The sequence below is a fragment of the Faecalibacterium sp. OF04-11AC genome, from assembly GCF_003460645.1.
GTDB classification, from domain to species: Bacteria; Bacillota; Clostridia; order Oscillospirales; family Ruminococcaceae; genus Faecalibacterium; species Faecalibacterium prausnitzii_I.
Window position 1 is genome coordinate 1 of sequence record NZ_QTVP01000002.1, and the last position, 57,671, is coordinate 57,671.

At 58.5% G+C, this 57,671-nt stretch carries 40 protein-coding genes, 1 tRNA gene and 7 pseudogenes (1 of these 48 running past the window's edge); 21 read left to right on the plus strand and 27 right to left on the minus strand.

All coding sequences use genetic code 11. The features are described from left to right. Nucleotides 1–153: 153 nt before the first annotated feature. Nucleotides 154–2,779, minus strand: a pseudogene (locus DXA70_RS01225) (translation factor GTPase family protein). Nucleotides 2,780–2,788: 9 nt separating this feature from the next. Then, on the minus strand, nt 2,789–3,208 hold the full coding sequence (locus DXA70_RS01230; protein ID WP_128117367.1) for a hypothetical protein: 420 nt from the start codon (nt 3,206–3,208) through the stop codon (nt 2,789–2,791). 341 nt (nt 3,209–3,549) lie between these two features. Here DXA70_RS01230 and DXA70_RS01235 point away from each other — a divergent pair, with 341 nt between their 5' ends. From DXA70_RS01235 to DXA70_RS01260, 6 genes and pseudogenes are all read left to right on the plus strand, one after another. Continuing rightward, entirely contained in the window at nt 3,550–5,571 is a 2,022-nt protein-coding gene (locus DXA70_RS01235; protein WP_128117368.1) for an ABC transporter substrate-binding protein, read from the plus strand. A gap of 445 nt (nt 5,572–6,016) precedes the next feature. Then, a complete protein-coding gene (locus DXA70_RS01240; RefSeq protein WP_128117369.1) occupies nt 6,017–8,035 on the plus strand; it encodes an ABC transporter substrate-binding protein in 2,019 nt (672 codons plus the stop codon). 36 nt (nt 8,036–8,071) lie between these two features. Beyond that, nucleotides 8,072–9,022, plus strand: a complete 951-nt coding sequence (locus DXA70_RS01245) for an ABC transporter permease (RefSeq protein ID WP_128117370.1) — start codon at nt 8,072–8,074, stop codon at nt 9,020–9,022. Then, nucleotides 9,022–9,963: an ABC transporter permease gene (locus DXA70_RS01250; protein WP_128117371.1), complete on the plus strand. Its 942-nt coding sequence runs from the start codon at nt 9,022–9,024 to the stop codon at nt 9,961–9,963. The genes DXA70_RS01245 and DXA70_RS01250 overlap by 1 nt, the downstream gene beginning before the upstream one ends. A 25-nt stretch (nt 9,964–9,988) precedes the next feature. Continuing rightward, the gene (locus tag DXA70_RS01255) at nt 9,989–11,044 is read left to right on the plus strand and encodes an ABC transporter ATP-binding protein (RefSeq protein WP_022257628.1); all 1,056 of its coding nucleotides are present in this window, start codon (nt 9,989–9,991) and stop codon (nt 11,042–11,044) included. After that, nucleotides 11,037–11,977: pseudogene (locus tag DXA70_RS01260) on the plus strand (ATP-binding cassette domain-containing protein). The gene DXA70_RS01255 and the pseudogene DXA70_RS01260 overlap by 8 nt, the downstream one beginning before the upstream one ends. A gap of 219 nt (nt 11,978–12,196) precedes the next feature. On the opposite strand, the gene DXA70_RS01265 reads toward DXA70_RS01260, so the two are convergent. The 5 genes from DXA70_RS01265 to DXA70_RS01285 all read right to left on the minus strand — a co-directional run bounded on the left by DXA70_RS01265 (nt 12,197) and on the right by DXA70_RS01285 (nt 17,236). Beyond that, on the minus strand, nt 12,197–13,096 hold the full coding sequence (locus tag DXA70_RS01265; protein ID WP_128117372.1) for a CinA family protein: 900 nt from the start codon (nt 13,094–13,096) through the stop codon (nt 12,197–12,199). A gap of 22 nt (nt 13,097–13,118) precedes the next feature. Then, complete coding sequence (locus DXA70_RS01270) at nt 13,119–14,435, minus strand: competence/damage-inducible protein A (RefSeq protein WP_128117373.1); 1,317 nt, start codon at nt 14,433–14,435, stop codon at nt 13,119–13,121. Nucleotides 14,436–14,439: 4 nt separating this feature from the next. Beyond that, complete coding sequence (gene thiI / locus DXA70_RS01275) at nt 14,440–15,639, minus strand: tRNA uracil 4-sulfurtransferase ThiI (RefSeq protein ID WP_022257624.1); 1,200 nt, start codon at nt 15,637–15,639, stop codon at nt 14,440–14,442. A 1-nt stretch (nt 15,640) separates the two neighbouring features. Continuing rightward, a complete protein-coding gene (locus DXA70_RS01280; protein WP_112114593.1) occupies nt 15,641–16,792 on the minus strand; it encodes a cysteine desulfurase family protein in 1,152 nt (383 codons plus the stop codon). 156 nt (nt 16,793–16,948) lie between these two features. After that, a complete protein-coding gene (locus DXA70_RS01285) occupies nt 16,949–17,236 on the minus strand; it encodes a hypothetical protein (protein WP_128117374.1) in 288 nt (95 codons plus the stop codon). 162 nt (nt 17,237–17,398) lie between these two features. Here DXA70_RS01285 and DXA70_RS01290 point away from each other — a divergent pair, with 162 nt between their 5' ends. From DXA70_RS01290 to DXA70_RS15200, 10 genes and pseudogenes are all read left to right on the plus strand, one after another. After that, the gene (locus DXA70_RS01290; RefSeq protein ID WP_128117375.1) at nt 17,399–18,283 is read left to right on the plus strand and encodes a GDSL-type esterase/lipase family protein; all 885 of its coding nucleotides are present in this window, start codon (nt 17,399–17,401) and stop codon (nt 18,281–18,283) included. A gap of 511 nt (nt 18,284–18,794) precedes the next feature. Next, the gene (locus DXA70_RS01295; RefSeq protein WP_128117376.1) at nt 18,795–20,261 is read left to right on the plus strand and encodes an aminotransferase class I/II-fold pyridoxal phosphate-dependent enzyme; all 1,467 of its coding nucleotides are present in this window, start codon (nt 18,795–18,797) and stop codon (nt 20,259–20,261) included. 18 nt (nt 20,262–20,279) lie between these two features. After that, entirely contained in the window at nt 20,280–21,140 is an 861-nt protein-coding gene (gene speE, locus DXA70_RS01300; protein WP_112114590.1) for a polyamine aminopropyltransferase, read from the plus strand. Beyond that, nucleotides 21,137–22,015, plus strand: a complete 879-nt coding sequence (speB, locus tag DXA70_RS01305; protein WP_128117377.1) for an agmatinase — start codon at nt 21,137–21,139, stop codon at nt 22,013–22,015. The genes speE and speB overlap by 4 nt, the downstream gene beginning before the upstream one ends. Before the next feature lie 55 nt (nt 22,016–22,070). Beyond that, nucleotides 22,071–23,328 (plus strand): annotated as a pseudogene (locus DXA70_RS01310) (saccharopine dehydrogenase family protein). Further along, complete coding sequence (nspC, locus tag DXA70_RS01315) at nt 23,328–24,545, plus strand: carboxynorspermidine decarboxylase (protein ID WP_128117378.1); 1,218 nt, start codon at nt 23,328–23,330, stop codon at nt 24,543–24,545. The pseudogene DXA70_RS01310 and the gene nspC overlap by 1 nt, the downstream one beginning before the upstream one ends. Nucleotides 24,546–25,103: 558 nt before the next feature. Beyond that, complete coding sequence (locus DXA70_RS01320) at nt 25,104–25,451, plus strand: Hpt domain-containing protein (RefSeq protein WP_128117379.1); 348 nt, start codon at nt 25,104–25,106, stop codon at nt 25,449–25,451. Between the two features lie 36 nt (nt 25,452–25,487). Beyond that, nucleotides 25,488–27,341 carry an ABC transporter substrate-binding protein gene (locus tag DXA70_RS01325; RefSeq protein ID WP_128117380.1) on the plus strand — a complete coding sequence of 618 codons (1,854 nt, stop codon included), beginning with the start codon at nt 25,488–25,490 and terminating at the stop codon, nt 27,339–27,341. A gap of 16 nt (nt 27,342–27,357) precedes the next feature. Then, entirely contained in the window at nt 27,358–27,915 is a 558-nt protein-coding gene (locus DXA70_RS15195; RefSeq protein WP_347553452.1) for a hypothetical protein, read from the plus strand. 833 nt (nt 27,916–28,748) lie between these two features. Further along, nucleotides 28,749–30,304 (plus strand): annotated as a pseudogene (locus DXA70_RS15200) (response regulator); the annotation flags it as partial. A gap of 114 nt (nt 30,305–30,418) precedes the next feature. On the opposite strand, the gene DXA70_RS01335 reads toward DXA70_RS15200, so the two are convergent. From DXA70_RS01335 to DXA70_RS01385, 11 genes and pseudogenes are all read right to left on the minus strand, one after another. Continuing rightward, entirely contained in the window at nt 30,419–32,926 is a 2,508-nt protein-coding gene (locus tag DXA70_RS01335; RefSeq protein ID WP_243000942.1) for a response regulator, read from the minus strand. A 61-nt stretch (nt 32,927–32,987) separates the two neighbouring features. Next, complete coding sequence (locus DXA70_RS01340) at nt 32,988–33,815, minus strand: transporter substrate-binding domain-containing protein (protein ID WP_128117382.1); 828 nt, start codon at nt 33,813–33,815, stop codon at nt 32,988–32,990. Nucleotides 33,816–33,869: 54 nt separating this feature from the next. Beyond that, nucleotides 33,870–35,591, minus strand: coding sequence for a diguanylate cyclase (locus DXA70_RS01345; RefSeq protein WP_128117383.1), 1,722 nt, complete (start codon nt 35,589–35,591; stop codon nt 33,870–33,872). A gap of 64 nt (nt 35,592–35,655) precedes the next feature. Further along, on the minus strand, nt 35,656–37,917 hold the full coding sequence (locus tag DXA70_RS01350; RefSeq protein ID WP_128117384.1) for an ATP-binding protein: 2,262 nt from the start codon (nt 37,915–37,917) through the stop codon (nt 35,656–35,658). Between the two features lie 25 nt (nt 37,918–37,942). Continuing rightward, nucleotides 37,943–39,727, minus strand: a complete 1,785-nt coding sequence (locus DXA70_RS01355; RefSeq protein ID WP_128117385.1) for an extracellular solute-binding protein — start codon at nt 39,725–39,727, stop codon at nt 37,943–37,945. Between the two features lie 300 nt (nt 39,728–40,027). After that, nucleotides 40,028–40,240 (minus strand): annotated as a pseudogene (locus DXA70_RS01360) (zinc ribbon domain-containing protein); the annotation flags it as partial. A gap of 35 nt (nt 40,241–40,275) precedes the next feature. Continuing rightward, nucleotides 40,276–42,435, minus strand: a complete 2,160-nt coding sequence (gene gnpA, locus DXA70_RS01365) for a 1,3-beta-galactosyl-N-acetylhexosamine phosphorylase (RefSeq protein WP_128117386.1) — start codon at nt 42,433–42,435, stop codon at nt 40,276–40,278. Between the two features lie 38 nt (nt 42,436–42,473). Next, on the minus strand, nt 42,474–42,662 hold the full coding sequence (locus DXA70_RS01370) for a hypothetical protein (protein ID WP_005926920.1): 189 nt from the start codon (nt 42,660–42,662) through the stop codon (nt 42,474–42,476). A gap of 11 nt (nt 42,663–42,673) precedes the next feature. Beyond that, complete coding sequence (locus tag DXA70_RS01375) at nt 42,674–43,570, minus strand: carbohydrate ABC transporter permease (protein ID WP_097780001.1); 897 nt, start codon at nt 43,568–43,570, stop codon at nt 42,674–42,676. A gap of 12 nt (nt 43,571–43,582) precedes the next feature. Further along, a pseudogene (locus DXA70_RS01380) lies at nt 43,583–44,466 on the minus strand (sugar ABC transporter permease). 86 nt (nt 44,467–44,552) lie between these two features. Beyond that, nucleotides 44,553–45,923, minus strand: coding sequence for a carbohydrate ABC transporter substrate-binding protein (locus DXA70_RS01385; RefSeq protein WP_128117387.1), 1,371 nt, complete (start codon nt 45,921–45,923; stop codon nt 44,553–44,555). Between the two features lie 417 nt (nt 45,924–46,340). Between DXA70_RS01385 and DXA70_RS01390 the strand changes: the two genes are divergently transcribed. From DXA70_RS01390 to DXA70_RS15205, 3 genes and pseudogenes are all read left to right on the plus strand, one after another. Beyond that, the gene (locus DXA70_RS01390; protein ID WP_128117388.1) at nt 46,341–47,207 is read left to right on the plus strand and encodes an AraC family transcriptional regulator; all 867 of its coding nucleotides are present in this window, start codon (nt 46,341–46,343) and stop codon (nt 47,205–47,207) included. 19 nt (nt 47,208–47,226) lie between these two features. Next, nucleotides 47,227–48,336, plus strand: coding sequence for an aminoglycoside phosphotransferase family protein (locus DXA70_RS01395; RefSeq protein ID WP_199522841.1), 1,110 nt, complete (start codon nt 47,227–47,229; stop codon nt 48,334–48,336). A 311-nt stretch (nt 48,337–48,647) separates the two neighbouring features. Next, nucleotides 48,648–48,818: pseudogene (locus tag DXA70_RS15205) on the plus strand (mobilization protein); the annotation flags it as partial. Nucleotides 48,819–49,085: 267 nt separating this feature from the next. On the opposite strand, the gene DXA70_RS01415 reads toward DXA70_RS15205, so the two are convergent. From DXA70_RS01415 to DXA70_RS01440, 7 genes are all read right to left on the minus strand, one after another. Next, nucleotides 49,086–49,163: transfer RNA gene (locus tag DXA70_RS01415), tRNA-Pro, on the minus strand. 72 nt (nt 49,164–49,235) lie between these two features. Then, nucleotides 49,236–49,865 (minus strand): phosphoribosyltransferase family protein, encoded by a 630-nt coding sequence (locus tag DXA70_RS01420; protein ID WP_243000945.1) that lies wholly within the window; start codon nt 49,863–49,865, stop codon nt 49,236–49,238. Between the two features lie 168 nt (nt 49,866–50,033). After that, nucleotides 50,034–51,383 (minus strand): hypothetical protein, encoded by a 1,350-nt coding sequence (locus tag DXA70_RS15210; protein ID WP_347553453.1) that lies wholly within the window; start codon nt 51,381–51,383, stop codon nt 50,034–50,036. Nucleotides 51,384–51,394: 11 nt separating this feature from the next. Next, entirely contained in the window at nt 51,395–52,129 is a 735-nt protein-coding gene (locus DXA70_RS15215) for an S-layer homology domain-containing protein (RefSeq protein ID WP_347553454.1), read from the minus strand. A 16-nt stretch (nt 52,130–52,145) separates the two neighbouring features. Beyond that, a complete protein-coding gene (locus DXA70_RS01430) occupies nt 52,146–53,348 on the minus strand; it encodes an ABC transporter permease (RefSeq protein WP_128117389.1) in 1,203 nt (400 codons plus the stop codon). Further along, nucleotides 53,345–54,100 (minus strand): ABC transporter ATP-binding protein, encoded by a 756-nt coding sequence (locus DXA70_RS01435; RefSeq protein WP_128117390.1) that lies wholly within the window; start codon nt 54,098–54,100, stop codon nt 53,345–53,347. Before DXA70_RS01435 ends, DXA70_RS01430 begins: the two co-directional genes overlap by 4 nt. A 15-nt stretch (nt 54,101–54,115) precedes the next feature. After that, the gene (locus tag DXA70_RS01440) at nt 54,116–55,780 is read right to left on the minus strand and encodes an HlyD family efflux transporter periplasmic adaptor subunit (RefSeq protein ID WP_128117391.1); all 1,665 of its coding nucleotides are present in this window, start codon (nt 55,778–55,780) and stop codon (nt 54,116–54,118) included. 417 nt (nt 55,781–56,197) lie between these two features. Here DXA70_RS01440 and DXA70_RS01445 point away from each other — a divergent pair, with 417 nt between their 5' ends. Together DXA70_RS01445 and DXA70_RS01450 are read left to right on the plus strand one after the other, a co-directional pair. Further along, a complete protein-coding gene (locus tag DXA70_RS01445) occupies nt 56,198–56,698 on the plus strand; it encodes a biotin transporter BioY (RefSeq protein WP_347553455.1) in 501 nt (166 codons plus the stop codon). Between the two features lie 76 nt (nt 56,699–56,774). Next, a complete protein-coding gene (locus DXA70_RS01450) occupies nt 56,775–57,095 on the plus strand; it encodes a DUF1284 domain-containing protein (protein WP_243000973.1) in 321 nt (106 codons plus the stop codon). Nucleotides 57,096–57,236: 141 nt separating this feature from the next. On the opposite strand, the gene DXA70_RS01455 is transcribed toward DXA70_RS01450, so the two are convergent. Further along, nucleotides 57,237–57,605 carry a NusG domain II-containing protein gene (locus tag DXA70_RS01455; RefSeq protein ID WP_128117393.1) on the minus strand — a complete coding sequence of 123 codons (369 nt, stop codon included), beginning with the start codon at nt 57,603–57,605 and terminating at the stop codon, nt 57,237–57,239. Further along, nucleotides 57,602–57,671: the final stretch of a flavocytochrome c gene (locus DXA70_RS01460; RefSeq protein WP_128117394.1), read on the minus strand. The gene runs 1,820 nt beyond the window's last position; 70 of the gene's 1,890 nt are visible here — the last part of the coding sequence; its start codon lies off the right edge, out of view; its stop codon occupies nt 57,602–57,604. Before DXA70_RS01460 ends, DXA70_RS01455 begins: the two co-directional genes overlap by 4 nt.

A 57,671-nucleotide genomic window follows, 5' to 3' on the forward strand; every position in this document is an offset into this window, starting at 1 on the left:
CGCAGGCACCCTCCACGGCCAGCGAGGCCGCGCCCCGGTAGCAGGCGCTGCCCGCCACCACCAGCACCGCCCCAAAGCTGCCCTTATGGCTGTCCCTTGCCCGGGGCGGGATGTGGGCCCAGACGGATTCCGGTGTGATGGTCGCAGCCATGGTCATACCTCCCCCTGAAGATAGCGCTTGATCTCTTTTTCCACTTCCTGTACTTCTTCGCGAAACATCCGGGCCGAGACGCGGAGGGCACCATGGCCCAGAATGATGATCTGCTCCATGCCGTCGGAGGTCGCCACCCGCACCCGGCGGTCCTTGCCGATCTCATGGGTGACATGCTCAATGAACATGTCCGCCGTCTCGGCCTCTTTGGTGTACACGATGTGGATATTGTGGTACTGCTCGATGCTGCCGGGGCTGCCGGGCACCCGGTAGGCGTCGAAGACCAGGATGACCACGCATTTTTTAAAGCCCTGATAATTGCACAGGATGTCCGCCAGTTTTTTGCGGGCGGCATCCAGACTCTCTTTGGAGAGGGCATTGAGCTCATCCCACGCAAAGATGATGTTATAACCATCCACCAGCAGATATTCCGGGGCCAGCGTCCATTGCTCGGCGGCAAAATCCGGGCGCTCTTTTTTCTGCACCGGGCGGAACGCGGCCAGCGGGTCCCGCTTGATGGGGCCGTAGGTCTGCTCAAAAATTTTCAGCAGCTCCGCATCCTCTTCCAGCGTGGCACGGTAGGCTGCTGCCCGGCGCTGGCGGCCCGCCTGCCGGGCGGAGGCAGCCACGGCGTCCGTCTCGGCAGGCTTCGATTTGCCCCAGCCGCTGTCCACATGCATGTGGCTGCGCACCTGCTCCCAGGGCACCACAAAGCCCGCCCCGTGGGCGCAGAACACCGAGTCCGCTGGGTTGTCCAGATCATGCTCCGGGGCATAGCCCGCTGCTTCCACCACTTCCTGGGTGTTGTGGCAGGGGCGGTAGCCGTCCAGCGTCAGGCTCAGGCGGCCACGGCCCCGGGTATAGCTCACCACCTCCATGGGATAACTGCGCATGGTGGCGGCGGGGGCCTTGCCCGTCAGGGTGGCTGTCTGGCCGTCGGCGCTGGTCTCCGGCGGGTCAAAGCTGCCCTCCATCCGCTGGATGTCATTCATGGCACGGCCCAGGTTCTCGGCCGGGACTTCCAGCCGGAACGTATACCAGGGCTCCAGCAGCTGTGTTTTGCCGATCTGATTGGCCATCATCAGGCCCTGCCGCACCGCGCGGTAAGTGGCCTGCCGGAAATCACCGCCCTCGGTGTGCTTGAGGTGGGCCCGGCCCGCAATGAGGGTAATTTTTACATCCGTCAGCGGTGCCCCGATGAGAACGCCAGGTGCTGTTTTTCTTCCAGATGGGTCATCACCAGCCGCTGCCAGTTTTTGTCCAGCACTTCTTCCCGGCAGTCGGCGGCAAACTGCATCCCGCTGCCGGCGGGCAGGGGTTCCAGCTTGAGGTGCACCTCGGCATAGTGGCGGAGGGGCTCGTAGTGGCCCACGCCCTCCATGGCCTCGGTGATGGTCTCCTTATATAAAATGCCGCCAGGGCCAAACTCCACCTCCAGACCGTACCGCTCGGCCAGCAGGCTTTTGAGCACTTCCAGCTGTACCTCGCCCATGAGCTGAACATGGATCTCGCCCAGCGTCTCGTTCCAGACCACATGGAGCTGGGGTTCCTCCTCTTCCAGCCGGTGGAGCTTGCCCAGCGCGGCGTGGATGTCCGCGCCCTCGGGCAGCAGCACCTGATAGCTGAGCACCGGCTCCAACACGGGCAGGTCGCTGTCCCGCTCGGCACCCAGCCCCTCGCCGGGGTGGGCCTGGGTCAGGCCGGTGACGGCACACACCTGCCCGGGGCCCACTTCCTCCGCCAGCGTATACTTCACACCGGAGTAGAGCCGCAGCTGGTTGGCCTTTTCGGCCCAGGGCCGCCGTCGCTTTCGCCGGTGAGCTGGGCCTTTACTTTCAAAGTGCCGCCCGTCACCCGCAGCCAGGTCAGGCGGGTGCCCTGCTCGTCCTGGCTGAGTTTGAACACTTTTGCCCCAAAGGCGTCCAGCGCCGGGGCCGGGCGGGTGTAGGTATCCAACCCGGCCAGCAGGGCGTCCACGCCCTCCAGTTTGAGGGCCGCCCCGAACCAGCAGGGGAAAACATGCCGCCGGGCAATGGCGGGAATGAGCTCCTCCGGCGTCAGGGCGCCGCGCTCCAGCACGGCCTCCATCAGCCGCTCGTCGCAGACAGCCAGCGCCTCGTTCCGGGTGTCCTCGTCCGCCCCAAAATCCACAAAGCCCTCGCCCAGCCGGTGGTTGAGCTGTTCCAGCAGTTTTTCTTTGCCGGGGCCGGGCAGATCCATTTTGTTGATGAAGACAAACGTTGGGATATGATATCGCCGCAGCAGCCGCCAGAGCGTTTCGGTATGGCTCTGCACACCGTCCGTCCCGCTGATGACCAGCACGGCATAGTCCAGCACCTGCAGCGTCCGCTCGGTCTCGGTGGAAAAGTCCACATGGCCGGGGGTATCCAGCAGCGTGATGGCCGTCTCCCCCGCCGTGAGCAGGGCCTGTTTGGAAAAGATGGTGATGCCCCGGGCTTTTTCCAGCGCGTCGGTGTCCAGAAAGGCGTCTTTGTGGTCCACCCGGCCCAGTTTTCGGATGGTCCCGGAACGGTAGAGCATGGCCTCTGAGAGGGTGGTCTTGCCAGAATCCACATGGGCCAGAATGCCCACCACCAGCTGTTTGGCCCTTTGTTTTTCTGCTTCCATGGCCGCTCCTTACATTGCGCCCGCGATCAGGCTGATGGCGACCAGCGGCACGCCCAGCATCAGGTTGGACAGCAGGCTGCAGAAGATCCGCTCCTCCGGCTCCAGCTCCTCAAAGGAGACGATCCGCTCGTCGGCATAGTCCACGATGGACTTGGTGGCGTGGCGCTTTTTCTTTTTGCCCATATCCTTGAATTCTTCCGCCAGGTGATGGATGGTGACCCCGTCCAGCCGCAGGTAATCCACCCAGGCCCAACCCAGCAGGATGGCCCCCAGCAGCAGCGCCGGAGCCTGCCACATGGTAAAAGTCCCGTCGCTGACATAGCGGTCCCACAGCAGCATCAATACCGCCACAATGGACACCCGGGTGACACATTTATATAAGATGGGGTGGAACATGTACTTTTTGTACATGGAAAACAACTTTTTCATCACGGCTACTCCTTATAAATACAGATACAGTTTTTATTGTAGCATGGTTTTGTGAAAAAAGATAGAGGCCGCGCAGCGGGCGGCTTCTCTGCCCAGGGCCGCACCTGTCAAAGTCATTCTTTTTATTTCAGCAGTTCTTCTTCTTTGCTTCTTTTTAACCAAAAGCCGTTGTTACTGTTTTGTTTTCAAAAGCAGGGCAATTTTCATTGACTTCTTTCCTGCAGAATGCTAGAATAACAACCAGTGCGACTATGATTTGTGTTTGCCCCGCATACAACGGAGGCGGAACAGCCACACTGTAAGGAAGAAAAGGAAAATAAGATCTGGGAGGATCCATTCCAATGAGCATCAATTTTGAGTCCCATACCATCGACCGCCGCAGCTTCCTCAAGGGCGCGGGCGTCCTGGGCGCTGCAGGCCTGCTGTCTGCCTGCGGCGGCAGCAAGCCCAACTCCACCCCCGCCGCTTCCGGCGCTGCGCAGGCCCCCAACACCACCGGCGGTGAGCCCATCAGCGAGTATATCTCCTTTGAGTCCGCCAACCGCGAGCTGGAAAGCTGGAACATCCTGTACACCCAGCAGTCTACCGACGCCAACGTCATCACCAACCTCTGGGACGGCCTGCTGAGCTTTGACTGCCACGGCAAGGTGGCACCCGCCATTGCTTCCAGCTGGGAGCACAACGAGGACTCCACCGTCTGGACGTTCCACCTGCGCAACGATGTCGATTGGGTCGATGTCAACGGCGAGGTGAAGACCCACCTGACCAGCAAGGACTTCCTGGTGGGCTTTGAGTGGGTCATGAACTCCTACAAGAACGAGGCCAACAACACCTCTATGCCCAACGACAACGTGGTGGGCGCTGCCGACTACTACGCACACACCAAGGAGCTGGGCGACGCTGCCGCCGACCTGACCTACGAGGATATGCTGAGCTTCGGCGTCGGCGTGGAAGCACCGGACGACTACACTCTGGTGTTCACCTGCCCCAACTCCTGCCCCTATTTCGATACCGTGGCCGCCTACAACAGCTTCTACCCTGCTGCTGAGGACCTGATCAACGAGCTGGGCATCGAGGGCTTCCGTGCCTGCGACAACACCACCATGTGGTACTGCGGTCCCTACATCGTGGAGGAGTATATCCAGGGCAACACCAAGAGCTACATCCCCAACCCCAGCTACTATGGCGCCAACGACGTGAGCCGCTTTGAGCGCTTCACCGTCACCATGCTGAGCGATATGACCATCGGCTACCAGCTGTACCAGAACCGTGAGCTGGACGAGATCGATCTGACGGAGTCCACCCTGACCACCATCACCAACGACCCCAACAACGAGTACAACAGCCAGCTGTGCGAGAAGCGCGCCAAGAAGTTCAGCTACTGCTTCATCTTCAACTACGCCCGCAACAACGCGGACGGCACCCCGGATGAGAACTGGAACAAGGCCGTGGCCAACAAGGCTTTCCGCCAGTGCTTCTACAAGAACCTGCAGCTGAGTCCTTTCTACGCACGCTACAACAAGATCAACCCCCTGAAGTGCGAGAACGACTTCTACACCATGAAGGGCCTGAGCTACACCTCCGACGGCACCGACTACACCACCCTGGTGGCCAACGAGCTGGGCTTTGGCAGCGAGGCTTACGACGGCAAGACCATGATCCGTATGCGCAGCGCAAACGACGCTGCTGCCCTGAAGAAGCAGGCCATGGACGAGCTCTCCGCCATCGGCGTCACCTTCCCCGTCCACTGCCACTACCACATCCTGGCCGGCTCCACCTCCGCTCTGGACAACGCCACCGTGCTGAAGCAGTGCTTCAAGGACAGCTTTGGCGATGACTTCATCGTGCTGGACATCGACACCTACGTTTCCTCCGTCATGAAAGAGATCGTGGCTCCCCAGCAGCAGTCCTTCGTCCACATGGGCTGGGGCGCAGACTTCGGCGACCCCGTCAACTTCCTGGCTCAGGTGGTGCTGCACGACGACAACGCTTACTACAGCTGCAACCTGACCAACATCGCTGCTGTGGCTGAGAACCCCGCCGACTACCAGAAAGACGTGGTCGCTGCCTTTGAGCAGTTCACCGATCTGGTCAACGAGGGCAAGCAGATCGTCAACGACAACGACGCCCGTTATGCCGCCTTTGCCAAGGCCGAGGCGCTCTTCCTCGAAGAGGACCTGATCTGCCCCACCGTCTACGACGTGTCCTGGTGCCTGACCCACGCCAACGAGTACAGCAAGATCAACGCCATGTACGGCCCCTGCAACTACAAGGCTGTCAACTGGGAGACCTCCGCGGAGGCTTACACCACCGTCCAGTACGAGCAGTTCGCCAAGGCATTCGATCTGGCTTCCCAGGGCTGATCTTCCCTGAATCCCGTTCCTTTTTTGCCGCCAGATGTAAAAGTTTTTTGAACATTGGCCGCAAAACGCAGACAACCGCGGCTGTCTTTCTTACAAGGACAGCTGTGGTTGTCTTATTTTTTTAGGCTTTTTCTCTTATTTTAATCATTTTTCAGTGCATTAAAGTAAATATATTTCATGTATCTTTCGGGTTCCGCTTTCTTTTTTAAGAAAAACGGTTTCCCTTTCCATTGACAACTAATTCTTTCGATGGTACAATAGATGCCGTGTTAAGGATTTTGCGGGAGGAGCACAGGCACAGGCAGAGGGGTCTGTTTCTGCGCTCTTTTGTATTCTCTGGCAAAACACCAGGGACAAAGCTCGCGCAGAAGAGTGGGGATCCTGCAGGGCACCGTGCCCTGCACCATGTGCCGTAGCACAGAAAAAATATTGGGAGGATAACACAATGAACATGAACTTTGAGTCCCGTTCCATCAGCCGCCGCAGCTTCCTGAAAGCGTCCGGCGTGGTGGGTGCCGCAAGCATCCTGGCAGCTTGCGGCGGCAGCTCCAGCAGCACGGCTACCAGCACGGCTGCTTCCGGTGCACCTGCTGCCTCTGCAGACGCTATCACCGACTATGTTTCTTTCGAGACTGCAAACCGTGAGCTGGAGACCTGGAACTTCCTGTACAGCCAGTCTGCCTCCGATCTGAACGTCACCACCAACATGTGGGACGGTCTGCTGAGCTTTGACTGCTACGGCAAGGCTGTGCCCGCCATCGCCAAGAGCTGGGAGCACAACGACGACTCCACCGTCTGGACGTTCCACCTGCGCGACGATGTGGACTGGTGCGATGTCAACGGCGAGGTGAAGAGCCACCTGACCAGCAAAGACTTCCTGGTGGGCTTCGAGTGGGTCCTGAACGCTTTCAAGAACGAGGCTTTCAACACCTCCATGCCCTCCGAGACTGTGGTGGGCGCCGCCGATTACTACGACCTGACCAAGGACAAGGGCGACGCTGCCGCCGACATGACCTACGAGGATATGCTGGCTGCCGGTGTCGGCATTGAAGCTCCCGATGATTACACGCTGGTGTTCACCTGCCCCAACCCCTGCCCCTACTTTGACACCGTGGCTGCCTACAACAGCTTCTACCCCGCTTCCGAGGATCTGATCAAGGAGCTGGGCGTGGAGGGCTTCCGTGCCTGCGATTACACCACCATGTGGTACAATGGTCCGTACCTGATGGAGGAGTTCATCCAGGCCAACACCAAGAGCTTCATCCCCAACCCCAACTACTATGCTGCCAACGAGTGCACCCGCTTTGAGCACCACACCGTCAAGATGATCAGCGACCTGTCCATCGGCCTGCAGCTGTATGAGTCCGGCGAAGTGGACAACATCGACCTGACCGAGTCCAACCTGACCACCATCACCAGCGACTCCAACAACGCGCACAACGCATACCTGTGCGAGAAGCGCCCCACCAAGTACAGCTTCCAGATGCACCTGAACTTCCAGCGTAAGGATGAGAACGGAAACCTGGATGAGAACTGGAACAAAGCTGTGGCGAATTACGCTTTCCGTCAGTGCTTCTACAAGGGCCTGAACCTGGTGAACTACTACGCACGCACCAACAAGATCAACCCCCTGAAGTGCGAGAACGACTACTACACCATGCCCGGCGTCTGCTACAACACCAAGGGCGAGGAGTACACCACTCTGGTCGCTAAGGAGATGGGCTTTGACACCGAGAAGTACGATGGCAAGACCATGATCCGCCTGCGTGCCAACAACGGCGATATCTCTGACCTGAAGAAGCAGGCCATGGAAGAGCTGAGCGCCATCGGCGTCACGTTCCCCGTCCACTGCTACCACTACATCAAGAGCGGCGATACCAATGCTCTGGATACCGCTACCGTGCTGAAGCAGTGCTTCACCGACAGCTTCGGCGATGACTTCATCGTGCTGGACATCGGCACCTACGTCTCCTCCCTCTACAAGGAAGTCCGTAACGTGCAGCTGCACTCCATCCTGCAGAACGGCTGGGGCGCCGACTTCGGCGATCCCGTCAACTTCCTGGGCCAGGAAGTGCTGAGCGACGACAACGCTTACTACGCTCAGACCACCTCTTGGATCGCAGCGGTTGAAGCTGACCCGAAGGATTACCAGAAAGACCTGCTGGAGCGTTATCAGGAGTTCACCGATCTGGTCACCGAGGCCAAGGCCATCGTGACCGACACCGACGCCCGCTACGCTGCCTTTGCCAAGGCTGAGGCTTCCATGCTGAACAACGCCCTGTGCATCCCCTGCCTGTACGAGGTGCTCTGGTGCCTGACCCACGTCAACGAGTACACCAAGATCAACGCCATGTACGGCCCCTGCAACTACAAGGCCGTCAACTGGGAGACCCGCCAGGGCGACGGCTACACCACCGAGGAGTACGAGGCGTTTGCCGCTGCTTTCGACGCGGCTTCCAAGTAATCCCCGCAGACTAAAATTAAGTAAGGTTCGGTAATAATGTTAAAATACACGGTTAAGCGGCTGGCGCAGTCGCTTGTTACGATTCTTCTGATCGCAACCATCGTCTTCCTGCTGATGCGCTGCCTGCCCACGGACTATTACTTCACTGAGGAACAGCTCATGAAGTTTACCGAGGAGCAGAAGTACGCGGCACTGGAAGCTGCTGGTCTGACCGACCCGATCGGCACCCAGCTCATCCACTTCTACAACGACCTGCTGCACCTGGACTTCGGCACTTCCCGCCGCATCCAGAACGGTGCCACCGTGGTCAAGGTCATTGGTAAAAAGTTCGGCGTCTCCATGCGTCTGGGCCTCATCTCCGCCGGCATCTCTCTGGTGGTCGGCGTGCTGATGGGCATTATCCAGACCGCGTTCAAGGATAAGCTGCTGGACTGGATCGGCACGGCTTACACGGTTTTCGTCAACGCGGTGCCCTCCCTGGTGTCCTACTCTCTGGTGCTGGTCTTCGGCTCCAAGTACCTGGGCTTCCCCACGCTGTACTCCACCCGGAATGTGGGCCCGTCCAGCGTGCTGCCCATCGTCTGCCTTTCTCTGGCTTCCATTGCAGGCTATGCCCTGTGGACCCGCCGCTACATGGTGGACGAGCTGACCCGCGATTATATCAAGCTGGCCCGTGTCAAGGGCCTGAGCTCCAGCGAGATCATGTTCAAGCATGTTCTGCGCAACGCCATGGTGCCCATGGTGCAGTATATCCCCCAGTCCATCCTGCTCACGGTCGGCGGCTCGCTGCTGATGGAGCGGTTCTTCTCGGTGCCCGGCATGGGCCCCCTGTTGACCGACGCCATCCAGCGCTATGACCTGAACGTTGTGCAGACGCTGGTCATCTTCTACGCCGTGCTGGGCATTGCAGGCGTTTTCCTGGGCGATGTTCTCATGATGGTCATTGACCCGCGTATCACTCTGACCGGAAAGGAGGAAGCTCGCTGATGGCTAAGGCATCTGATTTTGAGGGCAAGAAGCAGGACGAACTGTTCTACTTCGTGGATTACTCTCCGGAGGAGGCCGAGCGTGTCGGCTACTCCAACTACTCCTACTGGGGTTCTGTGGTGCAGAACTTCCTCAAGCACAAAATGGCAGTGGTCTGCCTGGTGCTGTTCCTGTTCCTGGTCATTTTCTCGTTCATCGCGCTGGCCGTTGGCAAGTACGATTACCAGACCCTGATCACCGACTCTTCCAAGGCGTTCATCGCGCCCAACAGCGAGTACTGGTTTGGTACCGACAACCTGGGCCGTGACTACTGGTGCCAGGTGTGGTACGCCACCCAGGTGTCCATCCGTCTGGCTCTGATCGTTGCCGTGGGCGAGAGCATCCTCGGTGTCATCATCGGCCTGATCTGGGGCTATGTCCGCAGCCTGGACCGCTTCTTCACCGAGCTGTACAACCTGATCGACAACGTGCCCTACATCATCTACATGACCCTGATCGCACTGGTCGTCGGCCAGAGCTTCACCATCATGGCCGTGTCGATGATCGCCATTGGCTGGCTGGTCATGGCCCGCCGTGTCCGCAACATGGTGTTCATGTTCCGTGACCGCGAGTACAACCTGGCTTCCCGCTGCCTGGGCACCCCGCTGTGGCGTGTTCTCACCAAGAACATCCTGCCCTACCTGGTCTCCGTCATCATCCTGCGTATGGCCCTGAGCATCCCCGCCACCATCAACCTGGAGTCCACCCTCTCTTACCTGGGCATCGGCCTGGGCATCGAGACGCCGTCTCTGGGCCTGATCCTGAGCAAGGTGCGCGGCTTCTTCCTGGATTACCCGTACCTGCTGGTCTTCCCTGCATCCATCGTGTCCATCATTTCCATTTCGTTCTATATCATGGGCAACGCGTTCTCGGATGCAGCCGACCCGCGCAATCACGTTTAATTAGATGGGAGAGAGAATCACAAACATGGATAGACAACCGATTATCTCTGCCAAAGACGTGGAGATCACCTTTAGCCTGCGCGGCAAAAAGCTGAACGCGATCCGCAAGTGCTCGCTGGACCTGTACGACGGCGAGACCCTTGCCATCGTGGGCGAGTCCGGCTCGGGCAAGTCCGTTTTCACCAAGACGTTCGTCGGTATGCTGGATGTCAACGGTAAGATCACCGGCGGTTCCATCATGTACGAGGGCCGCGACATGACCAAGTTCACCGAGAAAGACTGGCTGGGCATCCGCGGCAAAAAGATCGCCATGGTGATGCAGGACCCCATGACCAGCCTGAACCCGCTGAAGAAGATCGGCAAGCAGATCCAGGAGAGCATTGAGCACCACCAGGGTCTGCACGGCGAGGCCGCCAAAAAGGCTGCCATCGAGATGCTGGCCAAGGTCGGCATCCCTGACCCTGAGCGCCGTTACGAACAGTACCCTCACGAGTTCTCCGGCGGTATGCGCCAGCGTGTCGTCATCGCCATTGCAGCGGCCTGCCGCCCGCAGATCCTGATTTGCGACGAGCCCACCACCGCACTGGACGTGACCATTCAGGCGCAGATCCTGCAGCTGATCCGTGACCTGCAGAAAGAGCTGGGCATGTCGGTCATCTACATCACCCATGACCTGGGCGTTGTGGCAAACGTGGCCGACCGCGTGGCCGTTATGTACGCGGGCCAGATCGTCGAGTACGGCACCGTGGAAGAGATCTTCTACGACGCATGGCACCCCTACACCTGGGCGTTGCTGCAGGCGCTGCCGCAGCTGGGCACCAAGGGCGAGGCCCTGCCCACCATCGACGGCACCCCGCCGAACCTGTTCAACGAGATCAAGGGAGATGCATTTGCACCCCGCAACAAACATGCGCTGGCCATCGACTTTGTGGCAGAACCTCCGTTCTTCCAGGTAAGCGAGACCCACGCAGCAAAGACCTGGTATCTGGACCCGCGTGCTCCCAAGATGGAGCGCCCGCACTCCATCCAGAACCTGCGCGAGAAAATGGGAAAGATGGGAGGTTCCAACTTCAATGGCTGAGCGCGAAAAGCTGATTGAGCTGAAAGACCTTCAGATCACCTTTGGCTCTGGCAAAAAGAAATTTGTGGCCGTGGACCATGTCAATTTTGACATCTACAAGGGCGAGACGTTCTCGCTGGTGGGTGAGTCCGGCTCCGGCAAGACCACCATTGGCCGTGCCATCTGCCGCATCAACCCCACTTCCGGCGGCGACATCTATTTCAAGGGCCAGAAGATCAACGGCAAAATTCCCAAAGAGCTGGACCGTGAGGTCATCCGCAAAGTGCAGATGATCTTCCAGGACCCCATGGCATCTCTGAACGAGCGTGCAAGGTGGAGTACATCGTGGCGGAGGGCCTGCTCAACCACCACCTGTACAAGGACCAGAACGACCTGCATGAGAAAGTGATGGACGCTCTGCATGAGGTCGGTCTGCTGCCGGAGTTTGCTTCCCGTTTCCCCCACGAGTTCTCGGGCGGCCAGCGCCAGCGTATCGGCATTGCCCGCGCGCTGGTCATGGAGCCGGAGTTCATCGTGGCCGACGAGCCCATCTCCGCACTGGACGTCTCCATCCGTGCACAGGTGCTGAACCTGCTGAACGAGATGAAAAAGACCCGCGGCCTGACGTACCTGTTCATCGCCCATGACCTGTCGGTGGTCCGCTTCATCTCGGACCGCATCGCCGTCATCAGCAAGGGCCGCATCGTGGAGCTGGCAGAGGCTGAAGAGCTGTTCCTCCATCCCCTGCACCCCTACACCAAGGCGCTGCTGAGTGCTGTTCCCATCCCGGACCCGGGCCTCGAGAAGCAGAAAAAGCTCCTCGTGTACGACCCCTCCTGCCACGATTACAGCGTGGACAAGCCGGTCTGGGAAGAGATCGCCAACGGACACTTTGTTTACGGCAACCAGAAAGAGCTGGAAGCCTACCGCAAGGAGTACGAGAGCCAGCTGTAAGCAGTTGAACCGCTGCTTGCCTGTATTTTAACACAAAAACCCCGCCGCATTGGGAAACATCCCTCTGCGGCGGGGTTTTGTGCGTTTATTGGAAATTCAACCTCTCACCGCTCCATCCCGCTGCGCGGGCATGTCGCGGAGCTCCCCTGTCAGGGGAGCCTGATCGATGTTATATCAGTTCTGTTCCCGGTTTGGGCTGGTAAGCCTGCCAGAAGTTTTTCAGGCGTCCAGCCCCTGTGTCTGGATGCGCTGGGGCAGCTGGGCAAGCTTTGCCCAATCGCCGCCCATGGCGTACTGGTACCAGACTGCGGCACCCAACACAGCCAGCAGGAGCAGCACCAGCAGCCAGCGGCCTCTGTGGTGCTTTCTGCGGGGGTTTCCCGGTTTGGCAGCATTCGTTCCCGCCTCCGGGGCCGGACCGTTCTGGGCCGCTTTGCGGGCGGGCAGGAAGCCCGTCCCCTCCGCCTGCGGGTAATCACAGGCAGCACGGCGGATCATATCCAGCAGCCAGAGTGCGGCGTTGTCAGAAGACGGCACCGTGCGGAGCCAGCAGCCCTTTTTGCTGCTCAGAACGAGAACTTTCTCACTTCCCCGCTCCGCGCAGCCTGCGGCCAGCTCCGAGCCCACCACCCGCCGGGCTGCCTGCGCCCGGGCAAGGGCCAGCCGGACGGCATCCGGCTCTTCCGCTTTGAAACGGGCACGGGCCCGTTTCTCGATCTGAGGCCCGACCTTAGGGTGGGCGTAGCTCAGTGCCCCAAAGTCAAAGACCTTTTCGGCCCCGGGCACTGTTTCCAGACGTGCTTCCAGCAGGGCTCCGGCGGCGGCATCGCTGCAGACCAGCAGGCGGTCATGGGTCTCCAGTGCGTTGACCACCGCGGCGGCAAGGCTGGTATCCCCTGCCCCGTACAGATCCGCCTCAAATTGAGCCTGTAAACTCTGAGCGGCCTTTTTCAGCCCCGAGGGGCTGGCCGCCTGGAGGGCCAGCAGCGTTTCCCCGCCGCGGCTCTTCCACTGGGCCTGCGTCTTCCACTGGGGCGCAAACTGTCCCACAGCCCCTGCCAGCTGCCCCTGCGGCGCGCCAAACAGGCGCAGCACACAGCTTGTCTTTTCTTCGGCCAAACCGGATTCCCCCTAGCAAAGTTTACTCTGCCAGAAACGCCTCGTTGAGGGCATCCAGCGCGGCGGCGCTGTGCTGCTCCGAGGCGGCGAGGGGCTTTGTGTGCAGGTACTTTCCCCTGCGCCAGCCGCAGGCCAGCGCCAGCGCCGCCTGTGCGGCACGGGCGCGGACCAGGGCACGGTCCGGGCGGGAGACAAAGAGCTTCTGGACATAGACGGTATCGCCCCGGGCAGCGCCAAGGTAGACCGTGCCCACCGGGCGGACTTCATCGCCGCCTGTGGGCCCGGCAACGCCCGTCACGCTGACGGCGATGTCCGAACCGGAGGCCGCAGCGGCCCCCAGTGCCATCCGGGCTGCCACCGGGGCGGACACCACATTGTATTTTGCGATGACCTCCGGCTCCACGCCCACCAGCCTGGTCTTTGCCTGCTCCCAATAGGTCACAAAGCCATAGCCGAACACCTCGCTGGAACCTGACACCGAGGTAACGCGCTGGGCGATCATGCCACCGGTGCAGCTCTCGGCAGTGGAGAGAGTGAGACCCTGCTCTTTCAGGGTGCGCACCACCGTCTCTTCCAGTCCGGCTACGTCTTCATCATACACCGCGTCGCCCAGCAGATCATAGAACTTTGTGGCGTATGCGCGGCACATTTTTTCGCCGTCCTCCTCCGAGGAGGCCCGGGCCGTGATGCGGATCTCGCACTCCCCCGTCTTGCAGTAGATGGCGGCGGTGGGGTTGGCGTTTTCCAGCAGGTGCTTTACCCGGTATTCAATGTTGCTCTCGCCGCCCAGCACCCGGAGGGTGACGGAGTGGAGGGTGCAGTTCTGCCGCGCCAGCAGCAGCGGGCGGACGCTCTCGGTCCACATGGCTTTCATCTCGTGGGGCACGCCGGGCATCAGCACAGCGCAATGGCCCTCCTGCTCAAACCAGGCACCGGGGGCGGTGCCGTGGTGGTTGATGATCTTATGCCCTTTGGTGGGCACCATGGCCTGCTTGCGGTTGTTGGGGGTCGTCTCCCGACCGGAGCGGGCAAAAAAGCGGGTGATCTTCTCCCACTCGGCTTCGTCAAAGGCCAGCTCGTCCCCAAAGCAGGCAGCCACCGTCTCCTTGGTCAGGTCGTCTGCCGTGGGGCCCAGGCCTCCGGTAAAGACCAGAAGATCACAGCGGCTCTTGGCCTCGTTGACGAAATCCGCCAAACGGCCATGGTTGTCGCCAATGGTGCTCTCCCGCTGGACGGTGATGCCCAGGTCGGCCAGCTCCCGGCTCAGGTACTGGGCGTTGGTGTTGAGGATGTTGCCGAGCAGCAGCTCGGTGCCCACACTGATGATCTCTGCCGTCATCGTCTCACCCCACAAAATCCACGTCGTCGGTGATCCGGATCCGGATGCGCTCGGCGTTCTCGGCAGCCTCGGCTTCCAGCTGGGCCAGGCCCGGCATCCCAGCCTCGGCCTCTAAGATCTCGTCCAGCTCGGGGCGGATCTTCGGGTGCGGCGGGGTAAAGATGGTGCAGCAGTCCTCGTAGGGCAGGATGCTGGTCTCAAAGGTATTGATGTGGCGGGACGTCTCGATGATCTCGGTCTTGTCCATACCGATGAGGGGGCGGAGGATGGGCAGGTCCTGGGCGGCATCGGTGCACTGCAGGGCCTTGACGGTCTGGCTTGCCACCTGGGCCAGACTCTCGCCGGTGACGAGGGCCTCACAGCCCTGCTTCTTGGCGATGACGTTGGCAATGCGCATCATGCTGCGGCGCATGAGGACGGTGAACAGCACGTCCGGGGCGTTGTCCCGGATGTACTCCTGCGGCTTGGTGTAGGGCACCACAAACAGGTTGGTGCTGCCGGTATAGGGGGTGATGAGCTGGGCCAGAGCTTTGACCTTGAGCTTGGCGCGCTCCGAGGTGTACGGCGGGGACGCAAAATGGATGTGGTCCAGGCCGAGGCCGCGCTTTGCCATCCGGTAAGCGGCCACCGGGCTGTCGATGCCGCCGGAGAGCATGTTGAGCGCGCGGCCCGAGGTGCCCACGGGCAGGCCGCCCTCACCGGGGATCTTCGGGCCGTGGATATACGCGCCGTAATCCCGGACTTCTACAATCACTTTAAAATCGGGGTTGTGGACATCCACCTTGAGGTAATTGTGCTTGCCCAGCAGGTAAGCGCCCAGCTCCCGCATCAGCTCCGGGCTGGTCATGGGGAAGCTCTTGTCGGCGCGGCGGGCCTCCACCTTAAAGGTGCGGATGCCGTGGAGACTGTCGCCCAGATAATCCTCCGCCGTCTGGCAGATGGTGTCAAAATCTTTCTCACAGACCACGGCACGGCTCAGGGCAGCCAGACCAAAGACGGTTTTGACCCGGTCAAAGGCCAGGTCCATGTCGATGTCCTCTTCCTCGGGCTCCATGTAGAACGTGGACTGGGTGCAGTACACCCGGAACTTGCCCACGGTCTTGAGGCGGTAGCGCAGAATTTTCATCATGGCCGACTCAAACTGGTTGCGGTTGAGGCCTTTCAGGGACATTTCGCCCTGATAGCCCATAATCACTTCTCTCATATTATCTCCTCATTCTCTGTAAATGCTTCATGCCGTCTTCAAAGCGGTTGAGGAACGCGTCCACGTCCTCCGGGGTGTTGTCGGCGCAGAACGAAACGCGGATGGCCGTGTCGATGGCCAGCGGGTCCCGGCCCATGGCCGCCAGCGTGTGGCTGGGCTGGCCCCGCCCGCAGGCACTGGCCGAGGAAACATAGATCTGTTCTTCGGCCAGATAAGCCAGCATCGTCTCGCTCTTGATGCAGTTCTCGCTGAAATTGAGCACCTCCGGCACCGCGTTCTCCGGGCTGTTGATGACCACTTCCGGGAACGCTTTCAGCCCCTCCCGCAACCGGGCGTTCAGGGTGCGGACGGCCGTGTCCCGGCTCTTCATGGTCTTGGCCAGCCGGGTGGCAGCGGCTGCCAGACCCATGGCGTAGGGCAGGTTCTCGGTGCCAGGGCGCATTTCCCGCTCCTGCTCGCCGCCGAGGTAAGGCGGCTGGAACGCCTGCACGACGCGGTCGCTCAGGTAGAGGGCACCGATGCCCTTGGGCGCGTGGATCTTGTGGCCGCTCACGGAAAGAGTATCAATGTTGGCCAGCTTGAGGGGCACCCGCATCCAGGCCTGCACGGCGTCCACATGGACGATGGTGCGGCTGTTGCGGCGCTTGACCTCGGCGGCCAGGCGCTCCACATCGTTCCGGGTGCCGATCTCGTTGTTGACCATCATGCAGGCCACAAGGATGGTGTTTTTGTCCACATGCTCCAGCATCTCGTCGATGCTGAGGGTGCCGTCTGCCCTGGGATTGACCACGGTGACGTCATAGCCCATGGCGGCCAGGCGCTCCAGCGGCTTCTGCACGCTGGGGTGCTCGAACCCGGACACCACGATGCCCTTGCCGAATTTGCGGGTGAGCGCCGCGCCCAGCAGGGCCAGATTGTTGCTCTCGCTGCCGCAGGAGGTGAAATAGAGCTCTTTGGGCTTGCAGCCAAAGGTGCGGGCCACCGCCGCCCGGGCCGCGTTGAGGGCCTCCTCGCTCCGGGCCCCGGGGGCGTACAGGGACGAGGGGTTTGCCCAGTGCTCCCGCATGGCCTTGTCGATGACGTCCGCCACCTCGGGGGCTACCATGGTGGTGGCGGCGTTGTCCAGATAATGGATGTTCGGGTCTTGTATCATAACGGATGATTCCTGCCTTTTTCTTGCATAGTTATGGATAGTATATCACAAACCGCGTGCCAGCGTAAAGTACCTGTACACAGCAAAAAAAGCCGCCCCGCAGCGGTGCGGGCACGGCTCTTTTCCATGCGGGGCTCACGGCCGCGGGCGTGCGGCTCAGTGGTTCTCGTTTGCTTTCTGCAGCCAGATGCTGCCAATATCCAGTGCGTTGTACAGACCGTTCTTGGTGGTCTGGCGGGCAACACGAGCTTCCGGCGTCTTGGTCTCGTCGGTGGAGAGAAGCTGCAAATGAACCTTATCGGCTACCTGCATATTGCCGCTCTGTTTTGTGGAAAGGATCTGCAGGTAAAGCACATAAGGGTCGGTCATACGGCCGTAATACAGCTCGTTGTCCTTGCGGACGAGGGGCTTGCCTTTATAAGTCAGTTTTGGTGTAAATGGCATCGTGAAAGCCTCCCTATCGTTTAGATTCAGTTTAGTATACCATAATCTGCGCCCCTTGTGCAATAGATAGACGGACTCTTGCACAATTTTTCACGGCTTGCGCCTGCTGCCAGGGCGCTGTATAATAGGGCTGGAGATCACCACACGAACGGGGGAACTTTTATGGCTGATTATCAGGAATACCGCCGCCGCATCCTGCACCGCCGCTGGCGCCGGATGTTTACCGCTGTTGCCTTGCTGGTACTGCTGGTGCTGCTCATTTCCGTGGGCGTGCTCTGGAAGCGCCTCCACCGCGACCAGCGCCCGAATACCGTGGAGGGCCCCACCATTTTGCAGCAGGAGCTCACCGGCACCGAGTGGAACACCATCAGCTACACACCGGCCCGCCGCCTGAGCGTCCAGACCCAGGCCGACGGCACCACGGCCATGGATTTCCGGCTGGCGGCGCAGCCCGCCTCGGAGGCCGTGGACCGCAGCTGGTTTTCGGACGTGTGGTTCCTGGGCGACAGTCTGACCCAGGGGATGCAGATGTATGAAAACGGCCTGCCCAACGCGCATTTCTGTGCTTATAAAGGCGTGGGCCCCAACGCCGTGGTCAATGGCGCCACCTGCAAGCGGGCCGACGGTGTGGCAGAGATCCCCATGGATGTTCTGGCCGCCCAGCAGCCCCGGGCGCTGTACATTCTGCTGGGCACCAACGTCCTCAACCGGGACGACGATTACAGCAGCTTTCTGACCTATTACCGTCTGATGCTGGATATGGTCTCCCAGTCGCTGCCCAACACCACTCTCTATGTCCAGTCCATCACCCCGGTCCGGCCCGAAGTGCGGGAAAAGCACCCCGGCCTGTACAAGGAGCGACTGTGCCAGATCAACGATGAGCTGGCGGCCATCGCGCTGGAGAAGAACTGCATCTTCCTCAACCTGTGGGAGGTACTGGCCGATGAAAACGGCGACCTGAAAGCCGAGTACGCCCAGCCGGACGGCTACCATGTAAAGCCGGACGGTTACAGCGTCTGGGTGGAGTATCTGGCAGCCCACACCTGAGAATGATAGTATGACTTTTTACCGTGTCTGACAAAAATTTTTTGTCGAAATATTGACATTCCCCTAAACCCATGATAAGATAACACACGATTTTGAGAGACGAAGCGTGTCAGAGTCTTTTCAAAGCAATTTACCTTGGACCGCCCCGCGGGGGCTGAGGCCATACGGACAGCCGGGTCCACTGCCGACCGGCGGCGCAAGCCGCCATTATTGATTGAGTTTGAAGCTCAAATTTTATAAGTTGGTTCCTTTACAACCATGAAATTGCGCGGAACGCCGTGCAGACTTGTGAAACGGTCAATAAGAGTAGTAAAAGTGTAATTGCTATATAGACTCTCCTCATCCCGTCTTTTTGAATCATGTGATGGACTGCACTCCGGCATTGCTTCCCGGGGGTTTTGTCCGCACGTTCAAAATGGCTTTTTAAGCGCAAGTCTGCACCAGCGTGCAGGGCTTGCGCTTTTTTGTTTGTTCATGGCTTGGTACAGAGGACCAGGGACGGAGGAAAACAATGAGTGAGAACCGTACAAGGTTCCGGCTGGACCAGCGCCGTGCCCCTATTTACGAGGCGTTGGAGCAGTTCCGGCAGATGCGGGTGGTGCCTTTTGATGTGCCCGGCCACAAGCGGGGCCGCGGCAATCCGGAGCTGACCGCTTTTCTGGGCCAGCAGTGTGTGGGCGTGGATGTCAACAGCATGAAGCCGCTGGACAACCTCTGCCACCCGGTATCGGTCATCCGGGAGGCAGAAGAGCTGGCGGCGGACGCCTTTGGCGCGGCCCATGCCTTTTTGATGGTAGGCGGCACTACCAGCAGTGTGCAGAGCATGGTGCTTACCGCCTGCAAGCGGGGCGATGAGATCATCCTGCCCCGTAATGTGCACCGCAGTGTGCTGAACGCGCTGGTGCTCTGCGGCGCGGTGCCCGTCTATGTCAACCCCGAGGTCGATAAACGTCTGGGCATCTCCCTGGGCATGAAGCGGGAGCAGGTGGCAAAGGCCATCAAAGAGCACCCCAATGCCGTGGCTGTGCTGGTGAACAACCCCACCTACTACGGCATCTGCTCCGACCTGCGGGCCATCGTCAAGATGGCACACGACGCCGGGATGCTCTGTCTGGCCGACGAGGCTCACGGCACCCACTTCTACTTTGGCGGCGGGCTGCCCGTTTCCGCCATGGCAGCCGGTGCCGATATGGCTTCCGTCTCCATGCACAAGAGCGGCGGCAGCCTGACTCAGTCCAGCCTGCTGCTCATCGGGCCCAACGTCCACCCCGGCTATGTGCGGCAGATCATCAACCTGACCCAGACCACCTCGGGCAGCTACCTGCTCATGTCCAGCCTGGACATTTCCCGCCGCAATCTGGCGCTGCGGGGGCGGCAGGTCTTCCATCAGGTGGCGGACATGGCCGAGTACGCCCGGGAAGAGATCAACGCCGTGGGCGGCTACTACGCCTTTGGCAAGGAGCTGTGCAACGGCGATTCCGTCTTTGATTTTGACACCACCAAGCTCAGTGTCCATACCCTGGACATCGGCCTGGCGGGCATCGAGGTCTACGACATCCTCCGGGATGAGTACGACATCCAGATCGAGTTCGGCGACATCGGCAACATTCTGGCGTACCTCTCCATCGGTGACCGCCCGCAGGAAGTGGAACGGCTGGTCAGCGCACTGGCCGAGATCAAGCGCCGCTTCCGCACCGACGGGGCCGGCCTGCTGAGCCAGGAATACATTGACCCCGTGGTGGCCGCCAGCCCGCAGGAGGCGTTCTACGCCCCCAAAAAGAGCCTGCCTCTGATGGAGACCGAGGGCATGGTCTGCAGCGAGTTCGTCATGTGCTACCCGCCGGGCATCCCCATCCTGGCCCCCGGCGAGCGGATCACCAAAGAGATTTTGAACTATATCGAGTACGCCAAGGCCAAGGGCTGCAGCATGACCGGCCCGGAAGACCCTGAGATCTTACGCCTGAACGTTCTGGCCTAAAGGAGGAGAGAAACAACCATGGAATTTTGGTTTTCGGAATTTCACACCCCGGATGTGAAGCACAGCATCCGGGTCAACCGGCAGCTCTACTCCAAGCAGAGCGATTACCAGCGCATTGATATTTTTGAGACGCCCGAGTTCGGCCGGGTGCTCACCCTGGACGGCAACGTCATGCTCACCGAGCGGGACGAGTTCATCTACGACGAAATGATCGTCCACGTCCCCATGGCCGTGCACAAAGAGGCCAAGGACATCCTCGTCATTGGTGCCGGCGACGGCGGCGTGGTGCGGGAGCTGACCCGCTATGACCGGGTGGAGCGGATCGACCTGGTGGAGATGGATCCCCAGGTGGTGGAGGCCTGCCGCGCCTACCTGCCCGGCAATGCCTGCCGGATGGATGACCGCCGGGTGCACATTTATTTTGAGAACGCCCTCAAATACATCCGCCGCTGTGAGGAGGAATACGATCTTATCATCGTGGACTCCTCCGATCCGTTCGGCCCCTCTGAGGGCCTGTTCACCCGGGAGTTCTACGGCAGCTGCTTCAACGCCCTGAAAGCGGACGGCATCATGGTCAACCAGCAGGGCAGCCCGTTCTACACGGAGGACGCCAGCGCCATGCAGCGCAGCCATAAGCGCATCGCTTCCACATTCCCGGTCAGCCGGGTGTACCAGGCCCACATTCCCACCTTTGCGGCGGGCTACTGGCTGTTTGGCTTTGCCAGCAAAAAGTACCACCCCATTGACGATCTGGACGCGGACGCCTGGAAAGCGCTCAACATGCGCACCCGTTATTACACCACCCGGCTGCATGTCGGGGCATTCTACCTGCCGGCATTCCTGGAAGAAATGCTGCGGGAAGTGGAGGAACCCAAATGATCTCACCCAATATTGAAACTGTTCTAGGCTGCGACAGCAGCTACCGCGCCGCCGACATCGTGCTCTACGGTGCCCCCTACGATTCCACCACCAGCTACCGCCCCGGTGCCCGGTTCGGCCCCAGCGCCATCCGGCACGAGAGCTATGGCTTGGAAACTTACAGCCCCTACCAGAACGCCGACCTGACCGATTTTGACATCTTTGACAGCGGCGACCTCGAGCTCTGCTTCGGCTCCAGCGAGCTGGCCCTGGGCGACATCGAGGCCCGGGCCGCCGAGATCCTGCAGGACGGCAAGCTCCCCCTGCTGCTGGGCGGTGAGCATCTGGTCACGCTGGGTGCCGTGCGGGCTGCCGTGAAGAAATACCCGGACCTGCACATCGTCCACTTTGACGCCCACGCGGACCTGCGGGACGATTATCTGGGTGCCAAGCTCAGCCACGCCTGTGTCCTCCGCCGCTGCCATGAGCTGGTGGGCGACGGCCATATCCACCAGTTCTGCATCCGGAGCGGGGACCGGGCCGAGTTTGAGTTTGCGGCCCAGCACACCGAGATGCACAAGTTCGATTTCACCGGGCTGGCGGAGCTTTCCGCCGCCCTCTGCGAGAGCAAGGCCCCGGTCTACCTCACCATTGACCTCGACTGCCTCGACCCCTCCTGCTTCCCCGGCACCGGCACCCCCGAAGCCGGCGGCGTGAGCTTTTTGCAGCTGCTGGACGCCATCCGCACGGTGGCCAAGGCCAACATCATCGGAGCCGACCTCAACGAACTGGCCCCCATGCTGGACCCCTCCGGCGTTTCCACCGCCACGGCCTGCAAGGTGCTGCGGGAGCTGCTGATCGCGCTGGACAAGGGCTGGCCCGGCTTCCAGGTCTGAGCAAAAGCATTCTGAACATTCTGATACACCATCAACGACAAAGGAGAATCGTACCATGAGCAAAGTCCTCATCATCGGCTGCGGCGGTGTTGCTTCCGTCGCCATCCACAAGTGCTGCCAGGTGCCGGAAGTCTTTACCGAGATCTGCATCGCCAGCCGGACCAAATCCAAGTGCGATAAGCTGGCGGCAGAGCTGGCGCCCAAAACCACCACCAAGATCACCACGGCACAGGTGGATGCGGACAAGACCGAGGAAGTGATCGCCCTCATCAAGCCTACCAGCCGATCTGGTCATGAACATCGCCCTGCCCTACCAGGACCTGACCATCATGGATGCCTGCCTGGCCTGCGGCGTCAACTACATGGACACCGCCAACTATGAGCCTGAAAACACCGACGACCCCGCCTGGCGCGCCATTTATGAGAAGCGCTGCAAGGAGGCAGGCTTCTCCGCCTACTTCGATTACAGCTGGCAGTGGGCCTATGCCAAAAAGTTTGAGGAGGCAGGCCTCACCGCCCTGCTGGGCAGCGGCTTTGACCCGGGCGTGACCCAGGCTTACTGCGCCTATGCCAAGAAGCACGAGTTCGACACCATCGACACCATTGATATTCTGGACTGCAACGGCGGCGACCACGGCTACGCTTTTGCCACCAACTTCAACCCGGAGATCAACCTGCGGGAGGTCTCCGCCCCCGGCAGCTACTGGGAGAACGGCCACTGGGTGGAGATCCCGGCCATGAGCATCAAGCGGGAGTACAACTTTGACCAGGTGGGCGAGAAAGACATGTATCTGCTCCACCACGAGGAGATCGAGTCTCTGGCCAAGAACATCCCGGAGGCAAAGCGGATCCGCTTCTTCATGACCTTTGGCCAGAGCTACCTCGACCACATGCGCTGCCTGGAAGATGTGGGGATGCTCTCCACCACCCCCATCCAGTTCAATGGCCAGGAGATCGTGCCCATCCAGTTCCTCAAGGCCCTCCTGCCCGACCCCGCCAGCCTGGGTCCCCGCACCAAGGGCAAGACCAACATCGGCTGCATCTTTACCGGCAAAAAGGACGGCAAGGAGAAGACCTATTACATCTACAATGTCTGTGACCATCAGGAGTGCTACAAAGAGGTGGGCAGCCAGGCCATCAGCTACACCACCGGTGTGCCCGCCATGTGCGGTGCCCTCATGCTACTGACCGGCAAGTGGACCACCAAGGGCGTCCACACCGTGGAAGAGTTTGATCCGGACCCCTATCTGGATGCACTGGACAAGTACGGCCTGCCCCGCTCCGAGAGCCACGCCCCGGCTCTGGTGGACTGATGCGCTGCACCGATCCCCGCCCGCCCTTTGCGGGCCTGCACGGCAAAGAGCTGGATGCCCTGCTGGCTGCCCTGCCCACCCCCTGCTACCTGCTGGATGAGGCCCGGCTCCGCCGCAACGGCGAAATTCTGCGGGGCGTCCAGCAGCGGACGGGATGCAAGATCCTGCTGGCGCAGAAAGCGTTCTCCAATTTCGGCTGCTACCCCGTTCTGGCCCCCTATCTGGCGGGCACCGAAGCCAGCGGCCTGTACGAGAGCCGCCTGGGCAAAGAGGAGCTTCCGGAAAAAGAAAACCATGTTTTCTGCGCCGCCTACCGAGCCAATGAGTTTGATGAGCTGCTCCAATATGCAGACCACATCGTCTTCAACTCTCCCCGCCAGCTGGCAAAATTCGGCCCGGCCGCCAAGGCCGCGGGTAAGAGCGTCGGCCTGCGGATCAACCCGGAGTGCTCCACTCAGGAGGGCCACGAAATTTACGACCCCTGCGCGCCGGGCAGCCGCCTGGGCACCACCCGTGCCCAGTGGGATGCCGCCGTGGCCCAGCAGCCCGGCCTCGCCGCCCTGCTGGACGGCCTGCACTTCCACACCCTCTGCGAGCAGGACGCTGATGCCCTGGCTGCCACCCTGCCCGCCGTGGAAAAAGCGTTCGGCGACCTGCTTCCCCAAATGAAATGGGTCAACTTCGGCGGCGGGCACCACATCACCCGCCCCGGCTACGACCTCTCCACGCTGGAGCGCTGCATCACCGAGACACAGCGCAAATACGGCTTGCAGGTCTATCTGGAGCCCGGCGAGGCCTGGGCCCTCAATGCAGGATATCTCCTCACCACCGTGCTGGACACTTCGCGGAATGGCGAGACGTCCCTTGCCATCCTGGACATGTCCGCCGCCTGCCACACGCCGGACGTCATTGAAATGCCATACCGCCCGCCTCTGATGGACGCAGGCGAACCCGGCGAAAAGCCCTGTACCATCCGGCTGGGCGGCCCCACCTGCCTGGCAGGCGATGTCATCGGCGATTACAGCTTTGATGCCCCCCTCACGGAGGGTGACAAGCTGCTCTTTGGTGACATGGCCATCTACACCACCTGCAAGAACAACACGTTCAACGGGATGCCCCTGCCGGACATCTGGGCCCTGCAGGAAGATGGCACCCTCCGGCAGCTGGCTCATTTCGGCTACGGCGATTTCAAGCAGCGGCTCGGCAGCTGCCGCTGACCCTTACACAGCACAAAAGCACTGCTTCGGTTCCTTTCCGGGAACGAAGCAGTGCTTTTTATTGATAGAAAGGTTTGCCAAGCGCCACACTTTCCGTGTGTACAAATCACCTGAGACACTTTATAATAAGAAAAGGCCAACACGCCTTGCCGACCGCCGCTTCCCATACATTTGATTCCTATTATCGCAAGTCAAGAGATCCGTGCAACATTCAAACAGCATATTTGCGATATGCAATTCAACGTTGTTGCTGTTGCATTCAGAAAGCTTCATTGCTAATATATCCGCGTAACAGGCAAAATCTCTTGAAACGCTTCCTCAATAATGTTACAATTGTGCTATATAATGGTATATATTCGGAAAAAGCTGCTGGCAGCAGAACGAGAATGAACTTGCGGTGACATTCCTGAAATCAGCAGAATGAAAATGAAACCGGGATGAGACCGTCCGGGGCGGAGAGGAATTGAAGAAATGAAAAACTCTGGAACGAGCGAAACGCAGCGAGTGTGAACGATCCTTTTGTGACGTGAAAAACAAAGAAAGGTGGAACAAGTGGTTATGACGATTCAGGAATGTTATCAGAAAATGGGGGCTGATTATGAGGATGTGCTCAAGCGGTTGTACAGTGAGAGCATGATCCGTAAATTTGCCCGGATGTTTTTGGACGATGACAGTTATCCAAAGCTGGAGGACGCTCTCAAGAAAGAAAATGTAGAGGAAGCATTCCGCGCGGCACACACGCTCAAAGGTGTATGCCAAAACCTTGGTTTTACCAATCTCTATCAGCCTGCTTATGAGCTGACCGAGGTGCTGCGCGCGGGCACACTGGAAGGCTCCAAGGAATGGTTTGACCGTGTGACAGAACAGTACAACATCACGATCGACGCGATCCGCGCGGTGCAGTAACGCAGGCTGCCCAAGAGGTATCAGGAGAAGGAATCGATGAAAACAAAAACATTGCGCCGCCTTGTTTCGGTGCTTGCGGCACTGGTGATGGCGGTCTCCCTGCTGGCCGGATGCGGCACAAAAACCGCAGAACAGGTACAGGAGCAGGAGGATGCCCAGACCATCCAAGTGTATCTGTGGAGCACCAGCCTGTACGAAACCTATGCGCCTTATGTCCAGTCCCAGCTGCCGGACGTGAACATTGAGTTCATCGTCGGCAACAACGATCTGGATTTTTACAAATTTTTGCAGGAGAACGGCGGTCTGCCGGATATCATCACCTGCTGCCGCTTCTCGCTGCACGATGCGGCTCCCTTGAAAGACAGCCTGATGAACCTTGCCATGACCAACGAGGCGGGTGCTGTGTACAACACCTACCTCAACAGCTTCAAAAACGAGGATGGCAGCGTGAACTGGCTGCCGGTCTGCGCCGACGCCCACGGCTTTGTGGTCAACCGCAGCCTTTTTGAGCAGTACGATATTCCTCTGCCCACCGATTACGAGAGCTTCGTTTCGGCCTGTCAGGCGTTTGAAAAAGCAGGCATCCGCGGCTTTACCGCCGATTATGCCTACGATTACACCTGCATGGAAACGCTGCAGGGGCTTTCCGCCGCCGAGCTTACTACCACGGCGGGGCGCAAGTGGCGCACTGCCTACAGCGACCCCGCCAACACCGCGCGGGTGGGTCTGGACGACACCGTGTGGCCGGGGGCGTTTGAGCGGATGGAACAGTTCATTCAGGATACGCACCTCACAGCAGACGACCTTGCACAGACTTACGATGCCGTGATGGATCTGTTCCGGAACGGGGAGGTGGCCATGTACTTTGGCAGCTCTGCCGGGGTCAAGATGTTTCAGGACGAGGGCATCGACACGACCTTTTTGCCCTTCTTCAGCCAGAACGGCGAAAAGTGGATCATGACCACCCCCTATTTCCAAGTTGCGTTGAACCGTGATCTGGAGCAGGATACCGCGCGCCGCGAAAAAGCCATGAAAGTGCTGAACGTCATGCTCTCCGAGGAGGCACAGAGCCGCATTATCTCCGATGGACAGGACCTGCTGAGCTACAGCCAGAACGTCCCCCTGCGCATGACCGAGTACATGAAAGACGTGCGCGATGTGGTGGAAGAAAACCACATGTATATCCGCATCGCATCCAACGATTTCTTTGCCGTCTCCAAGGACGTTGTCTCCAAAATGATCGCGGGCGAGTACACGGCAAAACAGGCGTATCGGGCATTCAACACCCGGCTTCTTGCCGAAGAAACGCCTGCCGATGACGAGATCGTGCTGACCTCCGGGAAGAGCTATTCCAACGTGTTCCACGCAAACGGCGGCAATGCCGCTTTCTCTGTTATGGCAAACACGCTGCGGGGCGTTTACGGCACGGATGTGCTGCTTGCCACTGCAAACAGCTTTACCGGCAGTGTGCTGCAGGCAGATTATAATAAGAAAATGGCCGCTTCCATGATCATGCCCAACGGTCTGATGTCCCGCCAGCGCACCATGACCGGCGCGGAGCTGAAAGAGACCGTCCGCGCCTTTGTGGAAGGCTGGGAGGGCGGCTTTGTGCCCTTCAACCGCGGTTCTCTGCCGGTGGTCAGCGGGATTGCCGTGGAGGTAAAAGAGGCAAGCGGCAGCTATACCCTGACCGGCATCACCCGGAACGGGCAGCCGCTGCGGGACGACGACACCGTTACCGTGACCTGCTTGGCAACGGCAAAGCAGATGACACCGCTGCTTGCAGACAAAAGCGGCGCGTTCACGGGCGGAGATCAGCAGGTAAAGAGCACATGGACTGAGTACGTTTCCGGCGGCGGCGCAGCGCTTGCAGAGCCGGAAACTACATAACGTTGAGGTGAGCGGAATGGCAGACGAAAAGCGTAAACCCAAACGGAACTGCCATCCCTGGCAAAAGTGGCTGCCTACCGCTGCCGTAACCCTTCTTCTGGTTTTGCTGGCAGTCGGTTTCGGCACCCGGTACATCTTGTTTGTATCGCAGACCATCTATCAGGAAAGCACCACACATCTGGAAGAAGTGCTGCATAAATCCAATAATATGCTGAAGGAGATGGTGCGCAAAAACCTGACCTATCTGCATCTGTACAACGGCTTTCTGGCAAGCACCTCGGATGAGGCAGAGATCCAGGCGTATATCGAGAAAGCGCAGCAGTCGACCGGATTTGTCGGCTTTTACTTTCTTACCTACGACGGCAACTATATGACGGTGACCGGGGAGACCGGCTACCTTGGCTTACAGACAAATCTGGACGAAAAGCTCTCCAAGGGCGCGGATATCGTTATGAATGCGGCGCTGCCCGGCAAGCCCCAGATGCTGGCTTTCATCTGTCCCGAAACGCAGGGCAGCTACCGGGCTTTGCCTACGATGCCATTGCCATCTCTTATTATAATGACGCGGTGCTGAGATTACTGGACAACTCTGCCTTTGAGGGCAATGCCAGCAACTATGTCATCTACCCGGATGGGCGGGTGGTGATCGACAACTCCGTAAACCGTAAGGAAACGATCTACAACTTCATTGCGATGCTGCGCGACCATTCCGACCTTTCCGAGGCGCAGATCCTGGATCTGTCCAATGCCTTTGCACAGGGCAGCAGCGGAAACATGAAGGTAACGCTGGGCGATACCAGCTATTATCTGGTCTACGAGGGCACGGCGGTCCAGAGCTGGACGATGGTGGGGCTTGTCCCGGTCAGCATCGTCAACGCCAGTCTGGATAAGCTGTGGTTCTATACGATACAGATCGTTGCGGGCATCGTCCTTGGCTTTGCGGTGCTGGTCATCCTGTTGCTCGCGCGCAGAAGCCATGCTACTTTGCGCCGGAAGGACACCGAGATCCGGTACCGGGACGTGCTGTTCCAAAAACTCTCGCTGAACGTGGACGACGTTTTCCTGATGTTGGACGCAGAGACCGCCAAGGTGGATTACGTCAGCCCGAACATTGGCCGTCTGCTGGGCATCCCGTGGAAAGAAGTCCGGCAGGATGCTCGTGTTCTGGCAGCGTTGCACCCGAAGGACTCCCCGGATCGCGATAAAAACTATCTGGAAGGACTTCTCAGCAGGCAGCAGCGCGAATGGGATGATGAGTATGTGCATCTGGAAACCGGGGAGCCGCGCTGGTTCCACATCGTTGCCATGGGCAGCGAGGTGGAGGGCAGAACCAAACACATCCTTGTCATGTCCGACCGCACCGCCGACAGGCAGGTAACTCAGGCGCTTTCGGATGCCGTTGCTGCCGCCGAGACTGCAACCGCGCCAAGAGCACTTTCCTTTCCAATATGTCCCACGACATCCGCACCCCCATGAACGCCATCATCGGTTTTACCACGCTGGCGATCAGCAATATCGACGATAAGGACCGGGTAAAGGACTATCTGACCAAGACCCTTGCATCCAGCAACCATCTGCTCTCCCTCATCAACGATGTGCTGGATATGAGCCGCATCGAAAGCGGAAAGATCCATCTGGAAGAAGTGGAAGTCAACCTTTCGGATGTGCTGCACGACCTGAAAACCATCGTCAGCGGGCAGATCCACGCAAAGCAGCTGGAGCTTTATATGGACGCGATGGATGTGACCGACGAGGATGTCTACTGCGACAAGACCCGGCTGAACCAGATCCTGCTGAACCTGCTGTCCAACGCCATCAAGTTCACCCCGGCGGGCGGCACGGTCTCGGTGCGGGTGCGCCAGCTTGCCGGGCAGGCGCGCGGCTGCGGGCAGTACGAGTTCCGCATCAAGGACAACGGCATCGGCATGAGCCCGGAATTTGCCAAAAGGATCTTTGAGCCGTTCGAGCGGGAGCGCACCTCCACGGTCAGCCGGATCCAAGGCACCGGCCTTGGCATGGCCATCACCAAAAACATCGTGGATATGATGGGCGGCACCATCGAGGTGCAGACAGCGCAGGGCAAGGGCAGCGAGTTTATCGTTCGCGTGCCGCTGCGGGTACAGGCGGAGCACCGCCCGGTGGAAAAGATCACCGAGCTGGAGGGCCTGAAAGCTCTGGTGGTGGACGACGATTTCAACACCTGCGACAGCGTGACAAAGATGCTGGTCAAGGTGGGCATGCGCGCGGAGTGGACCCTTTCCGGCAAGGAAGCGGTGCTGCGCGCGCGGCAGTCCATCGAGATGAGCGATGTCTACCACGCCTATATCATTGACTGGCGGCTGCCGGATATGAACGGCATCGAGGTCACCCGCCAGATCCGCAGCCTGCACGACGATACGCCCATCATCATTCTGACGGCCTATGACTGGTCCGATATTGAGGTGGAGGCAAAGGCTGCCGGTGTGACCGCTTTCTGTTCCAAGCCCATGTTCCTATCCGACCTGCGCGAGACCCTGATGAGTGCCCTCGGCCAGAAACAGACGGATGCGGCGCAGGAGCTTCTGCCCCAAAAAGATGCCGACTTCAAGGGCAGGCACATCCTGCTGGTGGAGGACAACGAGCTGAACCGCGAGATCGCGCAGGAAATTTTACGGGAGTATGGCTTCCGGGTCGATACGGCGGAAAACGGTGCCGTAGCGGTGGAAAAAGTAAGCACCGCCGCGCCGGGCAGCTATGATCTGGTGCTGATGGATGTGCAGATGCCGGTCATGGACGGCTATACCGCCACCCGGCAGATCCGCGCGCTGGAAAACCCTGCTCTGGCCGGGGTCCCGATCCTTGCCATGACCGCCAACGCGTTCGATGAGGACCGCCGCCGCGCCATGGAAAGCGGCATGAACGGTTTTTTGTCCAAACCCATCGTGATCGGCGACCTGGTGCAGGAGCTGCACAAGATCCTGTGAACCAAATGCCTGTCAGGCATCAAAAATAAAGCACCCGCGGCAATTCGCATTCGGAGGTCAAGAACCTCTGCGAAGTTTGCCGCGGGTGTTTTTGCTTTTGTTGGCCGGTGGCCGTCAGGATCTCAGTACCTCTGCAAGGACGTGCAGCAGGTGCGGAATATCCAGCGGCTTTGCAATGTGGCCGTCCATCCCGGCCTTCAAAGCATTCTGACGGTCTTCCTCAAAGGCATTTGCCGTCATTGCAAAGATGGGAATTCCTGCCTTTGCAGCGTCCGGCAGGGCACGGATCTGCCGTGTCGCCTCGTAACCGTCCATCTTGGGCATCTGGATGTCCATTAAGATCAGGTCGTACTGCCCGGGGGCCGCCTGCCTCATCTTCTGGACGGCGATCTCACCATCCTCGGCAGTGTCCACCGCAAAGCCTGCTTCTTTCAGGATCTCCTGGGCAAGCTCACGGTTCAGCGCGTTGTCCTCCACCAGCAAAAGTTTCTTTCCCTTGAGATCGGCGGCATCTGGCTGCGATGGTTCGGGGGCAGGCTCTGCACCGAACGGTTCTGCCAGCACTCTGCGCAGTTCGGAAAGGAACAGCGGCTTTTCGCAGAAAGCGGTCACTCCGGCAGCCTTTGCCTCCACCTCAATATCTGCCCAGTCGTAGGCCGTCAGGATGATGATGGGGCAGCTTTTCCCGATCACCTTGCGGATCTGCCGCACGACCTCGATGCCGTTCATATCGGGGATCAGCCAGTCGATGATGTAGACACTGAACTCGTCGCCCTGCTCCAGGGCGTACCGGGTGCGGATCACCGCTTCCTTGCCGGAGATCGTCCACTCCGGCCGCATCCCGATCTTGGAAAGCATGGTGCTGACGCTCAGGCAGGTGTCGGTATCGTCGTCTGCCACCAACGCGCGCAGCCCTTCCAGCTGCGGGATCTGCTTGGGCTCCACCTTTTGTCCGCTGAGGGCGAAGCAGAGGTCTACGATGAATTCGCTGCCCTTGCCCGGTTCGCTCTCAATGGCGATGGTGCCGCCCATCAAGTCCACAATGTTCTTGGTGATGGACATGCCCAGGCCGGTGCCCTGAATGCCGCTGACGGTGGAGGTTTCTTCCCGGCTGAACGCCTCAAAGATGTGCTTCTGGAACTCTTCGCTCATGCCGATGCCGTTGTCTTTGATGCGGAACTCATAGCAGCCACGGCCTTTGGGCGCACCGTTCTTCTGGGCAATGCGAATGCTGATCATACCGCCTGTGGGAGTGAACTTGATGGCGTTGGACAAAATGTTCAGCAAGATCTGGTTCAGCCGCAGCGGGTCGGTGATGATGTCCTCGTTCTCCACATCCATGGTATCGATGAAAAGCGACAGCCGTTTTGCCGAAACATTGGGTTGAATGATGGAACGCACATCGTGGACGAGGTCCGGCAAGTGCACCGCTTTTTCTTCGATCTTTACTTTTCCGCTCTCGATGCGGCTCATATCCAGCACATCATTGATGAGGGAAAGCAGGTGCTGGCTGGAGGTGGAGATCTTTTTCAGGTAGTCCAGCACCTGTTCCTTATTGTCGATATGGGTCGCAGCCAGCGAGGTGAAGCCAATGATGGCGTTCATGGGGGTGCGGATATCGTGGCTCATATTGAACAGGAACTCCCGCTTGGCACGGTTTGCCGCCCCCTCGTGCTGGAGCGCGATCTCCAGTTTGCGGTTCTGTTCCTCCAGCTGAGCCTGATACTTTTTCTCCTGTTCTTTCTTCTGCTGCTCCATCTCCTGCACGGAGCGTCTGCGCAGCACCCAAAGGATCATTACAAGCAGAATGTAACCGACCAGCGCCGTCAGGATCAACGGAAGCGATTCATGGAAGACCGATTTTTCATCCGTATACGCATAGAGATCAAAGGATCTTCCATGGCAGTACATTCCAAAATAGCAGCCGGAGCCGTTCCAATCGTGGGTATGGGTCAGCGTTTCGGCGGTCCCGGCTTTGCGGATCCCCTGCACCAGCGGACTGTCCGCAACATCCTGCCCGATCAGCTCCGGGCGGTTGGAGGCAATGACCTGATTGTTCTGTACGATGAATAATGTGCCGCTGGTTTCTGCCGGGTAGCCATCCAGTACGCTCTGGATGGACAAGGCCGTTTCCTCCACAAATTCCGCCGGGGTGTACCGGTAGGCAAGCAGGAGCAGCTCTGTACTTTCTGCCCGGTGCGCCGCAACATCCACAACAGAGCCATCTTCCAGCAGGATGCGCTTCACATAGGTCTTTCGCGGGTAAGAGAAACCGTCCAGAACAGCGTCATTTTTCAGCTGGTCGCCAAACCGGTCATAGCCGATGCCGTTGGTCGTGGACTCGCACCGGAGCGTGCCATCCGGTCCCAGAACCGAAATGCCGGTGAGCCAGAGCTTTTCTGCCTGCCTGTTCAGGCACTGCGGGTCGGAAAGGTCGAGTGCGGGGTCCTGTGCCAGCTGATGCACCGATACCGCCGTGCGGCGGAGTGCCTTTGCCGTGATGGTATCGTTGTACTTTTCAAAGCTGGTGGACTGGGATTTGACAAAATCAAGGGTCTGGCAGAAACGTTCCTCCGTTGCGCGCAGTGCCCGCCAACTCGAGAAAAAAACGATGCCGACCATAAAAAGCACGCCGATGATCAGATAGGCTGTCCATATCCTTTTATCCGGGGTGTTTCTGTTTTTACGCGCCAATGGTGTCCACCTCCAGATACTGCGAAGCATGTTCAAGGTATCGGCCAACGATCCGCTCCAGCGTGCCATCCGCGCGCATCTGCGCAAGGGTATCGGTCAGCTGGCTGTCCAGCCCGCGGGTGTCGTTCTTGGCAAAGGCGATGCCCAGCCCGGTGACCAGCAGCGGTTCCTCCAAAATGCGGAAGTCTACGGCATTGTCCTTTCTATATTGCAGGATGCCTGTCTCGTGGGCGGCGATGCCGTCCACATAGCCGCAGGTCAGCATTGCGTACTGCACACTGCGGTTTTCGATGCTGAGCACCTCCACCGTCTGCGGGATGCGCGGGTCGGAGCCGCTGAGAAAGATCTCCTCCGGCTTGCCGGTGCTCTGCACGGCGATGGTCTTCCCGGCAAGGTCGCCGAGTGTCTGGATGCTGCTGTCGGCATCCACCGCAACCACCTGACGGCTCACCATGTAAGGCCCCGCCCAGCGGTATCCCTCTTCGCGTCCATCCATGGAAAAGCAGCCCCAGATGCAGTCGATGGCGCCGCTTTCCACCAGATTTGTTTTCTGCTCCCAGTCGATCGTTTCAAACCGGGCAGCATACCCCATGCGGCGGAACGCCTCGGTGGCGATCTCCACATCGATCCCGGCGGGAATGCCGTCATTGTTCAGATAAATATAGGGCGGATAGGTATCGCTCCCCACAATGATCTGCGGAAGACCGCTCTCCATCGCGTTCGCTCCGCCGCAGGAAGTCAGGCTGCCGACGGCAGCAGATGCCGCCAGCAGCGTGCAGCCGTGCAGAAATGCACGGCGTGAGATTCTGTGTTTCATTCGGGCTTTTTATACTCCTATTTTGATTGCGTCCGCTGCTCAGTTGTATTGCTTTCATTCTTCTTTCAGGTCAGCCTGCACATCCGTCAGGCATTGCAGCAGCAGCGGGTTGAACGCCCCGCACTCGCCGTTCAGGATCATCTGTACGGCTTTTTCGTGGGAGAAGGCTTTTTTGTAGCAGCGTTCACTGGTCAGCGCGTCGTACACATCAGCCAGCGAGACCAGTTGTGCGCTGATGGGAATTTCATCCCCTTTCAGCCCATCCGGGTAGCCGCGCCCATCCCAGCGTTCGTGGTGCCAGCGGGCGATCTCGTAGGCCGTTTGCAGCAGCGGCTGCTCGGCAAAACCATCCAGATCGTGCAGCATCTTGGCTCCCAGCATACTGTGGGTCTGAATGACCTTGAATTCCTCCGGGGTCAGCCTGCCGGGTTTATTGAGGATCTTTTCGTCAATGCCGATCTTACCGATGTCATGCAAAGCGGAGGCCAGCGGGATCATATCCTGCTGTTCCGCGGTGATAGAGTATCTGCTGCTGATCTCCAGCAGACGGTGGAGCAGCGTTTCTGTGATGATACGGATGTGCCGCACATGGGCACCGCTTTCGCCGTTGCGGAACTCTACGATATGGCTCAGAACACCCACCAGCATATCCGTATTGTTTTCACGGGCGCGGATCTGGTCAGAGACCATCTGCACCAGCCGCCGCTGCTTGGCATACAGCTTGATGGTGTTGGTCACGCGGCGGTACACGATACGAGCATCAAAGGGGCGGTTGACATAATCACTCGCGCCCAGTTCATAGGAGCGCCGGATTGCCGCATCAGAGTCCTCGCTGGAGATCATGATGACCGGGGTATCCTCGATGGTGTGGTTGGCATTCATGGCTTTCAGCACTTCAAATCCGTCCATAACGGGCATATTGATGTCCAGCAACACCAGCGCGATGTTCCCGGCCTCCGCCCGCAATTTTTCCATGCATTCCCGTCCGTTTTCTGCTTCCAGGACATGGTAACTACCCCCCAGGATCTCTGTCAGCATCATGCGGTTCATTGCGGAGTCATCCACAAGTAAGATCTGTGACTTGTTCTGCAAAAGTTTTTCCAAAGCCGCCAGGTCATGCCCCGGAACCTCCACCATGACGGCATTCTTGCGGCACTTTGCCTGATACATCAGCCAATCTGCACGGCGCACGATACTTTCCATAGGGTCGGCAATGGTCTGTATCGTTCCGCCGATGCTCAGCGAAATGCGGAAATGCGAATAGCCGGGTACAGATGCCATCTGTGCGGCTGTGTGGATCTGTTCCAGTTTGGTCTGCAAAAAATCTCCCGGAATGCCGGGTAAGACCAGCAGAAACTCGTCTCCTCCGTAACGGATGAGCAGATCCGACTCCCGGATGCAGGACTGAATGGCTTTTGCCGCCGTTTTCAGCGCCATATCCCCGGCGTAATGCCCATAAGTATCGTTGCAGATCTTGAAATCATCCACATCCAGCAGTGCGACACCCTCCGGGCCGATGGCTTTGCGGACGACCTCTTCGTAATAGCGGCGGTTGTAAATTCCTGTCAGCGGGTCCCGATAAAGCTCGTCTCTGAACTGCTGCTCCCGTGCGGCACGCTGCCGGGCTGTTTCGTCCTCCGATACTTTCTGATCTTCGGTCAATTGTTTCAGCTTTTGATTTGCCGCGGCAAGAGCGGCCTGCTGTTGATGAAGTTTTTTCAACAGCTGCTGTTCCCGCGCTTTGTAATATTCCTCGATCTCGGAAAATGTATTCACGTTCTGACCTTCTTCTCCATCATTTACATCATGTCTGTTTCATCTGCGGAAACGTGGTTTTCCACTATTTAATTGGGGGGGTAACGCGGAAGCGTTTCACCGTCTGTTCCAGTGCTGCAATGTCCACGGGCTTGGAGAGATGTGCATCCATGCCGGCTTCCTTGCTCTTTTGCATATCCTCAAGGAAAGCGTTGGCCGTCATGGCAAGGATGGGGATGACCCGGCCCAGCGGGTTTTCGCCATTGCGGATGCGGCGGGTGGCCTCCAAGCCGTCCATCACCGGCATCTGCACGTCCATCAGGATCATGTCATACTCGCCGGGCTTGACATTGGCAAAGGCGTCCACGATCTCCTGACCGTTGGGGCAGATGGTGCAGCTTGCGCCTTTTGTTTCCAGCAGCATTTCCAGAATTTCGGCGTTGATGGCGTTATCCTCGGCGCAGAGGAACTTCATGCCGGACAGGGGCGAAGTTTCTTCCGCTTCCTCCGGCAGGGCCTGCACCTGCTGCGCATGGTCTGCCTCGGCGTCAATGGGAAATTCCAGCACCACCTCAAAGCGGGTGCCTTTGCCGGTGGCGCTTTCCACATTGATAGAGCCGCCCATCAGGTCCACGATGCTCTTGGTGATGGCCATGCCAAGGCCGGTGCCCTGCACCTTGTTGGTGCCGGACTTTTCCTCGCGGGTAAAGGGGTCAAAAAGGGTCTTTTGGTAGTCCTCGCTCATACCGATGCCGTCATCCTGCACCACAAAGCGGTATCGGGCGTAGTGCTCGTTCCGGGGCAGCTCTTCCACCTCAAATCGGATGTGTCCGCCGGTGGGCGTATACTTGACCGCGTTGGAGAGGATGTTCATCAGCACCTGATTCAAGCGGTTGGGGTCGGCCAGCACGTTTTCGTGCTGCAGATGGGTGTTTACCGTAAAGGTCTGGCGGCTCTGGCCTGCCTGCTGGCGGATGATGCTGTCCAGCTGGCTGATCTGTTGGGGCAGATTCATCTTTTCCACATTCAGGGTGGTCTTGCCGCTCTCGATGCGGCTCATATCCAGAATATTGTTGATGATGCCCAGCAACAGCTGGCCGGAGCTTTCCAGCTTGCCCAGATGCTCGGCAAGCTTTTCCGGCTGGTGCAGCTCGTTTTTCATCAGAGTGGTAATGCCGATGATGGCGTTCATGGGGGTGCGGATATCGTGGGACATATTGGAGAGGAAGTCCGTCTTGGCTTTGCTGGCACGCTCGGCGGATTGCAGCGCCTCCGCGGCAGCATCCTGCGCCCGCCGCATCTCGTCGTTTGCCTGCGTCAGCTGGATGTTATACTGCTCCAGACGGAGGTTCGTCTCTTTTTCAGCCCGCAGCTCCCGCTGCTGCTTTTCCCGCAGGAGGAACCAGCCAACGAGAACTGCCATGATCGAGAACACCACGGCAAAGCCTATCATGCTGGCCGTGACGAGACTGACCAGCTTCTGCGTATTCACGGCCACATATTCTGCCGGAACAAGGAACGCCAGCGTCCACTGGGCGTTTTCCATCTGCTTCAGGGCGTAGAAATACTCGGTCCCGTCCAGCACGGCGTTGGAATAACAGGAGCCTGTGCGGGCAAACCGCTCCTTTGCTGCTGCAAAGGAAGAACCGTGCAGATAGGACATCTGGGAGAGCACGGTGTATACGTTGTGCCCCTTCAGCAGCTCGGTATCATTGGCGTTGAACAGCTTGAAGCCATCGTTGTCCAGCACATAGACGCTGTTGTTATTTTCGTAGGCGTCGCAGCGGAAATAATCGTTCAGCTGGGTCATGCACTGGGAGGTGCCGAAGTAGCGCAGGGTGATCTCGCCGATCTCGCTTTGCAGTGTGATGGGGGTGGAGAGCTGGTTCAGGAACACCATCCGGGAATCATCCACGGTCAGCGAGTTGGCAACGTAGCTGACCCGCTGCGGTGCGCTTTCCAGATAGGTCATTCCCCGCAGCAGCCCCATGCGGCCATGCTCGGTATAATAATGTCCGGCAGAGTCCACGGCAATCAATTCGACCTGTTTTTCATGGTAATTGGAAAGCTCCGACAGCTTTTTCAGATAGCGGTAGAGATCGGTATCGGTCTCCAGCGGGGTGTAGTATAAATAATTGCATTGTACATCCACCTCGTTCCAGTGGTTGTCGATCACATCCTCCAGACTGCGGAACATCTGGTGGGTGACCTCTTCCATCTGGCTCAGCCGCTCGTGGTAGACAAGGTTCTGGATGTAGGTCTGGCTCATGGCAAAAAGGTTCAGGAGCAACACGATGATGACAAAGCCGAAGCCCACAAACAGCTTTTTATAGATTTTGTTGTTCACATCCAGTATCTCCTGTCCGTTTGATTCAACTCCATGCGGTGTCTGCCCGGCTGATGGTGGTGTATGCGCCAAAGAAAGTTTTTGCGGCATCCATGCCCACCACGCCGCTGTCTGTGACGGTTGCCTCTGCCGCCAGCTGGTCGCTCACACCGCAGATGGCAACCTGATAAGTCTTGCCCGCCTCCGGCTGCACTGGGCTTACCAGCACATAGGGATAGCCCTTGCCGTTGCCGTAGGCATCGTAACCAGAAGCCAGCAGTTCGCTGATCTGCTGCCCGGTCAGGGCAACGGTCTGGATGGTGCGGTTCCAGCCGGTGGGCAGGATGACCGAAAGGTCGTAATCCGTAATGCCCTTGGCGTACAGCTTGGCGGCTACGCCGTGGTGGTTCTGTTCGGGCGGGTTGCCGGGGATCCAGGTGCTCAGCGAGACCAGCGCAAGGTCGCTGCCGGTAGCCTGTGCAAAGCAGCGGCCCACCAGCATGGCGCAGTCCTGCTGCGAAAGCTCCTCCGTAACGGTAGTGATGACATCCGGGGTGTTGTTCACCACACTGTCCTGATCCTCGTCCAGCTGACGGATGACATCCTCCATGGTGGCGTTGCCCTTGATAAAGTCCAGCATTTTAAGGCCGGTGGTCACGACGGTGTTTTCCCAGCCGGAGTAGATAAAGGGCGCGGTGTTGCCCGCATTCAGGGCATCGGCGATGTCGGCATAGTAGGTGCCGTCCGCTTTTGCACCCTTGAAAGGCAGCAGGCTGCTTTTCAGCACCGTTGCGGGCTGCAGAGCGCTGGTGCCTGCAACGGTGGAAAGCACACGCATCACCTTGAGCGCGTCTTCCAGCTTCTGGGGGCTCTGTTTCAGCTTTTTGTTCAGACCATAGAAGCGGTTCACATTCAGCACAAAAACGTTCTGGGTGCCGTCCTCGGAAAGATACGGCATCAGGCCGAATTGATCGGCGTTGTCGTCTGCCTCCACGATGCCGTTGGTGCCGCCCATCAGAAACAGGGTGTTGCCCTCGGCCATCCTCTGCCGGGTCACATTGTCGTCAAGAGCATCGCCGGAGTCGTTCAGCATCCCGATGTCCTTCCACTTCTGGACGTATGCCATTGCCTGCATCATGCCGGGGGTGTTGCTGACGTTTGCCTTGCCGGAAAGATAATCCTTCTGCCACAGTCTGCCGTCCAGTGTGCCAAGGAAATCGGCATCTGCAATGTTGCACAGATACTGGAAACCGTAGCCCGGATACTGGATCTGCGGCAGGCAGAGATCGACCCCGGCTTCCTTGGCTTTTGCAGCCAGCACTTCCAGTTCAGCGAAAGAATTGGGCAGTTCCCAGCCGTATTTCTTCAGCAGGGTCTTGTTGTAGGTGATGCCGTAGCAGTTGTAGGTCGAGGGCAGCAGGTAGATGGCACCGTTGTCGAACACGTCCTGCAGACGGGACTCCACATAGTTATCCGTAAAATCGTAGCCGGAAAGGTCCAGCAGTTTGTCGGAGACCAAATCGAGCCGGGGGTCGTAGTAGGTCAAGGTGCAGACGTCCGGCAGGTCGCCTGCCGCAAACATGTTCTGCAGGCAGGTGGTGGTGTTATCGCCGCTGTAGGGCACGACTTCAACGTTCACTTCCGGGTAAACGCTGTGCACCTGCTCAATAAAGGCTTCTATCTCCTTATAAGGTGCCATAAAGGTGATGGCCTCGTGCGCATCGTCCGTTTTGCTTTCAGCCTTACTGCCGCCGCAGGCGGTCAGCGCTGCCGTGGCAGCTGCAACGCCGCAAGCCTGCAAAAAGGAGCGGCGGGAGATCTTTTTCATCATATAAATATACTTTCCTCACATTTTCGGAGGCAATACTGCATGAATCCAATGGGGTGCAGTGCTGCCTTGATTTTGGTGATTCTTACACACCCCACAGGAATCCCCATGCTTGCGGCCTGTCCACACTGATTTTGTGCGGATTCTTCTATAAAAGGCATTGTTACTATTTTATCATCGTGTGAAAAGCGTTTCAAGCTAATTGGGGATTTCTTGCAATAATTTGCATGAAAAATAGGGAGGAAATCTGAGCTGTTTGGAGGCATGTCAGCCCTGGCGCGGCGTAAAACAGAAGAAAATGAATTTATAATAATAGTAGGTGCGTCCGGTAGCACTGGTTCCGCTTTCGCCAAACATCAGCGCACCGCACTTGCCGCAGAACAGCTTAGTGGTCAGCAGATATTCCTCGTCTGCCTTGCCACAGGCAGGGGCACGCTTGTTCTTATGCAACGTTCGATTGACACAGATTGAGTTATCGGCAGATACAGCAAACACAACGGGCAGCTCTGGTAACAGAGCCGCCCGTTGTGTTCGTTTATGAAAAGGAGAACTTAGATCTCATACCACTTGATCTCGTTGGCATCCAGATGCAGAGCAAAGCTGCTGCCGCCGGTGGTGTAAACGGTGGTATCCTGCGGCTCGTAGGTGTTGTTCACCACGCAGTACTTGCCGTTCTTGACGTAGGCGTGAACTTCTACATTATAATTGGAGCTGAACCATGTATGCAGTTCCTCCTCGCTGTGAGCGCTCCACAGGATGGCCCGGTACAGGGTGCGGCTGTTGGCAAAGCTGTAGGGCACGCCGCTGATGTACACGGCGCGGCCCTTGCCATAATCGTGGGCCGCCATCTGCACTTCCTTGTTCCGCTGCACCAGCACCTCGGTGCCTTCCAGCGCGTAGATGTTCTTTTTGCCCTCGCCAAAGTCGATGGGCTGGTCCGCATCCTGCAGAATGAAATGGTCCGGGTGTTCTTCCCAGTTGTACTTGTCGTAGTTGAGGGTGAAGCCGTTTTCTTCCTCCACGCCCAGCACGCTGGCAAGCTGGAGAATGTGGCCCTGATACGGGTGACCGGAAGGCTCACCCACGCCGATAAAGCCGCCGCCGTTCCAGACGAACTTGCGGATAGCGGAGGAGATCTCCGGGTCTTCCCACCAGATGCCGCCGGTGTGTGCGGTGTCGGCATCGCCGACATTGATAATGACATCCAACGAATCCAGCAGATGTGGGTCGTTCTTGATATCCTCAAAGCTGATAAACTTCACCTCAAAGGGCGCACCGGACAGCATCTCAATGACACCGGCATAGCTATAGTTCTGCTTGTAATAGAGGGCGTGATGCACCATGTGACAGCCCCAAGCCCGCATTTTACCCCAACAGTTCAGCACGGCCACTCGCTTGACACAGTAGGGTGTGGTGTCCTTGATGTTCTCATACAGTTCGCGGAACTCGTTGCAGACGCTCTCCACGTAGTCCACGAACTCCGGGAACTGCAAGGCCAGTTTCAGGTAGCCGCCGTAGCCGATGCGGTCGATGGGCTTGCGCAGGATAGCGCGGCGTGCGGTGACCCAGTTCTCCTTGGCTTCCCGTACCGGGTCGCCGCCCTCGTGGAAAGTGTCGGGGAAGAAGTACGGCAGGAAACGGCCCTCGGTGTACTTCACGCCCTCAATGTCAGAGATCAGGCGCAGGGTGGAGCCGTTGCCCACGCTGCCCACCACGGCATCCAGACCGATGGTCTTGAACTCCGGCATAAAGGGTTCGGTGCCGATCCAGTGGTCGCCGAGGAACATCATGGCTTCGCACCCGCACGCGTGGGTGATGTCCACCATCTCCTTGGCAAGCTTTGCCACCTCACGGCGCTGGAAAGCCTGAAAATCCCGGAATTCCTTGCTGGGCACCCGGTACTGGTTGTTATAGTAGCCCTGATCGATGATGTACTCCGGGCGGAACTTGTAGCCCACTTCCTGCTCGAACTGGTTGAGGATATAAGGGCTGACCGAAGCAGAGTATCCATACCAGTCCACGAACTTCTCCCGCTTCAGCTCGTCGAAGATCAGGGTGAACTGGTGGAAGAAGGTGGTGTAGCGGATGACGTTCACATAGGGGTGCTCTGCAATGAACTTGCGCAGGCGCTCCATGGAATACTTGTGGGTCTTGGGCTGACGCACGTCAAAGGTGATCTGGTGCTCAAAATTCGTCCAGCCGTTGGTGGTAGCGTTGTACATATGCACCGGGTCCCAGATGAGGTAAGCCAGAAAACTGACGGTATACTCATGGAACGGTACGGCCTGTACGGTCACACTGCCGTCGGCGTAGCTCCACTGCTCCGGCGGCACGGGCTGACCGGTGGTTCGATCCATGACCTCCCACCAGCGGGTGATGTCGTCGTTGGTGTTCACCTGCATCAGCTCCGGGCTGATGCCCTTCATCAGCGGGATGGTCACGGTGTCGCCAGGGGCGGTGTAAAAGCCGGTCATGATGTAGCACTGCTGTACCTCGTCCGGGTTTGCCTTTGCCCATGCGTTGTCCTTGCGGGTGGTATAGTAGGTGGAGTAGATCTTGGCGTCCGCATCCTTGAGCTGCTGCGGGAAGTCGGTGCCGTCGCAGTCGCGGATGGCATCAGCACCCCACTTTTTTAAGATCTCCAGCGTTTCGGGCACAACGTCCAGGTCTGTGGGAATGGTCACGCGCCCGGTCTTTCTCAATTCGTCCATGGGAAACTCTCCTTTACCTCTCTTTGAATCGTAGGGGGTCAATCGTAGGCGGCGTTATACAGCGCCAGCACAGCCAGCAGCAGCGCTACGCCCACCAGCATGATGCCAAGCCCTGCCAGCTGCCCGGTCATTTTCCAGCCGGACACCACCAGCACCAGTGCCAGTACGAACAGCACCAGCATCAGGATCATGCGCAGGGCGGGATGGTTTTTCCAATATGCTTTCATCGTCTGTCACCTTAACCTTTCAGGCCGCCCACGGTCATGCCCTGCGTCAGCTGCCGCTGCACGCAGATGTACAAAATCAGGGTGGGCAGCATTACCAGCACAAGGCCTGCGTACATGGTACCGTACTGGGCGGCGCTCTGCTGCGCCTGCATCAGGTTCAAAAGACCGACCGGCAGGGTGCGAGGTGCCTTGGTGGAGCTCATCAGAGTCATGGAGATGATATACTCGTTCCAGAAGGACAGGAAGTTGAACAGGATGATGGTGATGATGGAGGGCTTTGCCATGGGAAAGATGATGCGGGTCATGGTGGAAAAATAGCTTGCACCGTCGATATAGGCGGCCTCCTCAAAATCGTGGGGCAGGGTGGCAAAGTAGCCCGACAGCAGGTAGATGGTAAAGGGCAGCGCGGTGGCGGCGTATACCACCGCCAGCACCACCAGATTGTTCAGCAGAAAGCCGCTGCCGAAATGGCCTTTCAGCCACACATCGCTGTCCCGCAGCATCAAAAAGATGGGCACCACGATGTAGTTCACGTTGATGAACAGGCCCGCCATGAACAGGGTGTTCAGTACCTTGCGCCCCTTGAAGTGGAAGCGGGACAGGCAGTAGGCGGCGGGCAGGGCAACGACCAGCAGCAGTGCCAGCGCCAGCGCGGTGACGATGACCGAGTTGAGCATATATTCGCCCATTTTCGCGCCGTTCCATGCGTTGACGAAATTCTGCCAGTAGAACCCGGCGGGCAGTGCCCAGGGGTTGCCGTAGAACTCGGCGTTCTGCTTGATGGAGGCCATGAACACCCATGCCACCGGCACGATGATGGTAACGGCCAGCAGAACCAGCACAAAATAGATGAAAAACTTGTACAGACCTTCCGCAGAGCGGGAAGATTTTTCGGTGGTATTCTGCATCTTCTTCCCTCCTTAAAATTCCAGCGTATCGCGGTTGGTGACCTTGTTGACACAGGCGGACAGGGCAAACGAGAACAGGAAGATTACCACGCCGATGGCCATACTGTAACCATACAGGCCAGCGTCTTTCTGGCTGTACATATAGCTCAGCGCCACATCCGATGCGCCGTTGGGCCCGCCGCTGGTCATGGCCTTGACGAAGAGGAAGGCCATGTTGATGGTGGAGATGATAAAGAAGGTGAGGGTGGTGCGGATATTCGTCCAGATGAGGGGGATGGTGATCTGGAAGAACTGGGTCAGCCGCCCGGCACCGTCCAGATTGGCGCTCTCGTACAGGCTGATGGGCACGGCAGACATGGAGGCCATATACATGACCATGTAGTAGCCGATGGCCTGCCACACCATGGCAATGATGATGGAGGGGATGACCAGTTTTTCGCCTTTCCACAGGATGGGGTCGCTCATGTTGCGGAACAGGCCGATGATGCTGTTCAGCATGCCGTTTTCCGGCTTATAGATGGCAGAGAAGATGCCGGAGATGACGACCACCGACAGGATGTTGGGGATGTAGAAGATGATGCGGAAAAAGTTCTGGCCTTTGATCTTCTCCCGGGTGAGGATGGCGGCAAATACCAGTGCAAAGGCGAAGGTGATCAGGGTGACCGTTACCACCAGCAGGATCATATTCTGCATGGAGCGGATGAACTGGGCGTCCCGCAGCAGATGCTGGAAGTTTTTAAGCCCCACAAAGGTCTCGTTGGGAGAATAGGCACCCCGCTCATACAACTCATGCGGAACACGTTAAGGGTGGGCAGGATCATAAAGAGGAAAAACAGGATGGTAGCCGGTGCCACACAGAGGAATACGAACCGTTTGCGGCTTTTATCCGTTCTCATAGGGGATTGACCGCTCCTTTCTTGATGGTACTGTACAGCCCAAAAAGCGGAGGCGGTAAAAACCGCCCCCGCTGGGCAGGGCTTAATTACTCGATGATGTTGGCGCGCATCTGGTCGCTGGCGGACTTGATGCCGTCGATCCACTGCTGCTCGGTCATGCTGCCGGACACCAGAGAGTTGACAGGGTCGAAGAACACGGTGCGCACTTCCACGCCGGGGATGGCGCTGAAAGCTGCAAAGTTGCCCATGGCGGCCTTTGCGCCGTTGTCGTAGATGGAGTAGAACATCTTGTTGTCGCCTTCCAGACTGTCGGCGATGCCCAGCACAGGCTGGATCGCACCGCTCTCGGCGAACAGCTTGCAGGCTTCGTCACTATACAGGTACGCCACGAACTGCTTGGCTGCATCCAGATGCTCAGCACCCGCCGGGATCCATGCCTGCTCGAACCAGGTGTAGCTGTAGCTGTCGCCGCCGGCCTTGACAGCGGGCAGAGCGGTCATGCCCCACTCAAAGCCGTCTGCACGGGGTGCTTCGGCCATCTCGCCCACGATCCAGGTGCCGTTGGGCATAAACAGGGCCTTGTTGTCCAGCACCAGCTGCTGGTTCTGGGTAAAGTCCTGATCGTTGGCCTGTGCGGGGGTGATGGGGTTGGTGTAGGAAGCCAGCTTTGCCACGATATCAAAGCAGGTCTTTGCTTCGGGGGTGTCCCAGATGCCTTCTTCGTAGTGGGTAGCCTTGTTGAAGAAGTCGGGGCCGCCTGCGGCGTACATCAGTGCGTAGAAGAAAGCGTCGAAGTAGCCGGTGGTGGGGTAGGTGAACAGATAGGTGCCCTCGGCAGCAGCTTTATCACCCAATGCCCACATCTCGTCCCAAGTAGTAGGCACATCCCAGCCCTTTTCTTTCAGGAAACCGGCATTGTAGAACAGGCCGCAGGGGCTGTAGAACATGGGGGCCAGATAGGTCTTGCCGTCGCCGTAGGGGTTGGTCAGGGAGGTGTCGGTAAAGCCGCCGGCGATCTTCTCGCTCACCTTCTTGCTCTCGCCGGGCACGGTCATGCTCAGCACATCGGTGATGTCGGCGATCAGGTTGCCCTTGATAAACTGCTCGGTCAGGGCAGCTTCACGGCCGGTGGCCAGATGGACCACGTCGGGGTAGTCGCCGCCCTGCATGGAGGGGCCGATGACGTCCTCCAGCTTTTTGTCGGTGGTCAGGTCCACCTTGATGCCGGTCTGGGCGGTAAAGGCCTCGGTGACCTTCTTCCACATCTCAGCGCCATAGCCGGTCTCGATGGCAGCGACCTTGATGGTGACGTCCGCAGCCACTGCGGAAGAAGCAGCGGCAGAAGATGCCGCGCTGGATGCGGTGGAGCTGGCAGCACCACCGCAGGCGGCCAGGCCCAGTGCAGCGGCACCCACGCCAGCCACTTTCAGAAAATTGCGACGAGAAATGCGTTTCATAGTGTATCCTCCATCATAAAATTCCGTTCAAAACACAGCCGGGGCAAACAGGCTTCGTCCGAAGGGGCTGTGGTTTTTTCTGGTTCCAATATAGAGGTTTTCACGGTTTGCAACAAGGTCTTTGTTGTTTCGTTTTTTAGAAATATTGCTTTTCAGAAATTTCTTTCAGCAAAAGCAATAAAATTTGTACTGTGATTTTGGTACATTCTCCCCGCTTGTAACCAGTTTGACATATTTTTGCACTCTATCAAAGGCAAAAGTATTGATCCTATCCAAAAATCAGGGCTTGCATTTTTTCTTCATTGCCTCTATAATGAGAAAAAACGCACGAAGCAGCGCATCGTTTTTAGGCTTGTATTTTTAGTATCTTGCTTTTATTTTTATAGTTTTTGCGTTTTGCCTCAAAAGGAGCCATTTATGAGTACCGAGCGATTTGATATCCGCCATGCTCCCGCTCCACGGGAATCCTTCCGGCTGCTGTACATCAGCAAAAGCAAATTTGGCGGCGATTGGAACAGCACTGCCCACACCCATTCCTGCACCGAGCTGTTCTACTGCCTGAGCGGAGAAGGTCAGTTTTATTTGAGCGGTCAGCTTTATCCGGTCAAGCCGGATGATATGGTCATCGTCAACCCACAGGTAGAGCATACCGAGTTGAGCCTGAATGCTTCACCGCTGGAATACGTTGTGCTGGGCGTTGCTGGCATCGAGATCTTATTTGGAAAATCAGATTCTTCCTACGCCATCTTCAACTGCCGGGAAAATCGGGAGCGGATGGTGACGCTGCTGCACATGTTGCTGGCCGAAGCAGACCGCAGTCTGGACGGCTGCGAAACGGTCTGTCAGGATCTGCTGGAAGTGTTGCTCATCTGGCTGGTGCGGTGTACCACGCTTTCTTTGCAGGTGGAAGAAACGCCCCGCTCCGACAGCCGGGAGTGTGTGGAGATCAAGCGGTATCTGGACAGCAACTACCGGGAAGATATCTCGCTGGATACCCTTGCCGAAATCGCCCACATCAACAAATACTATCTGGCCCATACCTTCCAAAAAGAGTATGGCATCTCTCCCATCACCTATCTGAACCGCCGCCGCATTGAGGAAAGCAAGTATATGCTGGGCAACACCGGTTACAGTCTGGCGCAGATCAGCGAGTTGATGGGCTTTTCCTCTCCCAGCTATTTTTCCCAATGCTTCCGCAAGGCGGAAGGCTTGACCCCCAATGAATACCGCCGTCAGGTGCGGCAGGGACAACGCCCTGCCCCGTCAAAACGGCATGAAGTATAACGAAAACGAGGAATTTATGATGAAATCCGTTACCCTTTCTCTGCTCCAGTCTGCTGCAAATGCCTTTGATTTTGGCGGGCCTGTGCTCTGCGATGCTCACCACTATGGTGAGGGGCATATCAACGACACCTTTGTGGTCTGGCGGGAAGATCATTCCAAACGCTTTATTTTGCAGCGCATCAACACAGATACCTTTACCGACCCGGTGGGCCTGATGGAGAATGTCTGCGGCGTGACCCGGCATCTGCGGGCGAAAATTCTTGCCGAGGGCGGCGACCCCATACGGGAAACGTTGAACGTCATCCCCACCCTGACCGGCGACAGCTGCTATCTGGATGCCGATGGCGGTGCATGGCGTGCCTATGACTTTGTAGAAGATACCATCTGTTTGCAGCGGGTCGGCAGCGAAGCCGACTTCCGCACCGTGGCCGAGACGCTGGGCAAGTTCCAGAACCAGCTGGCGGATTACCCAGCCTCCACCCTCCACGAAACCATCGCCCGCTTCCACGACACGCCCAACCGCTATGCCAATTTTGAAAAAGCCCTCGCCGCCGATGCACTGGGCCGGGCAAAAAATATCCCGTCGGAAATCGAATTTATCCATGCGCGGGAGAAAGACTGCCATGTCCTGCTGGATCAGCTGGCAGCTGGCGAAATTCCTCTGCGCGTCACCCACAATGACACCAAGATCAACAATGTCCTCATCGATGCCGCTACCGGAAAAGGCATCTGTGTCATTGACCTCGACACCGTGATGCCGGGACTTTCGGCCTACGACTTCGGCGATTCCATCCGCACCGGTGCCAACGACTGCGCTGAGGACGAATCTGACCAGAGCAAAGTCCATTTTGACCTGCATCTGTACGAAGTGTTCGCCAAAGGGTATCTCTCCACTGCCGGGGCATCCATGAGCATGGCAGAAAAAAAGAGCCTTGCATGGGGTGCAAGGCTCATGACGCTGGAATGCGGCATCCGTTTTCTGACTGACTATCTGGAGGGCGACCATTATTTCCATATTGCTCGCCCGGATCACAACCTCGACCGCGCCCGCACCCAGTTCACACTGGTGCGGCAGATGGAAGAGGTTTTCGATCAGATGCTGGAAATCGTCTGCCCGGACAATCACTGATTTCGCAATCTCCTCCATTCGGATACAGCAAGAAGCATGGACGCTCTCCTTTTCGGGGGGCGTCCATGCTTCTTTTTACAGCTTATCCCTACACACCCATCAAATCGTCCTTTGAGGACGCTGGGAGCGTCGAGGACATGATGCGCTGCAGCAAATTATGAAAGCCCTTTTCAGCCCTGACCAATCACAATCCCCCAATGGCTATCATTGTAGCTGTAAATAGAAAAAACAGCTCAAGCAGCCTCCTATAAGTCCTACTATCACCGCTTTGCCGCAATAATTTTTTTCAAATTATCTTGACGCACCGTTCAATGACCAAAACGAATGTTCAATCGACCCCTAGCAATTCCCAGCACCACGACACGCCGAACAACAAAACGCACGTTATCAAGTTCCGTGTGACAGCGGAGGAAAAAGCGTCACTGGAACTCACTTGCAAACTCCTGAATTTCCCCCTCTCCGCTTTTATCCGCTGCGCCATATTGATATACAAGTTTATCCATAGTGCCTGATCAACTCCTTCGATTTGCATATACAATCATCGGTCAATCTATGATTTCGGATTTCATCTTCCACGGACACCTGCGTGGAACTTGTCGGGGCAAGGCCCCTCCATCTGCTAACGCAGACCGTTCCGGCGCTTAAAAGCCCCACTGGGGCTTTCATTGCTTCGCAAACGCTAATTTTCCGAAGAAAACAAATAATCCGAACCCATCTCCTATCGGAAATAAGTTCGGATTATTTTTGTTTGGTCCGAGTGGCGAGAATCGAACTCACGGCCTCTTGAACCCCATTCAAGCGCGCTACCAAAACTGCGCTACACCCGGATATCGCATGTGGCTTATCGCTCACAGCTCAATTAGTATACCCGATGCAGGGTGTTTTGTCAAGCGCTTTTTTCAAGTTTTTTCGATTTCTTTTTCGTCTTCCTCCGCCGTTTCCGCAATGGGCTGGCTGCGGGACGGTAGTGCGTCAAATTCCACGGTAGCCAGCGCCACGGCGAACACGCTTTGGGCCCCGGCATCCAGCAAAGCCTGTGCACAGGCGGCTGCCGTGGCTCCGGTGGTGATGACATCATCCACCAGCAGCACCCGCTTCCCATCCACGTTGTCCGGTTCCAGCACCCGGAACGCGCCTGCCACGTTGACCAGGCGCTCGTCCAGCGAGAGCCCGGCCTGATGGCGGCCAGTGCGGGCACGACCAAGGGCGTTGGCGGCCAGCGGGACGCCCACCGCCTTTGCCAGCGGCCGGGCCATCCGCTCCGGCACATTATAGCCGCGTTTTTTGCTGGAGGCCGGCACCGGGACGATGGCGTCATAGCCAAGGCTCAGGCCCTCCACCCGCTGGGGTGTGGGCTCCGCGCCGCGCATGACGATCTCGCTGCCAAAGAGCAGCCGGGCCATCTCGACGCCCAGCTCCACGGCCGTCCACGGCTCGCCCTGGTACTTGGCCCGCAGCACCGCACTGCGGACACAGCCCGTGTAGCGGTAGGGTGCCGCGGCCCCGCTCAGTCCCCAGATAGTGCTCACTTTCCTTGAGCCGCATGGGCATCCGGCGGAGCGGTTCCAGCCGTTCCGCGCATTCCGGGCAGGTTGGCACAAAGCCCAGCACCCGGCGGCAGAAAGGGCAGCGGCGGGGATACAGCAGCTGCCGGGCCTGCCGCAGCAGCCAGCACGGGGCCGCGTAATCCCCCGGCATCAGTCTTTCTTGACTGCAATGATGACGCGGACTTTCTTGCCCGCCGTGCAGCCAAAGTTATCGTACCAGCCGGTCAGGTAGTAATCATCCGAGTTGACGTATGCCAGCTTAGTGGCGTAATACTGGCCCTTGTACCACAGGTAGACCTGCGTGTCGTCGGCCATCTCATAGCGCTTATCGCCCGAGAGGACGGAGGCAGCGCCCACCTTATCGATCTTCATGGGCATGAGCTGCACCATGGATTTGACCGAGCCCGTCACCTCCCGGCTGACGGCAATACCGCCTGCCAGCACCGGGTACTTGATGGAGGTGGTCAGGCTGGCCTGCTGGCCGTCGATGTAGCAGATGTAGTTGGCACCGCCGCCGATGAAGTTGAAAATGTTGCTCAGCGGAGCCCCGGTAATGGCACCGATTTGCCGGAAGCCAATGCCCAGCAGGCCCGCGGTGTTGCCCGTCAGGCGATTCCATGCCGTGCTGAGGATATCGCCGCTGATGACGCCCCACAAAATCTCGCTCGTGGTGGGCACCAGCAGATTTTTCACCTCATCCACGGTGGTCTTGGTGGTCGTGTTGCCCGAAGAATCGGTGGTCACCAGCGTTTTGATGCTGCTGTAGTTGGCGGCCAGATTCTTCACATCGTCCAGAACGCCGTAGTTCCACAGATCGCCCGTGACATCGTTGAGGATGAGGCGGTCGATCTGGCCGTTTTCATTAGTGGTGTAGTAGCGGACGTCAGAGCCCGAGAGCGTTACCCCCGATAGGCGGCTGGGACGAATCGCCCCAGCCGCACCTCCTGACGTTGTATCCATAATTTCCACATCGTCGGCCAGGGCAGCGTCGCCCAGAGCGGTGGCGTCCGCGTTCACGGTGCCGCTGACGGACCGGCTGCTGATTTTTTTCACGTTCTCTCCGTTGGCACCGTCCACGCTGATTTCTACCAGCCAACCGGTGGGAAAATTGAGGCTTTTGTCCACGTTGACGCTCCGGACGATACCGTCCGTGCACATGACCGAGACTTTCTGGAGCACATCGGCCCCGTTGTCTTCTTCAATCAGGTTGCGGGAGGCGGACTGGACAACGCCATAGAAGACGCTGTCGGCCTCTTCCCCGGTGACGATGCCGGCCACCTCATTGTTCATGCCCAGCAGCAGGGTGACCACCTGGCCCACACCGCCGCCGTTGAGGGAGGACACCTGCGAGGCCACCGCCGTGCTGCCCAGCGTGTAGGTACTGCCCGCCACGGTGACCGAGGTGGGCGCGCTGGCCGAGGGAGACACTGCCGTGATGCGGCCGGCCGCGCGGCGGGTGTAGACCCAGACCGTGCGCAGACTCTCGCTGTAATAGTACACGTCGTACTGGTTCAGCTCGCCCGAGGGGGAAACTTTATCGTTGCGGTAGACGCTACCGGGGTAAAGGGTACCTGTGCCCCCTCGCCGTAGATAAAGGGGCCCTGCAGACTGCTGAGCAGGACGGTGGAGGCATCCACCTGGCCGTTGGAAACGGTAAAGCCCAGAGTGGTGCCGTAAGCGCCGCCCGAAGCCGTGTTGGCCGTGAGGGCGTTGTAGAGCAGGACCGCGGCATCCTCATAGTTCATGGCCTCGCCCTGCTTGCGGTCCAGTCCGGTGCGCAGGCCGATCTCGCTGGCCTTGTTGAGCTGCGCGTTGGGGAACGCGCCGTTCAGCTCGGTCATCTTATAGCCCATCAGCTTGAGGACCGCCGTGCAGGCTTCCTCCAGCGTGACAGCGTTGTCCGGGCGGTAGCTGCCGTCCGTGTAGCCGTTCAGCCAGCCCTGCTGCACCGCAATGCGGATGTAGGGGGCCCAGGGCGAAGTGCCGGGCACGTCGGTATAGAGGGTGCCCACCGTGCCCTGTGCACCCACGCTCTCCCGGAATGTGGAGAACGAGGTAAGCATCCGGGCAAAGGCACCACGGGTGACCACGGCGTTCAGGGCCCCGGTCTGGTCGGTATCCATGGCCCCCAGGGTAATGGCCATCTGGACCGCGGTGTTGTTGGTGGCAGCCGCCGAAGCCGGGAGCACCAGCATGGAGGCTGCAATGCACACCGCCAGCAGCAATGCAAGGATTCGTTTTTTCATGGCTTATCTTCTCCTTTTAATCATACCGCAGGGCGTCGATGGGGTTGAGCTTGGCGGCACGCTTGGCCGGCAGGTAGCCGAACAGCACGCCGATGCCCGCCGAAATGCCGAACGCCACCACGATAGAGTCGAACGAGGGGCTCACCGTGATATCCATGCCGTCGGTGAACATGGGCAGCACCCGGTTGGCAGCCATGCTGACGATGTACCCCAGCACGATGCCAAGAGCGCCGCCCAGAGCGGAAGTGGTAGCGGCCTCGGTAACGAACTGGGCCAGGATGACCCGCTCCTTGGCGCCCATGGCCTTGCGGATGCCGATCTCTTTCGTCCGCTCCGTGACCGACACCAGCATGATGTTCATGATGCCGATGCCACCCACCAGCAGCGAGATGCTGGCAATGCCCGTGAGGATAACGATGACCATGTTGATCATCTTGTTCATCTCTTCCAGCCACTCACTGGCCGAGTAAACGTAATACGCATCGTCACTTTTGAAGAGATTATACAGTCCGTTTTCCATGGCAGCCTTGGCCTCGTTGGCCTGATTCTCGTCCACCATGACGCAGATGTACGAATCCGCGGTGCTTTTCTGCGACAGACGCATGGCGGTGGTATAGGGCAGGTAGATGCAGTCATCGTCATTGCCCTGCTGCATGGTGGGGTCGCTGATCTTGGCGTTCAGCACGCCCACGATGCGGAATTTGTAGGGGCCCAGCTTGATGGTCTTGCCCACACCGTTGCCGCCAAAGGCGGTGCGGTTGATGTAATCGCCGATGACGCAGACCTGCTTGTCGTCTTTCATGTCCATGTACTGCAGGTTGCGGCCCTTGGCCAGGGTGTAGTTTTTCATCTCGGTATAGTCTTCGTCCACGCCGTACAGGTTGGTGTAACGGTAGGTGGTGGTGCCCACCTTGGGCGTGTTGCTGCTGAAATCGATCTGCGGGGAGATGGACTCCAACAGGTCGGGGTTTTTCTTCACGATGTTATACACGTCGTCCACCGAGGCGGTGCGGGAGCCGTAGCCCCAGATGCTGACAGACAGGGTGTTGGTGCCCATGGCCGAAAAGCTGTCCCGCATACTCTTGGTCATGCCGTTGCCCAGGCCCACGATGACGATGACCGCCATGACACCGATGATGATGCCCAGCATGGTCAGAAACGTGCGGAGCTTGTTGCTCCAGACGTTCTGGATGGCCTGCCGGAAAGTTTCAATGATCATGCCTGTGCCTCCTCGGTCTGGGATTCCTGCTCCGGCAGCAGGGTGGGCTGAACGACCGCCTCCGGGGAGTGGGAGTCGCCGTCGTAGACGACACGCCCATCTTCCAGCCGGATGATGCGTTCCGCCTGCACGGCAATGGAATTGTCGTGGGTGATGAGGACCACGGTGTGGCCCTCATTGTGGAGCTCCTGCAGCATTCCCAGCACCTCGCGGCCGGTGTGGCTGTCCAGAGCGCCGGTGGGCTCGTCCGCCAGGATGAGGGGCGGGTTGCGCACCAGAGCCCGGGCAATGGACACGCGCTGCTGCTGGCCGCCGGAAAGCTGGTTGGGCTTGTTTTTGAGCTTATCGCCCAGGCCCACCTTTTCCAGCACCTCTTTGGCACGCTTGTGCCGCTCCGCGCGGGAGACGCCCGCGTACACCAGCGGCACCTCCACGTTTTCCATCAGGTTGAGCTTGGGCAGCAGGTTGTACTGCTGGAAGATAAAGCCCAGCATCTCGTTGCGGATGGCGGCCAGCTCGTTCCGGTTCATCTTGCCCACGTCCCGGCCATTGAGCAGGTAGGTGCCCTGGGTGGGCACATCCAGGCAGCCGATGATATTCATACAGGTGGACTTGCCCGAGCCGGACTGGCCGACAATGGCTACAAACTCCCCTTTTTCGATCTTCATGGAGATATGGTCAGCCGCCTTGACGGTCGTGTCGCCCATCTGGTAGTATTTGCACACTTCATCAAATTCGATCAGAGCGCTCATGTTCAGCCCTCCTCATCAAAAGAAACTGCTTCCGTCATCATAGTAGCCGCTTCCGTCATCATAGTAGCTGTCACTCACCGAGTTGGGATCGTAAGCAATCGTGTCTTCCGCCGTGATGCCGTCGAGGATCTCGGTGTAATCGTCGTCGCTGACGCCCGTCTTCACGTCCACATAGACATAGCCGTCCGGAGCTTCCATATCCGGGTCCGCATTGGCCGCGCTGGGCGAATCCTTGGTCACCAGCACATAGCCGCCGCGGACGATGGCCGCGTTGGGCACGCAGAGGGCGCTGGTGGACTCGGCCACCACGATCTCCGCGTTGGCGTTCATGCCCGGGCGGAGGCCGTCGATGGAGTCGATGCGGATGGTCACAGGGTAAGTCGTGGTGCCGCCGGAAGAGTTGCCTTTCATCGAGACACGGGTCACGGTGCCCACATAGGTCTTATCGGCCACCGCATCCGCCGTGATCTGCACTTTCTGGCCCACGGAAAGGGAGCCGATCTCCAGCTCGTCCACATTGATGCTCATTTCCAGGTAGCTCAGGTCATACAGCACACAGAGGCTGGTGCCGGAGGTCAGTGCGTCGCCCTGCTTGACGTCTTTTTCGATCACGGTACCGCTGATGGGGGCCGTGATGGTGTAGTTGGCCATCGTGTCCTGCATATTCTGCATCGAGATCTCGGCACTGCGCAGGGTCTCCGAAGCAGACTGGATGGATTCGGTCAGGTCATCGCCCGTCAGCTCAATGAGGATGGCGTCCTTTTCCACCGCGCTGCCCTCCTGCACATTGATGGCGGAGACGGTGCCGGAAGAGGGAGCCGTCAGGGTACGCTCTGCCTGATAGGCAAAGGTGGCGGAGGCAATGGAGCTGACGCCATTGATGCTGGCCGTGGCTGCCTGGGCCGTGGTCAGGCCGCCCGCGTTCCGCACCGCGATGGTCACCGTACGGGTGAGCAGGTTGCCAGTGCTCAGTTCATCGGTGCCAGTCACAGCGGTAATGGTGCCGTCCAGCGTCTCAAAGGTGCCGTCCAGCACCACCTGCGCGCTCTGCCCCACCGAGAAGTTGGCGGCGTCGGCCGCCGGGAAGAGCAGGCTGAGCATCATCTTGGAGTTATCCCGGATGACGGCCACTTCCTGGCCGCTGGTCACTTCATCGCCCTTGGCCACTTTCAGGCTGCTGACCGTGCCCGCCACCTCAGCACGGACGTACTGGCGGTCTACAGTCTTATCGTAGCTGCGCTGGGCCTGCTGGAGGGCGATTTCCGCTTTTTCCAGGTTGGTGGAAGCGTCGGAGCTGTCGATGGTGTAGAGGATCGTGCCCTCTTCCACGGTGTCGCCCTCTTCAAAATCAGCGGTGAGCACTTTGCCGTCCACCAGAGATTTCACGGTGTAAGTATTGGCCGGGTTCAGGGTGCCGGTGCCGCTGAGGGAGTTGGAGACATCCCGCTCCTCAGGCGCCGTTTCCACATAGCTGGTGTCCACATTGGCCTGCTTGTCCTTGGCGGGCTTGAGCAGGAACACCCCTCCTGCAAGGACGACCACCGCCGCCGGGAGCAGCCATTTCCAGTTCTTCCGGGCAAATGCTTTGGCCCCGGCAAGCTTCCCGGCGGTCTTATCGTTTGCAGCCGCTGCCGAGGGGCCGTTCCCCTGCATGGCCGCGTTCTTCTTTTTCCAGATCATGCTTTTCCTCCTCGCTGTGCGGTGCGGGGGGCAAGATCCCCCTCCCGCAGAAGTGTCTGTTATAAGGTAGTGTATCGCATTTCGGGAAATTAAACAAGCGTCCAAATTTCATTTCACGCATATTTGACAAATATTCCGGCAGTTTCTCCCGGTTTCCGCCCCCGGAGCACCGCTGCTGCCTGCCCGAAACCCGGCCTGGCAGGCGGATTTTTCCAAATTGTAAACCTGCTGTATATTTCAAAGTTGACGCACCCGGGAATTTCTGGTTTAATACGGGGCAAAGCGCAGTTTTTATGCGATGTTCTCGGCCCGTCCAAAACAGCGGGCCGCAAATAGAGGAGGATTTTTTATGAGTCAGGCAGCTGCCAAAACACCCAAAGCTCGAAATTTTCGGTCCGCGACATCTGCTACACCGGATTGTTCGCCGCCGTCATCGCCGTGATGGCCCAGATCTCCATCCCGATGCCCCTGGGCGTCCCCATGACCATGCAGACATTCGCCATCACCCTGGCCGCTGTGGTGCTGGGCTCCAAGCTCTCCGCCATGGCAAGCCTCGTGTACCTGATCCTGGGTGCCGTGGGCGTGCCCGTGCTGGCCAGCTTCTCCGGCGGTATTGACAAATTCGTCGGCCCCACGGGCGGTTTCCTCATCTCGTTCCCCCTCATGGCCTATATCATCGGCCTGGGCGTGGAGCATCGCAATGCCTTTAAGGGCGCGTTCCCTCTGGCCGTTGTCGTGGGCACCGTGGTCAACTACATCGTCGGTGTGATCCTGTTCGTCATCGTGGCCCACAGCACCGTGGCCGTGGCTATTTCCGCCTGCGTGCTGCCGTTTATCCCCACCGCCATCATCAAGGCTGTGCTGGCCTGCGCCATCGGCCTGAACATTCGGAAACGGATTCCGGGGCTCAAGGCATGATCGTACTCCGCCCGCACCATCTACTCTGCACCCAGGCTACTCCGGCCACGGCTACGACGACGCCTTTGTGGAGCACATGAACGACGTGGTCCACCAACTGCGGGAGGTTCCCGGGACGCGGATCCACCTCACGTTCTCCACCGACACGCTTTGCTCCTGCTGCCCCAACAAGCTGGGCGAAGACCTGTGCGACACCCAGGAAAAGGTAAAGCGGTACGACCGCAAGACCGTGGAATACTTTGGCCTGGAAGAAAAGGATTATGTCTACCAGGATCTCATCCGGGCCATTGATGCCAAGGCTACCCCGGAGATGCTGGCGGATATCTGCCGCGACTGCTGCTGGTTCCCCGTCAGCGCCTGCTGCAAAAACATCTGCAGCGGCAAATATGTAAAATAACCTCTGTTTCTCCCCTGCAAAAGGGCCCGTACCGGCATTGGTACGGGCCCTTTTACCGTTTCAGCACGCAAAAAGAGGCCGCTCCACGGAAAATTTCCAGTGGAACAGCCTCTTTTCCGATTTACTTACCGCGTTTTCTGCTCACTTCACCGCAGCGTCATCCGCCGCATAGAGCTGGACATATACCCCTGCGGGGACGCAGGCGGCCCAGGCGTCTTTCTGGCTCAGCCAACCGAATTGCTCACAGACATGGTCCGGGCACTGGCTGTCCTGAAAGGCGATGGCACCGTCTTTTACCTGTAAATGCACAACGTAATCGCCCACATCGTACAGATAATCGTAATCTTTGTCCAGCGGGATGGTCTCGGTGATGCCGTCGCCGAAATCGGCTACCGCCACCAGCGCTTCCCCCTGTTTGCGGCCCCGCAGTGCCCAGAAAAGCACCACTGCAGCCAGCAGGAGCACTGCCGCAAAGAGCAGATTTTTCTGCAGCCGGGTCAGGCGTTTCATGCAGCGTAATCGCTGGCAGCCTGGCCTGCAATGCGGCCAAAGACGGTAAAGTCGGCCACAGCGTTG

Coding starts and splice junctions, on each gene's coding strand:
- DXA70_RS01440 (WP_128117391.1), bottom strand. CDS start 55,780: ATGATCTGGAAAAAGAAGAACGCGGCCATGCAGGGGAACGGCCCCTCG.
- DXA70_RS01230 (WP_128117367.1), bottom strand. CDS start 3,208: ATGAAAAAGTTGTTTTCCATGTACAAAAAGTACATGTTCCACCCCATC.
- DXA70_RS01325 (WP_128117380.1), top strand. CDS start 25,488: ATGAAAACAAAAACATTGCGCCGCCTTGTTTCGGTGCTTGCGGCACTG.
- DXA70_RS01285 (WP_128117374.1), bottom strand. CDS start 17,236: ATGCCATTTACACCAAAACTGACTTATAAAGGCAAGCCCCTCGTCCGC.
- DXA70_RS01255 (WP_022257628.1), top strand. CDS start 9,989: ATGGATAGACAACCGATTATCTCTGCCAAAGACGTGGAGATCACCTTT.
- DXA70_RS01385 (WP_128117387.1), bottom strand. CDS start 45,923: ATGAAACGCATTTCTCGTCGCAATTTTCTGAAAGTGGCTGGCGTGGGT.
- DXA70_RS01435 (WP_128117390.1), bottom strand. CDS start 54,100: ATGAGCGCTCTGATCGAATTTGATGAAGTGTGCAAATACTACCAGATG.
- DXA70_RS01390 (WP_128117388.1), top strand. CDS start 46,341: ATGAGTACCGAGCGATTTGATATCCGCCATGCTCCCGCTCCACGGGAA.
- DXA70_RS01455 (WP_128117393.1), bottom strand. CDS start 57,605: ATGAAACGCCTGACCCGGCTGCAGAAAAATCTGCTCTTTGCGGCAGTG.
- nspC (WP_128117378.1), top strand. CDS start 23,328: ATGCGCTGCACCGATCCCCGCCCGCCCTTTGCGGGCCTGCACGGCAAA.
- DXA70_RS01395 (WP_199522841.1), top strand. CDS start 47,227: ATGAAATCCGTTACCCTTTCTCTGCTCCAGTCTGCTGCAAATGCCTTT.
- DXA70_RS01235 (WP_128117368.1), top strand. CDS start 3,550: ATGAGCATCAATTTTGAGTCCCATACCATCGACCGCCGCAGCTTCCTC.
- DXA70_RS15215 (WP_347553454.1), bottom strand. CDS start 52,129: ATGAAAAAACGAATCCTTGCATTGCTGCTGGCGGTGTGCATTGCAGCC.
- thiI (WP_022257624.1), bottom strand. CDS start 15,639: ATGAGAGAAGTGATTATGGGCTATCAGGGCGAAATGTCCCTGAAAGGC.
- DXA70_RS01370 (WP_005926920.1), bottom strand. CDS start 42,662: ATGAAAGCATATTGGAAAAACCATCCCGCCCTGCGCATGATCCTGATG.
- DXA70_RS01245 (WP_128117370.1), top strand. CDS start 8,072: ATGTTAAAATACACGGTTAAGCGGCTGGCGCAGTCGCTTGTTACGATT.
- DXA70_RS01355 (WP_128117385.1), bottom strand. CDS start 39,727: ATGATGAAAAAGATCTCCCGCCGCTCCTTTTTGCAGGCTTGCGGCGTT.
- speE (WP_112114590.1), top strand. CDS start 20,280: ATGGAATTTTGGTTTTCGGAATTTCACACCCCGGATGTGAAGCACAGC.
- DXA70_RS01240 (WP_128117369.1), top strand. CDS start 6,017: ATGAACATGAACTTTGAGTCCCGTTCCATCAGCCGCCGCAGCTTCCTG.
- DXA70_RS01280 (WP_112114593.1), bottom strand. CDS start 16,792: ATGATACAAGACCCGAACATCCATTATCTGGACAACGCCGCCACCACC.
- speB (WP_128117377.1), top strand. CDS start 21,137: ATGATCTCACCCAATATTGAAACTGTTCTAGGCTGCGACAGCAGCTAC.
- DXA70_RS01270 (WP_128117373.1), bottom strand. CDS start 14,435: ATGACGGCAGAGATCATCAGTGTGGGCACCGAGCTGCTGCTCGGCAAC.
- DXA70_RS01375 (WP_097780001.1), bottom strand. CDS start 43,570: ATGCAGAATACCACCGAAAAATCTTCCCGCTCTGCGGAAGGTCTGTAC.
- gnpA (WP_128117386.1), bottom strand. CDS start 42,435: ATGGACGAATTGAGAAAGACCGGGCGCGTGACCATTCCCACAGACCTG.
- DXA70_RS01290 (WP_128117375.1), top strand. CDS start 17,399: ATGGCTGATTATCAGGAATACCGCCGCCGCATCCTGCACCGCCGCTGG.
- DXA70_RS01250 (WP_128117371.1), top strand. CDS start 9,022: ATGGCTAAGGCATCTGATTTTGAGGGCAAGAAGCAGGACGAACTGTTC.
- DXA70_RS01450 (WP_243000973.1), top strand. CDS start 56,775: ATGAACGACGTGGTCCACCAACTGCGGGAGGTTCCCGGGACGCGGATC.
- DXA70_RS01320 (WP_128117379.1), top strand. CDS start 25,104: ATGACGATTCAGGAATGTTATCAGAAAATGGGGGCTGATTATGAGGAT.
- DXA70_RS01295 (WP_128117376.1), top strand. CDS start 18,795: ATGAGTGAGAACCGTACAAGGTTCCGGCTGGACCAGCGCCGTGCCCCT.
- DXA70_RS01430 (WP_128117389.1), bottom strand. CDS start 53,348: ATGATCATTGAAACTTTCCGGCAGGCCATCCAGAACGTCTGGAGCAAC.
- DXA70_RS01335 (WP_243000942.1), bottom strand. CDS start 32,926: ATGGTCGGCATCGTTTTTTTCTCGAGTTGGCGGGCACTGCGCGCAACG.
- DXA70_RS15195 (WP_347553452.1), top strand. CDS start 27,358: ATGGCAGACGAAAAGCGTAAACCCAAACGGAACTGCCATCCCTGGCAA.
- DXA70_RS01340 (WP_128117382.1), bottom strand. CDS start 33,815: ATGAAACACAGAATCTCACGCCGTGCATTTCTGCACGGCTGCACGCTG.